A 51,500-nucleotide genomic window follows, 5' to 3' on the forward strand; every position below is an offset into this window, starting at 1 on the left:
AAGACGAGAGCCGCTTTGGACTGAAAACCTTAATTGGACGATTGATTACGGCGTGTGGCATCAAACCGATTGGGCAATGGCAGTGGTTGTTCAAAGCCTTTTGGCTCTACGGTGCGGTTGAACCGGCGACGGGAGAATCCTTCTTCTTTCAGTTCTGTCATGTATATACCGAGTGTTATAAACGATTTCTCTCTGAGTTTTCCAACGCTTACCCAGACAGTTTAATTATTCTCCAATTTGACCAGGGACGGTTCCACAAGGAAAAGGATTTAGTGGTTCCAGAGAATATCATCTTGCTGTTTCAACCCCCTTATTGTCCTGAGTTAAATCCGATTGAGCGGTTGTGGGAATATCTCAAGGCAGACCTCACATGGGCTTCCTTCAAAACACTCGACCAACTCCAACTTAAAGTTGATCAACTGATTGCTCAGTTAACTCCTGAGCTAATTGCTTCCATCACAGGGTATGCATTTATTCTCGATGCCCTATCTGCCCTGAATACTGTTTAAATTGGTATTACCAATTATGCTCTGCCCCAACGCGCTCACCGCAGTCCTTGTTCGGTTCGTGCGGCAGATGGCTTGGAACAGGGTATGGTCTCGCATCTCGTTTTCGAGGTAGATGTAGGTGCAGGCGGGGTCATTTCAAAAGCTTATCTTTCACTTGTTTGGTGCATTAGCGGAGTTTGAGCGCAATTTGGGGTCGAGCCACATACGACCAAAAAAGTGCAACATGAAGCCATAACTCTTTACCTGTAGGAGTTTCAGGAAATAGTTAGTTTAAGCTCCCCTGCTAAAACCCTTGAATAGTAAAGATTTGGACTACTTCTGACCCAAGTACTAATCAAAAATCAGTAGTATACAGCCTCTTTTGATGCGTTTTTAACGGCTGAAGCCTGCATTCTCTCGTGGCACTTCTGCGCTCCTCGACAGAAGTCCTGATACTGAGCCTCACTTCGATAGATTTTCTAAGACTCAATCTGGATAAGGCTTTTCAGCTCATCTTGCACTTTTTTGCCCGTATCTCGGCTCAACCCCAACACACCTTGCTGCCGCTGTTCCGGTGACAGTTGTGCCATCCCATTGTAGGTACCCCGGAATTTGAAAGCGCCTGCCCGTTGAAAGTTGTCGTACTTGGAAAAACACCGGCTCCTGGGTCAGGCGATCGACGGTGGTAGAAGTCATCACGGGCATATGGTGAGCCTTTCACTGCAAGCGCTCTGCCGCTGCGGCAATGTCAGCGTAGGTGACGGCAAGACTGGATTATAGGTCATGGGTCATGGGTTGTTGGTTATCGGTTGTTAGCCATCGGTTGTTGGTCATCGGTCATTGACTACTTTTTCCTCGTTTCTTCTAACTTCTGACTCCCCACTCCCTCATTTCCCAAAAAAGAAGTGATTAATCCCTTCCAGAAGTTTCTCGACTGCCAGAGACGCCACAATCAGACCCATGACGCGGGTCACAACATTTACCCCCGTATTTCCCAAAATCTGTTGCATCCATTCGGAGGTCAGCAGAATCAGATACGTCAAAAACAGAATTCCAATCAGGACACCTGCCGTTACAGCCTGTTCAGAAATGGTGAATTTGTCGTTGTCGGTGAGTAATACCACTGCCATGATTGCCCCTGGTCCGGCAATAAAGGGCATTGCCAGGGGAAACACCGCGATATCGTGGGTGGCTGCTTCGTCGGGACTGGGTTGGGTGCCCGTCAATTGTTTTTCGGGTTCATCCTCCAGCACCATCTTTAGCCCAATAATGAGCAAGATGATTCCTCCGGCAATCATAAAGGCGGGCAGGCTGATGCCCAACTCGTCAAGCAGAAATTGCCCAAGGACAATGAAGCTCAGAAGAATAATTCCAGAGATAATCACCCCTCTGAGGATGATCTTGCTGCGGCTCTGAGGAGTTTCCTGTTTGGTCATTGCCAGAAAAAGCGGCACCAGCCCGATCGGGTCAATAATCACAAAGAGTGTCACCGCATCGCCAATCACATGCCCGAACATAGAAAAACCCCTGATCTCAAGTTAGCCGTTGTCAGATTGTGCCGGATTATCCCCATATGTTTCAATCGCATCTGAAATTTCCTGGTAGCAACCTCTGAAACAGGCAATGAGTATCGCCCCTGCTTTTCCTGGTCGCGATCGCCCTTCATTCCCAATGATAGGATTGCCACACGGCAAGAATTGATTGAAATGAAGACCCTGGAAGAACTCAAGCAAATTCTCAGTCAAAACAAACCACTGCTGGAGAACACTATCGGGTGACTTAACTCGGCATCTTTGGCTCCTATGCCCGTGGTGAGCAGACAACAGATAGCGATATTGATGTGTTGATCGACTATGAACAGGCTCCGACCCTGTTTATGCTGGTAGAACTACGTGATTATCTCAGTAACTTGACAGGGCTGAAGGTAGGTGTGGTGACCAAAAACGGCTTAATGCCCAGAATTCGAAAGCGGGTCTTATCAGAAGTTGTTTACTTGTAACCGAACAGCAGCTTTCAGAATTTTTGCAGGATATTCTGGAGGCGATTGCGGATATTGAACTTAAATATCGTTTGGACAACGGTTCAAGAAGGTTTGCCACCGTTAAAAGCTGCAATCACCGAGATTGTTAAAAATCTTGCTCGTGAATTTAGCTTAGATGTTGCACCATTTTCAACAAGCCTTGAGAAACTGGGTTTCTGAACGAAGAATCAGGGTTTTCAGGTTGAGTTAATGGCAAGAAACCCGGTTTCTGACACTGCTACAAGATTTGAGCTATCGCATTTTTAATTTTTTTAACAAATGTTTTTGGCGACTGCTGCCAAAAATCTGGTTTACTGACTTTTAGCCTCTTGGTATAAAATTCAACGTTGCTCTACCAACTGCCAGCTTCGTTACAGGATACTATGGCACTCACCCAATGCTTCAAAGTTGTTCTGGTTACCTGCGGATTGATGCTTCCCTTAGCCATTGCACCTACCAGCAATGCTGCCCCTGCAACGGCACCCACTCCTCCAGTACCCAAGCTCAACTGGAAACCCTGCCCTGACCCTGCTCAGAAGGGGTTTCGATGTGCCACAGCTCAAGTTCCGCTCGACTATCAAAATCCGGGAGGCGAATTCATTCGGCTTGCAGTCATTAAACATCCCGCCACGGATCAGATCCGTCGGCTTGGTGCCCTCTTCCTCAATCCGGGTGGTCCTGGAGGCGCAGGCACAGAAGATCTTCCTGCCTGGTTCAGCCAGTTTCCAACCGAGTTGCCGAAACGCTTTGATATCATCAGCTTTGACCCGCGTGGCATTGGCGATAGTACAGCGGTGCAATGCTTTGCTAATGACGAGGAAGGGAATCGCTTTTTCGCTCAACTGCCTCAGGGATTTCCTGTCGGTGACTCTGAGATCAACACCTGGATTCAGGGATATACCCGTCTCGGTCAGTTGTGTGAACGGCAGAGTGGCAAATTACTCGCTCATGTCTCTACGACCGATGTCGCAAAAGACATGGACTTGCTCCGTCGCGCTGTCGGTGAGCCAATGTTGAACTACATCGGGTTGTCCTATGGCACCTACCTGGGAGCAGTCTATGCCAATCTGTTTCCCGACAAAGTTCGGGCAATGGTGTTGGACGGCAACATTGACCCAGCAGGAGCCTGGAACAATGGCGGCAAGCCTGATGCCCGTTTCAGTATCTCACTACGAATTGGCTCAGACCTGGGTAGTGCGAAAACCTTGAAAAGGTTGCTGGATCTATGTGGGCAAACTTCTCGCGATCGCTGTGCGTTTTCCGCTGGCAGTGCGCAGGCAACCCAGGCAAAATTCGCCACTCTGTTAGAGAAATTACGCAAACAACCAGTGGTCATTGACGAAAAGACAACCCTCACCTACGCGGTGCTGATTGATGCCTTAAGTGGTGATCTTTTCGTTGTAAAGAAATTTGGTGGGTTCAAAGGATGGACAAGTGCTGCCGAACTGCTACAAAAAACGTGGGAGGCTCCAGCGGCACCCTCCCCCGATCCTGCGACCATTCCTGTCATCGCACCGGATATTGGGTTCTTTTCGGTAGGCTGTGCCGATACCCTCAATCCGCGTGACCCAGAGTTTTACCGTCAACAGGCTATTGGTGCCTTTCAGCGAGCAGGTGCAATGGGGTCTAATGCATCTTGGGGAGACCAGGCTTGTGCCACCTGGCCCACGATGTCGGCAGACCGTTACACAGGACCGTGGAATCGTCCGACTGCCAATCCCATCCTGGTGATTGGGAACACCTACGATCCATCCACGCCTTATGAAGGGTCAGTTGCCATGGCTCGTGAGCTTGCCCGTGCTCGCTTACTGACTGTTGATGGCTATGGGCACACTGTCTTCTTAAATCCCAGCCAATGCGCTAGTGGATACATCACCAACTACTTCATCAAGGGTCAGCTACCGCCAGAGGGAACCATTTGTAAACAGGATTATCAACCCTTCACTCCAACCTCAAGCCGTTGAGATGCCAACCTGTTTTGCCTTTACCTTTATCTGCTCAACTTATGAAACTATCAAATCTATTTCGCAGTACTTTTCAGTTCAGACATCCGAGCCAGATCTTTTCTGCAAGTGTGGCGTTGGCAATGGGATGGTTCGGTACCCTGCTACTCCCCACGCAGATTTCTGCTAAGCCCGATGTTCGTTCTAATCCGGCTCCGATGAATCGGGCGATCGCGGCCCAAAATAGCCTGGAAGCAAAGCTGGCTCCGGCGGTGACCCAACGGTTCAGGGAGTTGGGTGTTCCGGGTGCGATGATTGGCGTCTGGGTAAAGGATCAGCCACCCTGGATTGCCACGAGAGGAGTTGCAAATCTGGCAACAAAGACTCCGCTCAAACTTACTGACTATATGCGGATTGGTAGCATCACTAAAACGTTTACAGGCACCGTCATTTTGCAACTAGAAGATGAGGGCAAACTGAGCCTCAAAGACCCTGTTGCCAAATATTTACCCAACGTTCCCAATGGAGACAAGATTACGATCCGGCAACTGGGGGATATGCGGAGTGGTTTGTTCAACTACTCAGAGGATAAGACCTTTCAAAAGACTTTGTTCTCCAATCCCCAACGTGCGTGGAACCCTCAAGAGTTGATTGAAATTGCGTTTCAACCAGGCAACAAGCCATACTTTCTACCTGATCAAGGCTTTCATTATGCCAATACGAACACCGTTCTGCTGGGACTCATCATCGAGAAAGTTACTGGCAATCCTCTGCACACTGAAGTTGACAGGCGCATCCTGAAACGAATTGGGCTGCGACACACGATTTTTCCCACCGATAGCACAATCCCGACGCCCCACGCTCACGGTTACTGGTATGACATGGATGCCAAACCGACCCCCACAATAAAAGATGTCACGGACTGGAATCCTTCCTGGGGATGGGCAGCGGGAGCAATCATTTCAAAAATGGAGGATGTGCATCGCTACTCCAAACTGCTGGCAACGGGTGGGCTGGTGAGCCGGAAGGCTCAAACAGAACGCTTGCGATGGACAACGATCACATCCGAAGCACCAGGGCAGTGGCAGGGTGTGCCGCTGAAGTATGGGTTTGCGATCGCCAGTTACAACGGGGCGATCGGTCACAATGGCAGTCTTCCGGGTTATCAAAGCTTTATGGGCTATATCCCGGAGCAGGATGCCACCGTCATTGTGCTGGTCAATGTGCAGGAGAATACCCAGGGAATTTCTCCCGCCGATAACCTGGCAAGGCTGATTGTTGCTCAACTCAAGCAGAAGTGAAAGCGATCTCAGAACTGACACAAAAGTCTCCGGCTTCTATCGCAGAGTCAGCCCTACAATCTTGAGTTTTTTTCGGAAGCCGGAGAGCTGAATCCTTTAGGCGTAAGCCCTCTATGTTTTGAATCAGAAGGAAACGATGATGGTTAATCTGATAAGACTGCCCTGCTGGGCTATGCTCCTTTTTTGTCTATCTCTCACGGCTGCAACTCAGGCACAATCAGCATCTCTACTAAAACGGTAGTGTTCTAGACCTGTTGTTTATATTCCGTAGGAGCATTGCACTGCAATGCTCCTACCAGATGTCAACCACATATTTGAAACACTACCGGTAAGCCGCATGATCCTCTTGCCTTTATTGGAAAATCAGATGGGCGGTCCGAATAAACACGACGCGATCAATAACCCGTGAAAAAGTGCCGAGATCATCAAAAAACACGTAAGTGAAGGGTTGGTAATGGCAAGTCAGAATAAGCTTCCCGGTGCCATTCAAGCGTTTATTCCAGAACACCAGGGCACCATTTTAATTGCCTCTTTTACCATCAGGACCAACAGCACATATCCTTTGGGAACGTCATTCAGGAAGCAGATTTTCGCTACGACGGACCCATCCCACAATCGCGGGAAACGGGAACTGTGATGCTGGCAGATGCCTGTGAAGCGGCACTGCGCTCCTTGGGAGAGGCAACGCCAGCAGAGGCACTGGCAATGGTGAATAAAATTCTGAAAGCCCGCTGGCAAGATCAGCAGTTAGTTGATTCCGGGCTGACGCGGCAGGAACTTTCGCAAATCTCCCACATTTTTGTGCAGGTCTGGCAGCAGTTTCACCATAGACGGATTGCTTATCCTAAATAATTACGTTGTTTGCAGCAAAACTGGCTCTGAGAGTGCTTGATCTGGTAATGGTAAGAGAGTCGAGCGGCTCTGGCTCAACATCGGTATTTTGGAAAATGAGGCTTTATCCAGCAAAAAAGTGATGCGATCGCCCATGTGCCAGGGTTCATCAGCGAGCATAATTTGTAACTGCTCGGCTCGATGCAGCAAAAGCGGCAGCAAATCACCTGCTGCGATGCAGGCTTGTAATTCAGCTTGCTGTGAGGCAAAGTCCTCTGCCTGCAACACCACCTCGAACAGCGCCACGTCCTTCTTAGTGAGAGCCTGATTCCACCGATCAAGAGAAACGTGGGCTGCAAAAGCAACCTTAATGCCTGTTGTAGCAAAACTGGGGTGATCTCCACGATTTAATGAGGGCTGAGATAACGTGGCTACTTTATCGGGACGGAATAATTCTAAAGCCCGTTGCGCCAAAATACCGTTTAGTTCTGGATTGTTAGTCAGCGCCAAAAAAGTGCTCAATGATGCGATCCCCTCTGCCTCTAGTTCCTCCAGATCTAAGTATTTGCTGATTACAGGAATGTCATCGAGCTGAACTGGAGTAGTATCGCTAGCGTTGAGGTCAATCAACGCCACTGTTTCTCCTTGCTGTTGAAGTAGCTGGGTTAGCAGTTGACTCAACGGAGTATTCCCCACAATAGCGGTTCTGACCTGCGTTGTCTGTAACCCCAGACAGCGGGCAATCCAGCCTGCTGTGAGTCCTTGAATCAAGACTGTCATCAGGATGGTGAGAAAAACGAGCGCTTTCATTGCCTCGCCCCCTGCGATGTCTGCTTTTGCGAGGGAAAGTGCAAATAAGGATGCCATTGATGCAGCGACAATGCCACGGGGAGCAATCCAGGACAAAAAGAACTGCTGTTTCCAGCTAAAGCTCCGATTCCAGGTTGATAGCAGAATGTTGATGGGACGCACGATGAGCATCAGTGTTAGCACCGTCAAGACACCTCCCCAACCTAAATCAAGGATGCTAGCGATCGACAAATCAGCCGCCAGTAAAATAAACAGCACCGAATTTGCCAGAATCCCCAACTGCTTATTAAACTGCCGGATCAAGCGTTCTTCGGGAATAGCAGATGCCCGCAAGACCACACCCATCAGCACAGCAACCAATAAACCTGACTCGCTTCGCAACGCTTGTGCCAGACTGAAAGCTCCCCACACTGCCGCAAGTACGACTAGATTTTTCAATTCTTGTGGTAAAGATTTGGATTGCTTCAGCAACAGACTTAGCAAGCCGCCGCCAACTAGCCCGATCGCGGTGCCAATCCCTAGCCTCAGCCCTAATCCTTTCAGCAGCAGCAAGGGTATTGCCGTTCCAACCAGAACCAAGGGCACCTCATGCTGACTCAACACAATCGTGAGGGTAAACACCGCCACAATTGCTCCCAGCGGATCAATCAGGATTCCCTCGCCCTCCAAGAGCGTGGCGACTCGCTGTTCCACTCCAACGAGTTTCAGCAAGGGAGTCACAACGGTTGGACCCGTTACTACCACTAACGAGGCGTAGAGAAAGGCGATCGCCCAAGGAAACTGATTCAATATATGGGCAGCGATCGCCCCTCCTAAAAATGTAATCAGCACTCCGACTGTCACCAGATTGCGAAGGCTAACCGAGACACTGCTCAGATCACGAATCTGTAGGTTCAATCCTCCTTCAAAGAGAATCAAGGCGATCGCTAGAGAAACGACGACTTCTAAGCCGCTACCCAGAAGCGACGGCTCCAGCAACCCTAAGCCACTGGAGCCTAAAAAGATACCCAATAGCAGCAGTAACACAATGCCCGGAATCCGAAGCCATCGGCCTAAAACCTGAGCACCGATACCAACCATTACGGTTGTGCTAATGAGAACTGTAATTGGTAAGGAATCTTCCATTCAAAGCAATCTGTTAAGGTAAGCTGATCTAACGCTGCTAAGGCGATCATTGTAGCGAGATGATGCCGATTTCGTTTTGCAGGGTTAAGGCACCAAAGGATTCAGATGAGGCAGTGCTTTAACTACGGCTTTAATTACGGCTGAAAAGCTAACGCGTATGTGGTGCAGATTGGCTTGAAGTTAGTTCTTGAGGAACTGTCCATCGGTCTAAAACATCTTTCACCCACACTTCTTTGAGCCAGATTTGTGCAACCACTAAAATCGGTAATCCCAAAAATAATCCTAAAACACCAAAGAATGTTCCCAAGGCAGTCAGTAAAGCCAGTGTTGTTGCGGGTAGGAGAGACACCTGCTGCTTCATGATGATGGGCGTAATCAGGTTGCCTTCAACCTGCTGAATTACAAAATACAGTAGCAAGACTTCGATCGCTTTCCAGGGAGAATCCAGCAGCGCGAGTAGAGTGGGTGGAACAACGCTGGCGATCGCCCCAAGGTAGGGAACGAATGCCGATATACCTGCAATGAACCCATTCACAAAGGGTAAGGGAACTTGGAGCACAAGCAAACCTACCGTTGAGGCAACACCAATGAAAGCCATGCTCAAAGCAATCCCGCCCAGATAATTAATTAAACCAACCTCGCACTTTGAGAGAATGCTATCCGCGCGCTGGCGATAGAATGCGGGAAATCCTTGAATCAATAGATTGCGATACGGCTTTGGATTTACCAGTAACATTAGCGTTAATACAGTTAGCAATAAACCATTGAGCAAGAGGGATAAAGAATTAGAGAAAACTTGATAGAAATGAATAATCGCCCAGTTTGCTACTTGCTGAAGCTGAACACTCAGATCATTCAAGCTAGGAAGATTTTTAATTATCCGACCGGGAATCTGCTCCTGTAACCAGTAGTTGAGACTTGCAACTCGTGCAATCGCACCTGGAATCAGTTCGACCAGTTGGTCAAATTGCTCAGTAATCCGGGTAGCCACTAAAGCCAAAAGCAGTCCTAAAACTACGACGAAGAGCGCGATTGTTAGCCCGATCGCAGCGCTTCGTTTAAGTCTAGATTTTTGAAATCGACGTACAACTCGGTTCAGCCCAACAGCAAAGATAATCGCCATGAAAAACAGCAGCACGATCGCTCGAATTTGCCAAAGCACATAAAGCGAAATCACTAGCGAAAGCAATCCAATCCAGCGTCCTAATGTCAAAATTACGCCTTTGGCTGAGTAGAAGAGACAAGCTGCTCAATCTACACCTTATCAACCTTCTGATTCCTGCTAATTTTGGTTCAGCTTTGTTTAAAGGATTTCTACCACAAGAAATAGATCGCGCTCTATCTCATGAGGGATATTAGTGTAAAAAGTAAATATAGTAACTGTTTAATGACTTATCTGGCTCAAAAGGTACACGACTTTGATCCTATTAATGATTAATGTTCGGGTGAAATGACAGATTTAGGAAAACAGTAATGAAGCTTTGTTCTCGGTACACCTCAACATTAAGCGTAACACTGCTCACTTTAGGACTTGCAGCGGGCGCAATTGCACCTTATCTTGTTACCACTTTGACTCCGGCACTAGCGACTTCATCTACGAATACGAGCTTTCCCGATACACAAAATTATTGGGCACAGCCCTTCATTCACAATTTGGCAGAACGCGATATTGTCACAGGCTATCCTGACAATACCTTCCGCCCTGAACAACCAGTTGATCGCGATGAATTTGCGGCAATTTTGCGGCAAGCCTTTTCTCAACCTGCGGAACGAAGCATTGCTAGCGGCAGCGTTTACACAGATGTTTCCAAAGGCTATTGGGCGGCTCCCGCTATAGAAGAAGCCTATGAAATGGGATTTATGAAAGGCTATCCCGGTGGAGAGTTTCGTCCGAATCAATCTATTTCTAGAGTTGAAGTATTAGTTTCGCTGGCTCAGAACTTAAATCTGCCTGCGACCACAGCCGCTGTTGACAAACCTGTAGCAGTGGCAGCAACACCTGCCCCGGTGCAGCCTGCCTCTCGTCGGCGTGCCAAAAGACCGCTCATGTTTCCCCTCGCTATGACCACCTTGATGCAGCCGTTAATGGCAACTCCAACCAGAGCAACTGCCGCTGCCAATACTGCTCCAGCCAGCAGCAACGCTTCGCAACGCCCAGTTTCTCTAGCTGTGAGCGACTACTATCAAGATGCCGCGCAGATTCCTCCGTATGCAGTGAATGATGTTGCTGCAACAACCGCAGCCGGAATTGTTGTCAACTATCCCGATCTACAAGTGTTGAACCCAACCCGACCTGCAACTCGCGGTGAAGTCGCGGCATTCATTCATCAGGCACTGGTCAGTCAAGGTAAAACTGCACCGATCGCAGCCCAACCAGCGGCTCAATATGTAGTGGGTCGTTAGTCTTATTGAGAGAGAGCTTTTATGCAAACGGTTGAAAAACAATCACTGGAGTCGAAACTCGAAAAAATTGGCAACGTTTTGCGCGTGACTGGGTGGATTGGGCTCTCTGCCCAAATTGGCTTTGGCGCAATTGCTTTATTAATGGTTGTGTTTGCGATCGCGGGTCGAAATTTCAGTCAGGCGACTGCTCTTCCACCGGGTGTGGCTCCCGGTATTGGCGCGAATCTCAACCGGGGTGTCACTCCAGGCATTGGCATTGGCATCTTTTGGGCAGTCTGTGGCATTCTGGTGCTGCTGGGGGGAATTTACTTTGCTTTTCGTCAAACACGATTTGCCAAACGGTTGCGCCATGCAGACACTATGAAACATCCTGCAAAATCAGAGGTCATGAAAGTCCTACGTTTAAGCGCGATCGTTGGCTTCGTCGGAATGCTGCTGACGATCCTAGGTGGAGGCGCGACGTTAGGGGTACTGTTCTCCAAAGCGATCGCTCAGCCTCAAAGTGTTGCTATTTACGATCCGACTCGTGTAATTCGATCGATCGATATCATGGTGGCAATGGCAAACATGAGCGGCATTGCTGCCCATTTTGTGGGTGCTGTTGCTTCTCTGAGCGTGTTTGAATGGCTGCATCGTTAATTCACCAATAAGTTCAGCTTCAATGAGCTAATCGCTTGATGCCCAAGAATTGGAAAAGCGCTTCTGTTAGAGGATGGAAAAAAGCCAATGCGACAGCTTCTTGTGCAAGTGCCGCAGGGATGTGGAAAAACTGTTTTAGAGATTGCGGAAGGCTGTGACGGCACTAACCTGGCAACCATTGAAGCGACGGGAGTTCAGCAACCGTTGGACTTGGTATTTGTGCATATTTCCAATGGCAAGCTTGAAAAGCTGCTTGAGCAACTGCAAGATATACCGGATTTAAGCTTTACGCTGCTGCCCACTGGGATCATGGCACTGCATCCGCCCGCTGATGCTGCTCCCGATCAGGTCACCAATGTTGAAGAGCGTAGCCCGATCGAAATCTTTCTCTCAGGTCTGCAAAGTACCGGGTCTTGGAAAGGATTTATTAGCTACGCGGCGATCGCCGGAGTCGTCGTGTGGATTGGTTTGTATACCAGCACAAGTTACCTCCTGGTAGCCGCGATGTTACTGGCTCCGTTTGCCGGTCCCGCCATGAACACCGCTCTGGCAACCGCAAGGGGCGATCTCCAACTGCTTCGACGCAGTATTGTCCGGTATTTTGCCGCCTTGGGCGTGACGATTACTACCACTGCTTTACTCAGTTGGATACTCCAGCAGCAGATTCCATCCAATTTGATGATCGACAGCAGCCAAATTTCCACAGTTTCAGTTTTGATTCCGCTGGCAGCGGGAGCAGCGGGAGCGCTGACCTTGATCCAGTCAGATCGCAGCAGTTTGGTATCGGGTGCCGCTACTGGAATGCTCGTTGCAGCATCGCTGGCTCCACCCGCAGGTATTGTTGGCATGGCAGGGGCGATCGGGCGTTGGGATTTAGCAACCAATGGACTCTTTTTACTGCTGCTGCAACTGGGTGGCATTAATTTCTCTGCCGCACTGTTGTTTCGCCTGTTTGGAGGATTGTCCATTAAAGGAGCGCGTTATCAGCGTGGGCAACGTGGTGTGTTTCCAATCTCGGTGGGGCTAAGTGCGATCGTGCTGGTCGGTTTGCTGGTTTGGCAATTTTCTAGCCCACCCAACTTAGAACGCTCTAGTCGTGCTCAGCGGGCAAATGCTGAATTGCAACAGGTTGTACAGCAAAGTGATTCTGTTCAACTGGTGGAGTCCAATGTGCGGTTTACCAGAGCCAATATTCAGGGGCAAAATACCTTGTTGTGTGTGGTGTATGTTCAGCGTCAGCCAGAGGCGACTCGATCGACTGAACAAATCCGCGCTGATCTGACTCAAGCGATTCAAGCTCACCTGTTAGCACAAGGTTTCAATGCGATGCCCCTGGTCAACGTGATTGTGCTGGAAACACCTGCTGTTAAACCATGACGGGTGCTTGTCGGAGGACGATCGCAGATTAACTTGGCATACCTTGTTGACCGACAAATCTATTTTTGTTGGTTGGATCGAACCATGTTTGACGTGCTTGGCTGGCAACAACTAGCTGGCAATAAAAAGAGGGGCGAAAAGCCCCTCAACCTGAATCTTACGAACTGGCAATTGCGCTCCAAGTCGATCGACCCGTTTTCTATTCTTGAACGCCCGTTATAGCGCGAGGCTTTCTAGCACCAACAGTAGAGCCAAACCCTGCGGCAACTAACCCTAGCAGAGAACCTAGAACAAAAGACCAACCTGCTTTAGCAGCATTACCAGCGGTATCACGCGCTTGTTCGGCTGTGGCATTGGGAATGGTGCCAGGAATATTGTTAGGAATCCCAACACCTCCCGGTTGCTGCACTTGATTGGCAACTTCCCCAGCATTCGAGGCAAGTACCCCAAAGGCACCCGATACCCCACTCGCCAAAAGCCAAGCACTGGCGGCTAAAACGGTTGCCCATAGAATTGCACCATTTAAGAGAGCTGTGCTTTTGCTCATCGGTCCACAGGTGCGAGCCGTCACCCACCCTCCGACAAATAGTGAGATCAGCAGGCTGATAATCGCCCAGATGCCAACAGCAGACCCTACATCTCCTGCGTCCGATCGAGGCGCACCTGAATTAGCAATCGTCGTTAAGCCGATCGCTGCGCCCAAAGAACTCAAAATCAGTTGTGTACTGATAGCGACCACTAACCCAGCAAAAATTGGACCCCAGCGCACGCGATCGTGGTAGTCAGCAGACACGATCGCCGCCGGGTGATCGCTGAAACGCTCCATCGGTCTATCTGCATAAGCCATTGTTCATTTACTCCCTATTTGTTGAATCAGACTATTAGAGAAGCTTTACCAACTTCTAATGCAGTAGATAGACTTACCCTCAACGCTAAATCTATTGAAAGAAATAGAAGAAAATTGTGAGTGCTTGAATCTATCCGCATTTATTTATGCTTGGAGTTACTTCTCAAAACATTGGCTCATGATAATTTCATGTAGAAAGACATACATCTGTAATTAGAAACAGTTTTTCTCTACACTTTATACAAGTTTTTTTAGAGACTGCTTGAGAAGATGTATAAGATGTATAAGTTGCATGATTTAGACAATTCAGAATTTGATGTAATGCTTGTCCGCAACAGTCTTACCGCTTGAATATTCTGACTAAAAAAGTTTTTCAGTTATGTGCCTTACAAGAGAAACAGACTATTTTGGTTTATTTGTCTTAGTTGCTGAAATTCTAATCTTCATGAGTTTTAGTCAGTCCTTAGAGCGATGTTAGAGAAATATTCACTTGTTAAATTAATGGCGCAAGAACACGAAATGGAAACGGTTTTTGGCTAAGTTTTGATAACTTTTCTCTAGTCAATTTTCAAAATTATTTCCAGATACATCATTCACCATTGTGTTAAGACCATTTCAAGCAAATTAATCAGAGGAAAACTGACATGGCTCTCTCTAAAATTAAGGATTTTGATCCAGACTATCGCAAACATTTTGATAACTCAGACATTGTAGGCTTCGATCTTTACAGCGCTAAGGAGAAAGTTGGTACGGTTGACGACCTTCTGGTCGATGAGCAAGGTAGCTTTCGCTATCTAGTCGTCAGCACGGGTGCCTGGATCTTTGGCAAAAAAGTGTTGCTGCCGATCGGTCGATCGCGCATTTCTCATAGCGATCATCGCGTGTATGCCGATGGTCTCACCAAAACTCAAGTAGAAAATCTGCCCGAGTTTGATGAGAACGCAACCATTGACTACGACCAAGAAGAGCGCGTCAGAAATGTCTATCGCTCAACCCCTCCAGTGGGTACAGTGCCTGTAGATAAGCGTGCTTCTGCCCCCGCTGCTTATGATCCCAACAGCTACTCGTACCAGCAAGAGCCTGCTTTGTACAACATGAACGAGCAAGATCACCAGAACCTTAAGCTGTACGAAGAGCGGTTGATTGCGAGCAAAACCCGCGCCAAAACGGGCGAAGTCGCCGTCGGCAAGCGGGTCGAAACCGAAACATCGAAAGTTTCGGTGCCCATCGACAAAGAACGTGTGGTGATTGAGCGCACCACACCAACGGATGCTGGTACAGCCGTTACTCCCGGTGCGGAAGCGTTTCGGGAAGGCGAAGTCGCTCGGGTAGACGTGTATGAAGAAACGCCTGACATCCACAAAGAAGCCTTTGTGCGTGAAGAAATCAGCGTCCGCAAAGAAGTTGATCATGACACCGTCAACGCTGAAGAAACACTGCGCCGAGAAGAGCTAGACATCGACACAGATGGGAATCCCGTCGTTGACAAAGGAACGAAGCAGCGCCGCCGTGCTTAAAAACCGTCCCTAGCTCGGTCAGACAGTGAGCCTGCGCTAGAAAGAAATGAACTCAGCATGGAAAACATTTCAGGCAGGGCTACTCTCTAGCTCTGCCTGGAGTTTGGCTTAGCTTTCACGCTGCCATGCACAATCTGAACTTAACCATGACAAGTTGTTCGCATGAGTTCACTTCATTCACCCGAAAAGCAAGCGATAGAACATGAGCAACAGCAAATCTTGCAGCAGCTTGAAGATTGGCTGGAACTGCCCATGCTCGTGTTGAGTGTTGCTTGGCTCGGTCTATTTATAGTAGAACTGACTTGGGGACTGACTCCTCTTTTAGATGCAATTAGCGTCGTCATTTGGGGCGTGTTTATCCTGGAATTTACTCTTAGACTATCGCTTGCGCCCCGCAAGGCTGCTTATCTTAAAACAAACTGGATTACAGCCATTGCACTGCTTTTACCCGCCCTGCGCCTGTTGCGGTTTATGCGTGTGTTGCGGATTTTACAAACTACGCGAGCAGTTCGCGGCTTACGGCTGTTGCGTGTGATGACTCGCACCAATCGCAGTATGCGATCGCTCACAGCCAACTTTGCGCGGCGTGGCTTTGGCTACGTGGTGATGACGACAGCAATCGTCACACTGGTTGGGGCTGCGGGAATGTATGCTTTTGAGCAAGATGCTCCAGATTTGCCCGGATTTGATAACTACAGCACTGCGCTTTGGTGGACAGCAATGCTGATGACCACAATGGGATCAGACTACTTTCCAAAAACGGCAGAAGGTCGCATCCTTTGTTTTCTGCTGGCGCTGTATGCGTTTGCTGTATTTGGCTATTTAACAGCAACGTTAGCCACATTCTTTATTGGACAAGATGCTGACGATGACGAAGCAGAGATTGCTGGAGCAAGATCGATTGATGCCCTGCGAACCGAAATTACCGCCCTGCGAACCGAGATTCAAAGCTTAAGACAGGAGCATTAACCACCTCAGAAAGAAGTTAGTTCTCCTAATTTCCACCATCGTGCAAGTGCTTACTATGACTATCATGCAACGAATGCAGAAATATCAACGCTCTTAGACAAGATGCAGGCAATGCTAAAGGGCTTCATCTTTTTGTTGCCAAATATGGCGTTGGCATTGATTGTCTTTGCTATTTTTTTCTTCGTGCTAGGGGTAAAGGGAGCATAGCTGCAACGAAGTGCCACGTAACGTTTAAAAGCTTTACTGTGCAAGGAATCCAGAAAAATTCCGATGATTTAGCTAAAACTTACCAAGAAATGGTCATTTTCGGGCAAGTTACTATTTTCCAAGTTTTTTTGCTGAATCCCTTATCCCTCAATTGCTCTAGCGATCGGATAGCACTTCGTTGCAGCTACGCTAACTTTGCCCCAAAAACTCGCTATCAGGTGGGTAAGGGCTGTGGCGAGCTTCTATCAGTAGAAATGCTGGCGCATTCAATTCGTAGGGCTACGCCCCGCCGAAGGCGTATGTTACTCCACTACCTCAAGTTCCGAGAAGTGCCCATTCCTCAGACCATCATAGACTGATTCAGCAACGCCAGTTTTGTATAGGTAACGCCCCAGGCTTAGCCTCAGAGGTTTTGAAAAACTCCGAGGTCGGGGAAGCTTTGTGTTCAGGTAACTCTCAATTTTCCAACACTCCTTTCCCTATTCCACTCCTTCATTCACCGGGAACCGATCTAGTAGGGCGATCGCTTCGCGCGCATGGGCTTTTAATTCGGTTGAGGCGTGGGGGACGTGGGGAATTTGAGATAGAAAGTCCAGGGTGCGGCGCAGGATGCGGACGACATCACCTTCGTCGAGACTGGTGTTGGAGCAAAGTTCGAGCCAGTCAATCCCCATTGCCCACTGTTCAACTAAGCCAACCAGTTCGTATTCTAGCCATACAGGGAGGGCAATCTGATGCTTCCGTTGAAGCTGGAACAGGCGGCGGCGGATACCGCGCAAGCCTCCCAAAGCGTTTTCAACTTCGGCGGATAGCTTGTAGCGAGTCCAGCTATCGGGGCGGGAAACTTCGGTAACCAGTGCAGCACAGGCGGCTGCTAGATGGTGAGGCTCCATCTCATCTAGTTCGCCTGACATGAGCGATAGACCTAACCAGAGTTCGTTGTCTCCCCGAATCGCAGCGGTTGCCTGTCCTGTAATGGTTGGGGTCAACTCCTCTAAACAGCCAAAGTATTGCAGGATATCAATCAGGCTAAGAAATTCTTCCCAGTGGCGTTGGGACTGGCGACCCAACTTTTCTTCGCGATCGCGAATTTCCTCCTGAATCGCCCCTACTCGCTTCTGCCGCTTCAAGATGGTGGTGCGGTTGCCCCACTGGTGAACCGGGTGCATTTCAATCTGGGCTTCCACCACAGAAAGGCGTTGCAGTTGGTCAACCACTTCGGACGCTTCTTCCAGGGGAGAGAGGATGGCGGGAATGCGTTGAGCGATCGCCCGAGATGGCTCGTTCCCACTGCGGGACTGCCCCGGTTTGAGCGGCATTTCGGCAGGTGGACTGAGATTATCGACCTCAGCCATGCGGGGAATCTCCCCTCGCAGGCTAACCACATCGTTGACGGTGATGACGTACCAGCGGTTATCCTGTCCCAGGCAGACCAGGTAAGGAAACTGTCCCGAACCAGGCACCTTAGCAACCAGTACGGCAGGCAGCGGGTGAGCCACGGGAACATGCTTGCCCTTTAGACTGAGGGCGGTTCCGGCAATGGCAAAGGAAAGGGCGATCGGCATATCGCTGCCACGAACTTCGGTTGCCTGGTCTTGCAGATATTTCAACAGCCGCTTTTCTTCCTTCAGCCGTTCCTGGAGCTTTTCATACTGTGCCAGCAAATCCCAGTCCACTGCTTCCAGTTGAGATTGAAGTTGGGCGAGTTCAGCTTTGAGGGTGGCGATCGCCTGCTGCTGGGGGCGCAGATACAGGGTAGAGAGATATTGCCCAAAACTACGCTCAATCAGTTTTTTGGCTTCTTCCAGGGTGTGAGTTTGCAACAGATTGAGCACCATGCCATAGCTGGGCGTAAACTGGCTCACCAGGGGATCGGATCCCACTGTTGCCAGGTAAGAGGCTTCCCGTACCCCTTCAAACGGGGTTTGTACCGTTACTACATGCCCCAGACTATCCATGCCGCGCCGTCCTGCCCGTCCTGCCATTTGCAAGAACTCGGAGGCATTTAGTAGCCGGTGACCCATATCCGTGCGTTTGGACAGGCTGGAAATAACGGTAGTGCGGGCAGGCATGTTGATCCCGGCTGCCAGGGTTTCGGTGGCAAATACCACCTTGATCAACCCCTGCTGGAAGAGTTCTTCAATTAATCCCTTCCAGGCAGGCAAGATCCCAGCGTGGTGGGCAGCAATTCCCCGATAAAGGGGTTCAATCTGATCGACCCGCCCTGCTTCCGGGTTGCGTGCCAGGAACTCATCGACTCGCTGTTTCAACCGTGCGGCTTCTTCGCCATTCACCAACGACAGCGGCAATTTAGCCATCTCTGCCACTGCTTGATCACACCCCTTACGGCTAAAGATGAAGTAAATCGCAGGCAGCATATCATCCTGCCGCAGTTGACTCACGACCGCCGCCAGACCCGGTCCTTCCTGTCGGGGTCCCCGCCGGTTGCCGCCCCTGACCGTCCCCCTACCCCCTTTCGGCTTGAGTTGAGGATTCATCCGCTTCTGGCTACTATCCAGTAGGGGAAACATGCCTTTGGGGTTGCAGTAATAAAACTGGAGGGGAACCGGGCGATAGTCGGAATAGATCAACTCGGTTGGACCATGAACCTGATCGATCCAGTCGGTCAACTGGTCGCTGTTGGCAACGGTGGCAGACAGGGCAAGCAGTTGAATTTCGGGTGGGCAGTAGATGATGGATTCTTCCCAGACTGTGCCCCGCTGGCGATCGTTCATATAGTGGCACTCATCCAGGACAACCGCTTCCACCCCTATGAGGGAGGTACCCACTTCACCAATGGGAGTCCCATAGAGCATATTGCGGAAAATTTCGGTCGTCATCACCAAAATGGGGGCATCCCGGTTGATAGAAACATCCCCGGTCAACAGTCCTACAATTTCTGTTCCAAATAGCTCCCGAAAGTCTCGCAATTTCTGATTAGAAAGTGCCTTCAAGGGAGTGGTATAAAAAACCCGCCGCCCTTTTGCCAGTGCCCGGTGGATGGCGTATTCCCCAATCAGTGTTTTTCCTGAGCCAGTTGGCGCACACACCACCACCGATCGCCCTGCTTCCAGTGCTGCGATCGCCTGCAACTGAAAGTCATCTAACCGAAACGGAAACAGCTTTTCCAGCTCCAACCCTGATTCTGTAGGGGAATTCACGCCCAAATTATCCAATCGTGGTACTCACTACCCAGTTATATCCTGCATTTTGATCTTAAACCCAGCCCGGAGATTGGTGACAATTACCGAGTACCGGAAGTTGAGAGTTGAGAGGTAATGGGTTTTCCCCCTTCACCCTTTCACCCCTTCCTAAAACATAAAACCTGACACCTGACACCTATCCCTAAATCTGAGTCACCATTTGCAACAACATTTCAACCTCCGCATTGTGATCCAGGAAGGAGAAGAGGTGCTTGTAGTACAGTCTGCCGTCCTCGTCCAACACAAACTGAGCTGGGAGAGGGGCACCCAACGCCTGACCTGTTTGATACGCCCGGAAAACCTGGCAACTGGGGTCACTCAGCAAGGGCATCTTGAGTCCTAGATCGCGAACAACACCTTTGCTCTGCTGATAATCAGTGCTGGTGATCATCAGTAATTCTACATCCCGCTCTTGAAACTGCTCATAATACTCATTCAGCGCCATGATGTGGGGAAAGCAGAATGGACAATATTGCTTTTCGGTAAAAATCCGTGTGAAGGCGAGAACAACGGGCACTTGCCTGCGAAAATCTGACAGTCTGACGCTTCCCCCGTTTGTGATGTCTGGTAGTTCAAAATCAGGTGGAAACACGCCTTTGATCAGGTGGCTGGTGGCTGGAATTGGAAAGAAGTTTTTGAAGAAGCGATCGCTAAACAGCCCTCTAAAGTCAGTCGAGGTCAGCATGGGTAGGAGTTGGGAGTAGAGTGTAGGAACCGTCTAAAAGCTATTCTAAGATAGGGTCGTTATACAGGCAGGGTTAAAAAGTGGTTGTTAAGCCAGATTGGTTGCGGGTCAAGGCTCCTCAGTGGGAGCGGGTGGGCAATGTTAAGGAAATCTTGCGTGATTTGGGATTAAATACTGTCTGTGAAGAAGCATCCTGTCCTAACATTGGCGAGTGTTTTAACAACGGGACTGCCACCTTTTTGATTATGGGTCCCGCTTGTACCCGTGCCTGCCCCTACTGTGACATTGACTTTGAGAAAAAGCCTAAACCCCTTGATCTGACTGAACCGGACCGCTTGGCTGAAGCCGTGCGCCGGATGAAACTGAACCATGTTGTCATTACTTCCGTTAACCGGGATGACCTGCCCGATGGGGGGGCGGCTCAGTTCGATTGCTGCATTCGCGCCATTCGGGCAGTTTCTCCCGCAACCACCATTGAGGTCTTGATTCCTGACCTGTGTGGCAACTGGGAAGCACTGGCACTGATTTTGCAAGCAAAGCCAGAAGTCCTGAACCACAACACTGAAACGATTCCCCGGTTGTATCGCAGGGTACGCCCCCAGGGAGATTACGGGCGATCGCTGGAACTGCTGCAACGTTCCCGCCAACTGGCTCCCTGGGTGTATACCAAAACCGGCATTATGGTTGGATTGGGCGAAACGGATGAGGAAGTGAGACAGGTGATGCGTGACCTGCGGCGGGTGGATTGTGATATCCTCACCATTGGTCAATACCTTCAGCCAAGCCAGAAACACCTGGGGGTGGCAGACTTTGTGACTCCAGAGCAGTTTGACTCTTGGCGGCAGTATGGTGAGTCTCTGGGCTTTCTCCAGGTGGTGTCTTCTCCCTTGACCCGCAGTTCTTACCATGCAGAACAGGTCAGGATGCTCATGGAGCAGCATCCAAGAGTTGGAACTAACGAACAATCACTACGAATGCAATAAGTCTGGGGAGTCGCTCCCCAACCCCAATTTTGGGGTGGCAGCATTCAAAACCCCTCAGAACTGGGGAACTTAGGAAGATGGATTAAATAACACGAAATTTTTCGATTGAACTACACGAGACAAGCTTTGTCAGTTCTCACCAGTAAAACAGGTTGCGTCCCCCGCACCCCCTCCAAAACGATGCGATCTCGTCGTCAATCGCAACCTTCATCCCATTGGGTCTTCAAGCAATGGCAAACGGGTGGCAAGGGGAGCGGTTGGTTTTTGAAGTGGAGGCAATGTTTGACCGATTCTCGTCGCGCTAGACTTGAAGCCCCAACGCTAGACCCTTGCGGGGGGTTTGGGGGAGTTAGGACCCCAAAAAGCGGGGGACTGGGGGGAAGTCCCCCAGAGCCAGTTTCTAACGAAGCCGAGATCTGTATACACCGTAGCTCCGACTCGGAGAGGGGTGCCGTAGGCGGAGTAAAGTTGACAAACTACTAGAGCATGAATGAGCAGAACAATCCTAAATCAAAATCCCTGGCTCCAAACTCAAAGCTGACCGTCGTGGTCATGGGTGCTGGTGCCTGGGGGACTACTCTGGCAACTCTGGCATCTGCCAGAGGTCACGATGTTCGCCTATGGTCACGTCGGAGTGGCGATCGCCTCCAACCCCTATTAGAAGGGGCGGATATTGTGGTGTCTGCGGTATCCATGAAAGGCGTGAGGGCAATAGCTGAACAGGTGAGGCAGTCAGATGTGTCACCGCAGACCATTTTTGTCACTGCGACCAAGGGGGTTGACCCCGACTCAGGCGGTCCCGAACAACTGCCCTTACTCCCTTCTCAGATCTGGCAAGCAGCGTTTCCTGCCCACCCGGTTGTGGTGCTGTCAGGACCAAATTTATCCAGGGAAATTCAGCAGGGTTTGCCTGCGGCGACCGTTGTTGCTAACCCTGACATCCCGATCGCCGAAACAGTCCAGCTTGCCCTCTCTTCACCCAGCTTTCGGATTTACACCAATCCAGATGTTCTAGGTGTGGAGTTGGGAGGGACCTTAAAAAACGTGATTGCGATCGCGGTTGGCACCTGCGACGGCTTACAACTGGGCACTAATGCCAAAGCTGCCCTGGTTACCCGTGGTCTGGCAGAAATTATCCGGGTTGGCACCTACTGGGGCGCTAAACCCGAAACGTTTTATGGTCTGGCAGGTTTGGGAGACTTGCTGGCAACCTGCAATAGCCCCCTCAGCCGCAACTATCAGGTGGGTTATGGGTTAGCTGAAGGTAAATCCCTGGATCAAGTATTGGCTCAGTTAGAAGGCACTGCCGAAGGAGTCAACACCACCCAGGTTCTGGTCAAATTAGCCTCCCAGCAAGGAATTCAACTTCCTATCTCCCATCAGGTCGATCGCCTGCTACAAAATAAAATGACTCCCCAAGCCGCTGTAGAAGCCTTGATGTTGAGAGACTATAAGCCAGAAATGGAGGAGGAAGGAGAGAGGAGTTGAAAGTTGAAAGCTGAGCGTTGAAAGTTAAAAGTTAAGAGATTAATTTCGTCAGGTTTAGACCTCGCAGGTTTTGAAAACCTCCGAGGTCTGGAGGCTTACCAGGAACACCAAAGGCGAACACTCCTCACCCATCACCCCCTACAACACACCATGCAAACCATCGAACTGGTTACAGAATTATTTGCAAAGCCCCCCGTTGCCTTTGACCCAGGAAAAAGTACGCTGAAAGCCTGGGCAATGTACTGCTTGCGCGATCGCGGCTTTAAGGTGGTGTATGCCGAAAGGGGAGACTTTGCCCTGGAACTGCGTAGAGGCGAAAAGATCTATTTTCGCGTCACCGATAATGCCGCAGAAGTTGATAACTCAGTGATCTGGATTGTGCATGATTCTGGTAGCAATAGCGCCAGGGTGATTGCTCCTGAAAACTAGCGGTATGTCAAGAATTATTTTGTGGGTTGAAAACCCGAAATAATAACCCCTTTTCTATCCCAGACTCATAAACACAAAGTTGACAAACCACTCATACTTCCAGGCGGCAATTTGGATAAACTTACCTAACTTCGCACTCCGAACTCCGCCCCTGGTTTAATAAAAGGTGCCAAACTGATGCCGCACTCTACGGTCAATCAACTGACCCTGGCTCCTCTAGCAGAGGATCGAAGCTCCAACGCTTGATTCCGGGCTGCCCTACCCACTGGTCTAAAAGGACGCACCTGTGGACCCCTGCTAGTTTTACCAGAAACTTTACTAATCCCGAACATCTCCTCAATGTCCTCCCTGAACGGAAGCTTTGAATGATGCAGATCAATCAGCGTCAAACCTACGCCCAGCAGCAACCCGGTAATACTCACCATAAATAGCCCCAGAGCCACCCCAATTAACCAATCAGCGTTTATCAGGGTTCTTAAGGTCAGCATGAAAGTGCTGACCATAGCAAATAAAAAGGCATAGTAGGTTGCCAGCACACTGTAATAAGTCAGAATGTAGTGCCGTTGTAGCTGACGTAACGCCTTTTTTGCCTGCACCAATCGATTCTGAAATAGCGAAAACCTCTGACTACCCTCAGCCTCACTTGCCACCTGCCAGAGGGTTGCATACTGTCGATTGGTTAATCTCAAATTCTCCTCAAGCCCGGTCTGACGAATTCCTAATCGCCCCAAAGCAATTACGCACACGACCGTCAGAAGCACCGAGTTCAAAATTAACTGGATTAATTGAGTTGTCTGCTCAACACTCATGGAACTTCCTTGGGAGTAGATGGCGGAGGGTGGTTTGGCGGTTAGGAGGGCATAGAAATGCCGGAATATGGTTCAAGTGTACTATCTTTAGAGCTTTTACTCCAGGGTAGAGTATCACCCATTTGGAAAACCGATTCAATGCTGAGCGGCGTAGTCTTTAGCAAGACTCCCTAGTCGCCCATTTTATAGTGCTTAAGAAACAAATTGGTTGCTTAGATTACACCAAATACAGGGGTTTAATCTCTAACTTTTCGTTAAGAAGATGAAGATATGGAGCAGAATCCTCTCCCAAGCCCCTGACTTCTCCGTCGTACCTGACGCCTGAGCGCAAATCTGTAATGATCTATATCACTTCTGCTGCTTTCGCTAACATGCAATGGAAAATATCGCTACATATGAGATGAGATCTCTTTAATTTGTTTGGCTCGATTTATTTGGATTGATTTATGCGAACCCATCAACCGCCAACGACCGAGACCGAAACGCGCGCGCGCATTCTTAAATCCGCTTTGCGTTTGTTTGCTCGACGAGGGTATGACGGCACGACTACCCGTGACCTGGCAGAGGCGGCAGAGGTTGCAGAGGGAACCCTGTTTCGCCACTTCCCTAATAAAAAAGCAATTTTGGTGGAAGTAGCAACCCAGGGCTGGGTAGAAATCCTCACTGATCTGTTGACAGAACTCAGTGAGATGGGGAGCTATAAGGCGATCGCCCAGGTCATGCGGCGGCGCATGCTGCACCTGCACGAGAATGCAGATATATTGCGGGTATGCTTCATGGAGGCACAGTTTCACCCAGACCTGCGCGATCTCATCCAGTCTGAAGTCATCACCAAAATGACGGATGTGGGTGAAGCTTTTTTCCAGACTGCAATGGATCAGGGGATCTACCGCCCTATGGATCCCCGCATGGTAGCACGGGTGTTTTTGGGAATGTTTACGGTTGCCGGATTTAGCCAGAGTACGATCCTGGAACCGGGCAGTTCCCCTAAGGAAATGCAGGAAATGGCTGAAGGAATTGCCGATATCTTCCTGAATGGAGTGTTAGCCAAGGATGAATAATGGTGGGTGTCAGAGGACTCAAGATGAATTCTGAGGTGAAGATGAAACTGGCATCCTTGTACTACATCAGCATGAGAACCGCTGTAATACGCTAGATTGGGTTTAAAGCCTATCCAAAAACCTCCCAGATCTGGTATTGGGCTTTGGCAGTTGAGGCTTTTCGGATAGGCTTTTAGCTGCCCTGTTTCATTTCCTGTGAATTTGTGCCCAATTTACCGCTGAACGCAGAACGACTTCTTTTCACCCCAACCGTAGCAGCGGATGATGCCATCCCCACGATTTTTGCATTTCCAAACGAATATAGTGTTGGCATTACCAGTCTGGGCTTTCAAGTCGTTTGGGCGACGCTGGCTTCCCGTCAAGATGTGCAGGTGAGTCGGCTGTTTACAGATGGGCATGAGCCTCTGCCGTCGGAACCAGAACTGCTGGGGTTTTCCCTGTCCTGGGAGTTGGATTATGTCAATATTCTAGGGCTAATGGAGTCGCTGGATATTCCAGTCCGAGCCAGGGAACGATTCCCCCAGTTTGCTTTAGAAAGGCAGACGAGGTATCCCCTAGTATTTGGTGGGGGTCCGGTTTTGACTGCCAATCCGGAGCCGTTTGCTGATTTCTTTGATGTGATATTGCTGGGTGATGGAGAATTACTGCTGCATGCCTTGATCAATGCCTACCAGGAGGTGCGTCAGGCGGATCGGCCAACCCAATTGCGCCATCTGGCAAAGGTACCGGGGATTTATGTCCCCAGTTTGTATGAAGTGATTTATGACGCACCGGATGGGGCAGTGAAAGCGATCGCTCCGATGGAATCAAACCTTCCCGCTATTGTTGAAAAACAAACCTACCGGGGCAATGTTCTATCCGCTTCAACGGTGGTTACTGAGAAAGCTGCCTGGGAAAACATCTATATGGTGGAAGTGGTGCGCAGTTGCCCGGAGATGTGCCGTTTTTGCCTTGCCAGCTATTTAACTCTGCCGTTCCGGGTTGCCAGCCTGGAGGAGTCTCTCATCCCGGCGATCGCTCGCGGGTTGCAAGTGACTGACCGCATCGGGTTACTGGGGGCTTCCGTCACCCAGCATCCGGAATTTGAAAGTCTGCTGGATTACCTGAACCGTCCGGAGTATGACCAGGTCAGGCTCAGTATCGCTTCTGTTCGTACCAATACAGTTACCCCCAGACTGGCAGCCACCCTGGTCAAGCATGACACCCGTTCGATCACCATAGCGGTGGAAAGTGGCTCCGATCGCCTGCGTCAAATCATCAACAAAAAGCTGACGAATGATGAGATCATTCAGGCTGCTATCCACACTAAAGCCGGGGGACTGAGTAACCTCAAGCTATACGGGATGGTGGGGGTTCCCGGTGAAGAATCGGAGGATCTGGAACAAACCGTGGCAATGCTGCAAGACATTAAAAAAGCGGCACCAGGTCTGCGGCTTACTTTTGGGTGCAGCACCTTTGTACCCAAAGCCCACACGCCTTTTCAATGGTTTGGGGTCAACAGACAGGCTGAGAAACGACTGCAACGGTTGCAGAAAAAGCTGCGTCCCCAGGGTATTGATTTTCGTCCAGAGAGCTACAACTGGTCAGTCATTCAGGCATTGCTCTCAAGGGGCGATCGCCGCCTTTCCCACCTGTTGGAGCTGACCCGTCATTACGGTGACTCCCTGGGCAGCTACCGGCGGGCATTTAAAGAACTGCGCGGCAAACTCCCCGATTTAGACTATTACGTTTACACCGACTGGTCACTGGAACAGGTGTTGCCCTGGAGCCACCTTCAGGGACCCTTACCCCAAGCTACTTTGATCAAACACTTAGCGGATTCTAAGCAGTCTCCGGCTCTTACGGTTCCTGCCCCCTGACATTTTGAGCGGGTGCAGGGGAGATGGGAAGAATGAAGGATGAAGAATGAAGAGATAAGAAACAAATGTCTCTCAACTCAAAACTCAAAACCTCCCACGCCTGACACCTAACCCTCCCAGGTTTTACAAATTGCAACCAAAGGTACCCGGATGGGGAATAGGCAGAAGTGAAGTCTTTCAACACAATAGAAATCATGGGAGTCGCGATCGCCTGCCCTTCCAATAAACCATGCTCAAGTGCAGGCTTCGTATCACCTATCTTTGGGGTAGTAACCTACAAGATGGCTTTACAGATCGTAGGTTTGAATATCAATTCTGCAACTGGATAAGAGCTTGAAACGAACATAAAATACCTCAACTTTTTGGCTTTGCTGAAAGTTGATTTTATCCATGATTCATGGTCTTTTGTCTGGGGGCTAAATTTGAGTGAAATACTGCCAAAGATTTTGAAGCCATAAACCTTGAACAAAAAAAAAGAGGAAAAAACTTCAATGCCTCGACTGACACTGACACGAATCAGACGAAACCAGTTTTCTACCGACGCTTTTTTAGAGGGACCGATTACAGTCAAATTTGGTGAACAGGCAGTATGGGGTCCTTACCCTGTACAGGCAGGACAGGATATTAACCTGGTAGTTCCACCAGCAGGAGTTCCGGTACCCACTCCATCGGGTACCTTCCTGGCACCTGATTTTCTGCAAATTGCGCTACTCCTCTCTGATGGACAAGTTTCTTTTAACTTTCCAATTGCCAGAGATGTCTTGCCGATCAGTTCCTTGCCACTCGGAGAAGGGACCCCATCCCGTAACATTACCTATCCTGATGATGGAACAGTGTTCACTTTGGACTACGAAGTCATTCCCGATGATGGTTTGGGAGGTTTTGGTACAGCAGTATTTGCTTTAATTGGTGGGGTTGGCATTGCAACAATCACATTTATCACAACAATTGTTTTACTGGTTGTGAATTTCTTTAGAAGTTTGCCCTACATTGTGTCTCGCCCATTCCGGCGATCGTCCATTTCCAACGTAGACAAGAAATAAAACCGGGTTGATCTACACAAGCCCCCGTCTATCCTGAAAATCATGAGTCAGCGCAATGTTCTATTCAGTTTTTTGCGCCGTTTCCCCCTTCTTTGTCTGGTTGTCCTGATTCACCCTCCAATACAGGCGCAAACCATTGTGCCCGATGGATTGGGAACCGTCGTCGAATCTAACGGCAATACCTTTCAGATTCAGGGTGGCACAACGGTTGGCAGAAATCTATTCCACAGTTTTGGTAGCTTTAACCTGGTCAGGGGAGAAACTGCAAACTTTGTCAACAGTAACTCCAGCATTACCAACATTTTTGCTCGCATTCGAGGAGGTGGATCATCTATTGATGGCACCATCCAGTCGCTCAGTGTTGCTAATTTGTTCTTAATGAACCCAAACGGTATTCTATTTGGCCCCAGCGCTCGCTTAAACGTGGGGGGTTCTTTCGTTGCAACGACGGCTAATGCCATCCAATTTCCTGGCAATGCTGAGTTTTCTGCTCAGTCATCGGTTGAACCTGGCAATGAATTGTTGAGTGTCAATCCCTCCGCTTTTCTGTTCAATCAAATTGCCGCTGCGTCCATCCAAAACCAATCAATCGCACCCGCAGGGCTTGTTGCTGTTCGTGTTCCCGGTTTAACACTACCAGTCCCTGTTGCTTTAACAGGGTTGAGGGTACCTGATGGCAGAAACCTGCTGTTAGTGGGTGGGGATGTCTTCCTGAATGGAGGGCGGTTAAATGCTTTGCAGGGTCGAGTAGAAATTGCCGGAATCGCTGGCAATGGCACCGTTGGACTCAATCTAGATGCCAATAACAAACCATTCCTCAACAGCCTGCCAGATATCAATGCACGGGCAAATATATCGATGAATAATGCTCGCATTAATCTGCCTTTTGGAAATGCAGGGTTAGGTGGATCTGTGGCGATCGCCGCTAACAATCTTAGGCTCAATAACAGCAACATTTTCAGTGGTACCGTCGGACAAGAAAACGCAGGAGATATTTGGCTGAATGCCAAATCCATTGCATTGAATCAGTCGCAACTGATCACTTCTACAGTTGGAGCAGGCAATGCTGGCAGGCTGAGTCTGCAAGCACAAGACACCATTTCCCTGACCAACAGCAGCCGCATTATAAACGAAACAGCCCAACTAAACCCCCGCTTTCCCGTTGGAAATGCCGGAACCACGACGCTCCTGTCCGGTCAAGGAATCTTAATCGACCAAAGCTCTATTTCAAGTCGAACCTCTGGGGCTGGGCAGGGAGGCAATATCCGCATTGATACGGGAGGGAATGGCTCTCTCGTGTTAAGCCGGGGCGCCGCTATCAACGCGGGTACTGCTGGAACCGGGAATGCTGGAGATATTAATGTTAATGCAAATTTTGTTAACCTCAATCAAAGCAGTCTTTCCAGTGCAGGACAGCTTGCCGAAGGAGACCTGGGAAGCAGTGGAAATATTACCATTCGTGCCAATTCTCTGACGCTCAGCGATCGCGCCGAATTATTCACATCCAACACGGGGAGAAATCCCGCCGGGATCATCGATTTACGTGCAAGTGAACAGTTTTCCTTAACTGGCAACAGCAGATTGTCGAGCGAAACATCTGGGCAGGGAGCGGGAGGCAATCTAGAAATTGAGGCTGGCAGGCTGGTGATTGACGACAGTTCCCTATTTGCTAGAACATCCGGTACAGGATCGGCAGGCAATCTCAATTTTGCAATCACAGACATATTAAACATTGCAAATAACAGCCAGCTCTCGAGTGAAACTTTGGGGTTGGGCGATGGTGGCAACATCACGATTCGTGCCAAAACCCTCTCGGTGGTCGATAGCTTCGTGTTTGCAATAACCCGCGAATTTGGAATCAGAAATGCGGGGAACATTCAGATTATTGTGCCGGAGGCAGTCTTTGTTAGTCGGTTTCGTGCCAATGCAGAAACCCTGGATAATCTGCGCGTACTCTCTACTGGGTTATTTGTCAGCACGGTAGGAGCAGGGAGTGCCGGAAACCTATCCATCCACACTGACCAGTTGCAGGTGGATGGTGGGGCACGCATCTCAGCATCGACTTCAGGACCGGGACGCGGAGGCACCCTGGCAGTCACGGCAGGAAGCATTGATTTGACAGGAATGGCGGTGGATGGGCGATCGCCCAGTGGCTTGTTTACCGAAACTCAGGCAGCGGGAGATGCTGGCAGTCTAACCATTAATGCCTCCCGCCTTCTCATTCGGGATGGAGCGCAGGTGTCTGCTTCGACTTCAGGAACCGGTCGCCCCGGTAGTATTCTGGTGCAGCATGGGGATTCTGTTTCCCTTTCCAATGGTTCAATCTCTACCGCAGTCAATCCAGGTGCCATTGTTCGTCCTGGTGAAGGAGAACCAGCGGGCAACATCGCGATCCAGACACGCACACTCTCTCTGAACAACCGTGCCCAGATCACTGCCAGCACCTCTGGACAGGGGGATGCCGGGAACATCCGAATCCAGGCAACGGATACCACCTCCCTTGCCAATAGTTCAATTTCGACTGCGGTTAATCCGGGGGCGATCGGGCAGGGCGGGAACATTGACATTCAGACTGGGGTTTTCTCCCTGACTGACAATGCCCAGGTCAGCGCCAGCACCGCAGGACAGGGAACTGCCGGGAGTGTCAAAGTTACCGCATCGACCTTTGAATCTAGCAGCGGCGGGCAAATCCGCACCTCAACCGCTGCTGGCAGTAACGCTGGTAGCATCAACCTGCAAATTCTCGATTCCGTTACGCTGGCAGGGAACCGTACCGGACTGTTTGCCAGCACCGATCGCGGCTCCAGTGGCAATGGTGGCAACATCTGGATTGACCCCCGAATTGTCACTGTTCGGGATGGTGCCAAGATTGCCGTCGATAGCCAGGGCACTGGCACCGGGGGCAGCATCGATCTTCAGGCGGGTCGGTTGGTGCTGAACACGGGGGAAATCTCGGCTCAAACCGCCAGTAACCAGGGAGGAAATATCAACCTGCAACTCAGTGATTTACTGCTGCTACGCCGTAACAGCCAGATTTCCACCACTGCCGGTACAGCCCAGACAGGCGGCGATGGCGGCAACATTCGGATTACGGCTCCCTTTGTCATCGCCGTTCGTACCGAAAACAACGATATCACCGCCAATGCCTTTACTGGCAGTGGTGGCAGAGTGGATATTACCACCCAGGGTTTGTTTGGGATTGAACCCCGCGATCGCCTGACTCCCCTGAGCGACATTACCGCCAGTTCTGAGTTTGGGGTTGCGGGGATTGTCACCATTAACACCCCCGATGTTGACCCCAGTCGAGGACTAACTGAACTTCCCTCTAACCTGATCGATGCCGCCAGCCAGATTAGCCAGGGCTGTATACCCAACCGTCAACAGTCCACCAGTTCGTTTGTCATAACTGGACGCGGGGGATTACCCTCCAGCCCAACAGAACCGCTAGGGAATGATGCCGTGATGGCGGAGTGGGTAACGGTGGAGAGGAGTGAGGGACAAAGGGGCAGAGGGACCGAGGGACCGAGGAGAAAAGACAGGCTTACACCTCGCACCTCCCACCACTCTGCGGGAACGCCAAATGCCAACACGCCTCCCACCATTGTTGAGGCTCAAAGCTGGATGGTGGATGCCAATGGGCAGATTGTTTTAGTTGCCCAATCCCCTGCCAGCAACTCCCGCCCCTGGTTAGTCAATGGAACCTGTGAAGCAGCTAAAACCGATTAACCCATCTCCCCATCCATTCATCCCCTCATCTCCCCATCTCCCCAAACGCCAGCCTGTTCTAGGTAAACAGCAGGTGCCACCCGACCAGAGCGATCGCCCCACCGGCTAACAGGTGGCTGACATAACTTGCCCAGATCGAGCGATATACCAGGTAACATCCTGACCAGGCGGCTGCCGCTGAAAAGACTGCGAGTGAACCTAATCCAATCACTCGCCAATCGCTGAAATAGGTGGATAAATCAATGATGTGATGGAGGGTAAATAGCAGGGCAGAGAGGAATACAGCCGTAATTCCCGGCACCAAAACTTCACATTTGCGGTACACAAACCAGCGCCAGACGTATTCTTCCAGTAATGAGTTGATAAAGATCCAGAAAACAGCCCCAGCCAGATAAGTGGCGGGAACCAGCACACCGACTCGTTGGGCTTCTCTGCGAACTTCTGCACCATCGATCCATTGTCTGCCAATGAACCAGTAAGCCGCCAGGATAATCGTCGCCATCAACAGTCCTAGAATGGAGCCAGCCAGGAGTTCGCGCCATTCTGGTTTAGGTATCTTGATTGGCTGGCGATCTACCCACAGGAACCAGGCGATCGGAAGCAGCAACATCCAGCCTTTGGTCAGAAAGAGAACCGTTTGCCCAACCGCTCCGGGAGCAATCACCAGAGACATCAGGGTTCCAATGATTTGGGCTGGAACAATCAGCAACAGTGCAAGCAATGCAGAAAGGCGGGGCGATCGCTGAAGCATAAACGCTAGACCAGCAGGGTGTTAGATTCCAGGAGTCTCGAAGATTCCAGGAATCTGAGATGGCAAATCAATCTTATCTGGGTGGGTAGCGGATGAAGCTTATCTAAAAGAAATTTTCCAGCATAGGGAGCTTTAGTCGTAGTCAAATTGAAGAAAAATTAACTTAGAATGGATCGCTCTTTCAACTACTTCCAGGGCGATCGCCGTGTCTCGAAAATTGTTTGCCTGTTGGCTCCTGTTCATTGCATGGGCAGTGGTTAGTCTTACCTGTCTGGTTCAGCCCGTCTTTGCTGCGATCGCCCAACCTGACCTGACACCGCTAACCCTGGAAGTTTTGCAACAGCGGCTGAAATCGCCCATTGCCAGCGAAGGCATTAAGATTATTGACCTGCAACGGCTGAGTATCGATTTGCGTCCAGAAAATGGTGAATTCCGCGATCGATTTTATGACCTGTTGAAAAGCCAGTTGCAACGTTCAGGTACTCCAGTAGGGCTGGATTTGAGCTATTCCCAGGTACAGGGAGAGTTCAAAATTAGCCAGTTGGGGTTACGGGCACCCCTGTTTGGCGAGTCCCTGTCGCCTATCTTTACCCCAGCCGAACAGACGCAGTTGCAACGCGATCGCCGTCGCCTCTCTCGCCTCAGTACCCTCTCCCAATCTCTGCTCAGTACTCCCAATTTGGGCACCCCAACCGCCCCCCTGCAAATCACCGTCTTCCGGGGACCGTTAAAGCTGAACCAGACCCGGTTTCTGGACTTAGTTGATTTCACGAACACATTCTTTCTCAACCGGGTAGAAGCTCAGGGGTCTCAATTTACGCAAGGGGTTGACAGCACCCAGACCCGGTTTAGTCAGACCACCAGCTTTGCGGGGGCGCTGTTTGAACGAGATTCCCGGTTCCGCAGCAACATTTTTTTTGGCAAGGCAGAGTTTAATCAGGCGCAGTTTTGGGGACCCATTACCTTCCAGAACACAGAATTTCAGGCAACGGCTAACTTCAATCTGACGGTATTTCAACAACCATCCAACTTCATGCGGGTGCAGTGGCAGGGCAATGCCGATTTTGCTCGTGCCCTCTGGCAGTCAGATGCAATCTTTACCAAAAGCACCTTCAGTAAGGCGCTGTTCTTGCCGGATGCGGTGTTTGAAAAAGCTGTCCTGTTTCGTCAGACCCAGTTCAACAAGCCAGTTAATATGCGGGGCACGTCCATTTTAGAGCAGGCAGATTTTAGCGATGCTGGCTTTGCCAGAGGTGCCTACTTAAATGTTCCCGGATTGAAGTTTGATGCCGATCAGGCAAAGATTGTCGGCGATCCTGGGCAAATTGGGCGGTTTATTTCCGTTCCAACGCTCCAGGGCAACGAAAACCTGCTGCGCGAATTGGTTCGCAACTTCCGCCGCCAGGAACAAATTCCCGATGCTAACCAGATGGACTACACTCGGCAGCGGTTGAGGCTGCGGGAGTTACGCCAGCAGTTATTTGGCATTAATATCAACACGGCACCCATCGCCCAATTGCAAAACCTTGGCTTTTCTCTGGAGCAGGCGACCGCGATCGCCCAGCGCCGTGTTCAACTACCGTTCCGTAGCCTGACCGACCTTTTGAGTCTGGCAAATGTCGATATTGCCACCTACATCAACGTGCGCGATCGCGTTGTTGCCAAAGAACCCGTTGCGCCAGGTCGCGAGGTGTTTAACCGTATCCTGGTCGGATTGGACTGTATCGGCTTGAGTCTGTTACTGCTACTAAGTCACTACGGCACTCGCTCCTGGCTGATCTTTGGTGTTGGGCTAATTACCATTGCCTACTTTGGGGTGCTGTTTTGGTTTATCGATCGCTGCCGCAGGCTAACCCCCAAACCGATTCTGCCGACCTTTGCTGAAACCCTGTGGATGGTCGCAGGCTTTAATTGCCTCTTCCTGCTAGGGCTGATTGCCGTCTTTCGGAACAGTGACCAACCCTGGCTCACCCTAGCCAGTCTGGCGGCGATCGACCTGCCGGTGCCGACCATTTTGATCACCCTGCTCTACAGGTCTGGGCGCTACCACCCGCTAATCGATATCAGCTACTTCATGGAAGAAGGCACCCTGCGCCAGTTGCGCATTCTGGTCGGTCGGTTGCCCATCATTCCCCGCTACCAAATGTTTCGAGAACGCTACATCCCCATTCTCTGGAATCGCAACTGGAACTGGCTCAACTACTTTGACTTCAGCTTTAATAACCTGCTTCGCTTTGGTTTCAACGATATTCGATTGCGCGATGAACATGTTCCTGGGCTGATTACAGCCCTCGTCTGGTACCAGTGGGCGATCGGCATTCTTTACCTCGCCCTCCTGTTCTGGACTCTGTCACGCACCATTCCGGGACTCAATCTGTTAATTTACTTCAAGTAAATTAAAAACCTGGCGGGAAGAGAAGGCAAAGGGTAGAGAGCGGAAAGTTGCCTGACACCTGACACCCGACACCGTTCGGCTGAGCGCTCACGTCGAAGCTACGTCGAAGCCTGACACTTACGACCTGCCAATCCCGACCAAATTATGAACAGTTGGCAAAGATTGAGATTGTTATCTTGTACATTGGGTAAAAAATCGGTGAAATTACGGAGCGAGCCTCCTTTTCAGAGCGAGAATTCTTAAAGAGCATTTAATCAACCATTGCTTGTCCAGGTGCAGATCCCATGAACGACTCCCTGATTTCGTCATTACTGGAAGATTTGAAAGATTCAGATGAAGAGGTGCGCGATCGCGCCACCCAGGAACTCTGGCGCATCTGGTTTGAGCAAAAAGGTGTACTCGGCTTAGAAATGATCCGACGCGCTCAACTGTCTTTGGAGGAAGGTAACTTTGCGGAGGCAGAAGAAATACTGAATGCTTTGATCGAAAGCCAGCCCGATTATGCCGAAGCCTGGAATCGACGGGCAGTTCTTTACTACGTGCAGGGGCAGTATCAAAAGGCGATCGCCGAGTGCGAAATGGTGCTGCGGCTCAACCCGATTCACTTTGGTGCCCTACATGGTTTAGGTCTAAGTTATGCCGCATTGGGGAACTATCAAGCAGCGATTCACGCCTTCCACAATACCCTTAAAATCCAACCCTACTCCCTGGAAAATCAACGTCTGCTTCTAGAATGTACTGCCCGGTTGGTTTAAAGCCACGTAATAACCAATCAAGCCATACCATCTCTTGGCGATAGCGAGATTTGCCCAGTCTTGAGCTACCAGAGCATTGGCATGCTTGAGGCTTTTTTCCAGAAACTCGGCGCTTTCGGTAATCTTTAGAACGAAGGGGCTGTCCGTAGGTAAAGTTGAGTAAGACACACCCCTCTATTACGCTTGCCCTCACTCTGATGGATATGACTAAAGATATAAAAAGAAGGTGCCTCTGTTGGAAATGATGGGCTTTGCTAGTCGTTGCCCAAAAATTAGCTACTGATAAAATGCGTTTCTCCAGTTTGCATCAATGCCCTAAACTTGTGTCCCAAACCCGGCATGTCGGGGTTACGTCCATAATCTTGTGCTAGTGGAATAGCAATATCGGCAATTTGAGCATCTGAAAGATGTTGATTCGCTAGACTGCGAAGATTGTTTACTCCTAAACGGGACTGGAAAATCACCGGAGAAATGGCTTTTGCGATCGCATAGTAGAAACAATCCCCATCGCCGGTTACATTAACGAGGCTATAAGATTGATTCCCCAGTCTGATGCTGCCGTTGCGATCGCGGACATACACGCTGTAATGATCTCTGCCGTTATAGTACAGGTGATACATTTGCCCGGAGGAACCAAACGTTCCTCGATTGGCATGAATGGTAATCTGAACTCCCAGTGCTTCTGCAACGGCTAAAATTTCCTGATTGTCTGCCCATTTAGAGCGTGGAGTCAGAATGTCTTCCCGAATTGCCGTTAGCAGTTGGGAAGAAATGAGTGCACCTTGGTTGCCCTGGATAAAGTTGGTTGAGTTCGCGATCGCCCCCGCTACTGGAACTTGTGGTACGGATACATTGGCTGATTTCATTGATTGGGCACCTGTTACGGCATTTCCCTCAGGAATTTTCACGCCATAGGGTGAGTTAGACCCATCAGCAGGCTGATTTACAGGAATTTTCACGCCGTAGGGTGAGTTAGTCTCCACGTTACCGGGCAAAACATTCTGACTGCCAATGGGAGACTGGGGCTGACTGACTGGTTTACCCGAAATAGGGCTACTCTGCCCCTTAAGGCGCTCTACTTCGCCTTGAATCTGCGTAGGATTGAGGTGAGAGCCAAAAGTATCATCATACTGGTTGCTTGCCAGCATCTGCTGCACATCTTGCACAAACCCAGATGCTTTAGTCTTCCATGCCACAGGTTCTTTGGAGGCAGCGTTATGGAACCTCAAATCTACACTGGATAGATCTTGATGGAAGGTAGATTGAAATTCATCCAGTGCTTGAGTGATGAAAGTAGCACCCTGGGCATAATGTCCACTTTTGTTTGTGATTGTTTTGAGTACACCTGATTCCACCTTCAGTTCCCCCGCTGCCGCGGCTTCTGAAGCTGCCAGAAAGCTTGTATGGTGAAACTGCGATACTTTATGCTGATCGGCATAAATTTTGCCATCACCATCCATCGCAAAAATGGCATACCCCGCTCCAGCAAAGTTAGACGAAAGCTGCGTCGTATCGTAGCCAGTTTCATCTGCCTCCAGTGACCTGGGGGGCATTCCCTGCTTGATTTTGCCCTCATAAACCAGTTTCTTATCATCCCGTTTGGCGGTCGTGTCTAAATATGCCACAGTGAAGCCCTGCAACTGATCTAGAAGCGGAGTAGCCCCACTGGGATTGGTTTGTTTTTGTTTATATTCGTTTAGTAATGCGTTGGGATCAAAACCCGTTGCCATGTTACGAATAGCTGTAATTCGTTTCTCAATCTCCTGCCGAGCCTGATTGCGCTCTTCATCAGTGTTTGCAGCTATCAGGGTATTTTCAGCCGTGATAATTCCATTGGCATAACTTGTAAAAAGGGTAAAAGCATCGCTGGATTGCATTTGCTCTTTGGTTAAGCCCGTTGCTTTCTGCTGCTGCCGTGTGGTGGGTGAGACGGAAAAAGGCTGATCTCCTTTGCGGACACTGAGATACTTGCTACGGGTTCCAGGTATCAAATCTGAAGTTTTATATCTGGCAGTCTCTGCCTGACCCAGTGTTGTAAGGTGTTTTCTCGCAGCAGCGGCGATCGCTGAACCAGGGTCCGTTTGAATTGCTTTGCGATACCAGAAGGTTGCCCGCTCCAGGTCTTCCCCTGCCTCAAATGACCAGGCGGCGTCGTAAGCGTAGCTAATCTCAGGGTAAAGAGCGTAGGCGCGGGTATATTGTACGCCTGCTGCGATCAAGTTTTGGGCAGCTTTCAACGTTTCAGCCCGCTGTTTGTAACGGTCAGCTCGGTCTTCAGGCAGCTTACTCTTCTTAGGCAAACCAGAATTGGACGAACCTGTACCCTGGTGAGTCAAAGAACTGGGCAATTGGGTTGCGGCACCCTGAGAAGCTGGCTCCTCCGTTGAATTGTAATTGTCGGTTTCAACCTCTCCTGTTTCAACCTCTCCTGTTTGGGACACAGCATCAGGCTGAGTTGAAGAAGATTCTGATTCGAGCGCATTGTAACTATCTTCAACCTCTTCTGTTTGGGACACAGCATCAGGCTGAGTTGAAGAAGATTCTGATTCGAGCACATTGTAATTACCTTCAACCTCTTCTGTTTGAGGCACACCACTATGGGGGGCGCTATCACCAGGATTGTTTGGTGAAGATGCAGATGGATCATTCCCCAATTGTGCTGGAACCCTTTCTGCCAAAGGACTTGCTTCTATAGAAAACTCCTGATCATCCAGTCCTGCGTCATAGGGGCTACTTGACTCAGGTTTCCGTGCGCTGTCTGGTTGTACCCCAACCGTGGAAAGCCCAATCCCTGTCATCACCTCGGAAAGAGGAGCAATGTAAGTCCCACTAAAATCTCTGCTAATTTCCAGGCAAACCTGATTGCCACTGATTGACCTGATGTAGATTTGGGTTCCAATTGGGATTGGGATAATGGATGTTCCTCGTTTAGCGTTAATCGGTGATTGGAGTATATACTCTTCGCCAACCACGCGACGCAGTTGATCTTCCCGCTCAGTCAATAGGTTGCGAATGATGGTTATCCCTGCCCTGACCTCGGTTAAAGGCACCTGTAAGACTCGTGCAATCAACTGGTAATCCGTTTCTTTGAGTGTGTTAATGTGTCGGGTCTGGGTAAAACATTCGCTAAAGTCCATATCACTCAGCAGCAGGCTATCCATCATTTCTTGAGTGATATCGATCCCATTTGAGAGTTTTATTCCGGTTAAACGCATTTGTAACTCAGTCAAGGTATTGGCTTCTTTGGGACGGTAGAGCCAGTATTTGCTCGTTTGGTTGTGTAAACCCAGTTGGGTTTTCATGCGCTTTTGAAAGGTTTGGCAGTTTTTGCCCCAACCCAATTTCCAATTCCACGATCCCTGGAACCCCTGGGCAAAGCTTTTAATCCCTCCAACTACCTCGCTGCGGACAGTGGTATAGTCCTTCACTTCATCGTCCACTTCCATCACTGGATGAAATACTTCTTCGGCATCATCCCCGTGGTACGGATCCTTTTGTTTACCTTCATTGAGAATACCAGGCACACCCTGAAACAAACTTTTGAGGGAACCCACTCCACCCTGTGGCCACCAGCCAAAGCTTTCGAGGGGTTTCCAGTTCTCGCCCTCCAGGTCGCCGACCTCGGTCCACCAATGCCCAAAAGTGGCATCATCTGTATCCACAAATTCATGTCCAAACTTTTCCTGGATTCGACTCAAAATCTCCTTGACATAGGTAGGATCTTTCCGCTTCATACGCACAAAGTCGAGGTGCATTTTTTTGGGTTTGAGGCTGAGGCGATCGCCCTCCAATCTGCCTGTTACTGCCACGCCTGACTGTCCTGGTTTACGCTGAATTGTATTGCTGTTTTGTTGCACAACATGGGTCAGTTCATGAGCCAACAGATGCTTACCCGAAATAGAAGCCGGATTAAATTTACCTGGCGCGAAGTAAATATTTTGGTTGTGGGTGAAGGCTTGGGCATTTAACTCCTGACTCATTTGAATCGCGTTTGAGTCGGTATGCACCCTCACCTTGCTGAAATCGACCCCAAATCGTGGCTCCATAAAACCCAGTAGCTCAGGCGACAGGGGGGCACCATTGCTGCTGTTGAGTCGATTTTCGAGGGAGGGGGAAGAGTAGGGGACGTTTGGCAATTCCTCAGTTGAGGGGACGGCGTTGGGAGTTAGGGATTGTCTAGTTTTGCGGGGTGCTTCGTCTTCTCCAGATAGAGCGTGCCGTTGAATTGCAGCGTAGGAGAGAAGCTTCATCTGAAGCCCCTCTTGTGCCACGGCTTCTCGCTGCACAAGAGGGGTAACGGTTTCTACCAGAAGCTTCGTTTGTGGTTCTTCGGCTGCTGCGGGCATCTCTTCCCGCTGGATGGATTGGGGCACAGCAGAGTCCGGCGTACTGAGAACCTGCTCGGCAACTCGGTCAGCTTCCTGCTCATAATGGTCATTCGGCTCCCCGATCGCCAACTTCATTTGAATCGGATTTCGCTGGGGTGCATGGGAGAATAAATCAGTATGGGAGAAATCATATCCCGCTGACTGGAGTGGCTCAGATTGGGACTGCTCAAATAATGGATCACTGAAGGGACGGGGCTGAATAGAAGCAGCCAGGTGATCCGGAGATCCATTTGTGGGGGAGTGGGAGTGGGAGCGACTAGTCATTGCGAGCCACCAATGCGAATAGAACAGCACCCGCGCCAATAGAATAGCGAACTAAAGCCCTATATCAAAGGATTTTCATGGATCGTGCTTTGACTGACAACCTGACTAAAGTTAGAAGGAATCCTTCCCAACGGGTATCGCGACCCTATTAGTTCGGTTTGACGACTACCCATTCGGCACTAATCCAGATACCTTCGTAGTAGGACTCATTTTATAGGGAATCCTGATCTCCAGATGAAGGAGAGGACTGTTGTGCCCAAGTGGTTATTGCCAACGCTGAGTGAAATTTTGACCCTGAACGATCCAACCTGGACCGTGCAGTATAGTTCTACGGCTCAAAGCTCTACGACTCCGGGCTTTGGGGCAGAGGCGAATGGCTGTCGCCGTTCCATCAGCCAGTTGGCACTACAACGGGTGCGGGCAGAACGGGAATGGACGGGGGCGATCGCGGCATTTAGCACCATGCTTCACCATGCCATCACCACTGATCCAGTGCCTGGGATGCCCGACATTCGGGGACTGGTCATTTCAGGACCGCTGCCCGTGATCAGCCATCCAGAACTTGTGAAGCAGGTTTCTACCTGGTCACTGACGACCCATTCCCTGCAAGCGGCTTCCTGGATGCCCTTTAAGCTTTTGCCAGCAGGCGATCGACAGGCGCAGACCGTTGACAGTCTGACGACCTCAGCCCTACCGCTTTTACCAGACGACCCCCTGGCAGGAGAGCAGTTTTGCCTGGTGCTGACACCCTGGTTCAGCCTGGTGATGGTACTGGGTGAAACATTATTGGGGAAACCCGCTTTCATGTTCTCTTTGATGCCTGCTGTGGTGCAACAAGCATGGGAAGCGATTCGTCCCCGAATTCTGCTCATGAATGCCCACCAGGTTGAACACCTGGATGAGCTGATCCACAAGTTTCCCCCTGTTACCCCCGACTACCAGACAGTGATGCAGTTCAGTCGCCTGATGCTGGAGCACCTGCCAGAACCGCTGGAAGAATGGCGGAATGAATCTGCCACGGAGACCCGGCAGGAGGTCGTTAAACAGGTGATTCATACGGCTCAGGATCAGACAAAACCTCTTTCCTGTCCGTTACCCGATGCACCCAGTCCAGATGTGGAGTTGCTGAAGGCACTTGCCCATGAAATTCGCACACCACTGGCAACGATTCGTACCCTGACGCGATCGCTGCTCAAACGTCCCGATCTGTCTCCTGATGTGATCAAGCGCTTAAAGATGATTGATCGGGAGTGCAGTGAACAGATTGATCGGTTCGGTTTAATCTTCCGGGCAGTGGAGTTGGAAACCTCTTCTACCCGCCATGCGGCTATGTCGCTGACCCGTACATCCCTGGCACAGGTACTTCAGGACAGCATTCCGCGCTGGGAAAAGCAGGCAACCCAGCGCCAGCTCACCCTGAATGTGCTGCTACCTCAGAAAATGCCGATGGTGGTCAGTGACCCCACAATGCTGGATCAGGCATTAACCAGCCTGATTGAGCGATTTACCCGCAATTTACCCGTAGGCAGTCATATTAAAGTCGAAGTCACGCCTGCCGGAAGCCAACTTAAACTGCAACTGGAGTCGAACCCGCAAGACTCCTTAGGTAGTCAAAATCACCATTTTATGGCGCAATCTGTTCACCAACCGTTGTTAAAAGCGATCGGACAACTGCTCATGTTTCAGCCAGAAACGGGCAGCCTCAGCCTCAATCTGTCCGTAACTAAGAATCTATTTCAGGCACTAGGAGGCAAGCTGATTGTAAAACAACGTCCTCAGCAGGGCGAAGTCATGACTGTGTTTTTGCCCCTGGAGATGAACAGTTCTAATGTGGTAGATGTGTGAGGGGTGTTCGCCCTTGGCGTTCCCGCAGGGTGGGGTAAGAGTCAGTAGTCAGTAGTCAGTAGTCAGTGGTCAGTGGTCATTTTGTTCTCGTTGCCAAGCTCCTGCTTGGCAATGTCTATTGGAAGCTCCAGCTTCCCGTGCTTTGTTAGTTGTTAGTAGCAGAGCTTCCCAGACCTCCGAGGTTTTCAAAACCTCAGAGGTCTAGCCCTAGCCTTCATCCCTTCCCCAACTTTCAAATCCAAACTTTCATCCTTCCCCTTTCCCTTCCCTCTCCCCTCTCCCCTCTCCTCATTTTGGTTTGCTGATTGTCTCAAACGGTTCACTACCCAGGGGACCGGGGACCCAACCTTCAACGGTTTTGCGTTTTGCCAGCAGGGGTTGGGAGTGAACAATCGGGATACGTAGAACCTCCCGGTACAGGATCTCGTCAAGCTGAGCATAGATTTTTGCTCTGGCAGCGCGATCGCCCGCTGCCCGTCCCTGGTTGAGAAGCTGGATCACCTTCGGGTTCTTCCAGTTACCCAGGTCACTGGTGCCGCCGGGACCGAAGTGAGGATAAAGGAAACTGTCGGGATCGCCAAAATCCCCTGTCCATCCCAGCATAAAAGACTGATAACCAGGAGGCTTGCGGCGGTCTGCCAAAAACGCTGCCCAGTCCTTGGTTTTCAAATTGACCCGAATTCCGATCGCACTCAGATCCGCAGCAAAGGCTTCGGCAATTGGTTTAGGGGTGGGGAAATAGGGGCGAGAGACAGGCATGTACCAGAGTTCCAGGTCAAACCCTTTGCCATAGCCTGCCTGAGCTAATAGTTGCTTTGCCTTTTGCGGATCGTGGGGATAGGCTTTGAGTTTATTTGAGCGTGCCCAGGATAGGGCGGGGGGTAGAAAATGGGCATCGTTCACTCCCAGGTCGCCCCAGAATGCCTGGACGATCGCCGGTTGGTTGATGGCGTGGGCGATCGCTTGCCGTACCCGCACATCGGTCAGGGGTTTGTAGCTGGGATTGAGTGCCAGATAGCCGACGTTAAAAGACGGACGGGGCAACACTTGCAGATTGGGGTCACTTTCCACTTCCCGCCGCTGGTCGGGCGTTAGTTCGACTGTAAAATCAAGCTGTCCAGCCCGCAGTTGCGCCAGTCGGGCAGCCGGGTCGGTGACAAACCGGACCACAAGCTGGTTCGTCTTTGGCAACCCAGACTGCCAGTAACCTGGATTTTTTTCCAGCAGGATACGATCGCCCGTGCGCCACTCTTTGAAGATGAATGGTCCCGTCCCAACCGCCAGAGAACCGGGGGTGCCATAGCGTGCGCCTGCCTGCTGAATTGCGGTGGGGCTGGCAATGCCAAAGAAACCAGCGGCGATCGCATTGGGGAATGCCGAAAACGGCTGCTTCAGCACCATTTGAACCGTTGCTGGATTGACAACGACGACCTGTTGCAGCAGAGAATTGGGGTCGCCTTTGAAACCCCCAAAAATTTGCTCCCAAATTTCATAGGTTCTACCTGCATTGCGGTAGCCATTGGGGTGTTTGGGATCCCACCAGCGCTCAATGTTGAACTTGACTGCTGCCGCATCAAAGGGGGTTCCATCGTGGAACTTGATGCCCTGACGCAGCTTAAATGTCCAGGTTTTGCCATCTTTGGAAACCGCCCAATTGGTTGCCAGAGCCGGAACCAGTTCGGTTGAACCGGACTTAAACTCCATCAGTCGGTTATAGATCTGATCTTGAACAATGATGGAATTGCCATCGGTAATATTGCCCGGTTCCAGGTTGACGGGTTGCCCACTGGACCCATAGACCAGTGCCCCTTGGGGGATGGGTGCCGGGGAAGTAACCGTCTCACCGGGAATGACAGGGGTTTCCGGTTGGGGAGTGGTACAGTTTGCCAGGACGATCGCCAGTAGGGGGGCGATCGCCAGAAAGGCACGTCTCCGAAATCTGCCCGTCATTTCCCCGGTTGCCTCGCCTGCTTCACCATCGCAATCAGGGTTTGATGGGCATCTTCAGCATCCCGTAGCTGATGGTCAAAGGCAACCCGCAGGGGAGTTTGGGAACCATTCGCTTGACTCAGCAAATTCATCCCCTGGGCATCAATCGAAACCATCTCTGCCGCAGTGGCTTCAGAAGCATTGCCAAACACTCTGGCATAGAGTAGGACTGCATCCGCATGGTCATCATTCATATGTTTGCAGATGCGATCGCTGATTTCGGGGCTAAATGATTCAGACATGGTACAAATTTCGGGTCAGTCCTTGCGGCGAATAAAGTATTCAGAAGTTTGTTGGGTAGGGGAACGGTAGAGAAACAACTCCTTACCATTGGGCAGGTTAAAGATGTAATAAACCACCTCAGACCAGGATAGCTGCTGATCGCGAGGAATGCCTCGATTTTCGGGAAAGTATCCGCCGTTTTTGACCACGATGTAGCCGTCTAGAATGGTAGTGGCAGCATTCACAACTGTCTGGAAATTACCTTCAAAATGAGGATCCGTTCGTAAATCCACCAGAGTGCCACCCGATAGAGTCGTGCTGCGTGCCGAGAGCATCCTGACCTGATTCCGCAGTAAAACCCCTTTCCGAATTGAGGTTTGAGCGATCGCGATGGGATTCAGAGCGGCAAGCAAAACCGCTAAAGTCACTAACCTGAGTAAGCGATGGAGATTCACGATCATGCCTGACTCCTCTATGAGCAAATGGGTTTTCAAGCCTATCTAGAAAAACCCTAACCGCCAAAGTCCAGTAATCCATCTAGTGTTGCAAACACTAAATTTTGCAACATGGGGGCTTGGGGGCTTTGCCCCCGAGAAGGGGTGGAACCCCTTCACCCCTTGCAAAACTTTCGTTTTGTTGTACTAGTGAAGTTTTCGGATAGGCTTTTAGGGGCACCCAATGAGTAGACGATTTTCCCTACCTAGCATCATGCGCTATGGCAGACGAATTTGGATCGCCAAGTGGACAGTAGTACACTAGTATTAATTAATTGGTCGTAGTTTTTGGGCAAGCTGGGGGCAACCATATGCGATATGAAGACGATGGACACGACCACGGTAGTCGAGTTGGGTATCTGTTCAAGAGCCTGGGCTTGATGATGGTCGGTGGAGCGATGGCAGCCGCCATGCTAATTTCGTTTGGGGCATGGCGGATGGGCGATCGCTTCCTCAATGCCCTCAGTAGCGTTCTTAACGCCCCTCCACCCCAACCCAAAGTGAATGTGCAGTCGGTGGTGATTCAGCAGATGCGGGAAGCCAGTGAACTGACGACAGCAGCCTTCACTATGCAAGCCGTGGTGCCCACCAGTCAGGACAACAGCGTCGGTGGGTTTGTGTTTGGCACCACCAAGCTACTGTATATTGCCTACGGTGAAGTCAAGGCAGGGGTTGACCTGAGCCAGTTGACCCAGGAAAACGTCCGGGTTTCGGGAGAAACCATCCAGATCCAGCTACCACCGCCCCGGATTCTGGACAGCAAGATTGATGTCAACCGTTCCAGCGTTTACGACTACGACCGGGGGATGCTGGGTCTGGGACCAGATGTTGCCCCTGACTTGCAACAACTGGCACAACAGGAAGCGCTCACGAAGGTCGTGGAGGCTGCCTGCAAGGATGGGTTGTTGACGAAGGCGAGCGATCGCGCCCAACTGGTGGTTACCCAACTGATGAACACCAGCGGTTATCGGGAAGTGGCGGTGCAGGTTCAGCCACCTGAGGCGGGTGCCTGTGCGGTTGCAGGGAGGAGTGGGAACTCAGAGGTCAGGAGTCAGGAGTCAGAATTTGGGAGTCAGAGTTCGGGAGTCAGGAACGAGGAAGCAGCAAGGACTGGGAATGATAGCGATTTTCAAATGAATGAACCACAGTAGTGGGTGGATGGGTGGTTTATGCCAGGGAAAACGGCTGCAAGTAGGGTTACACGATGCTAACCAGATTAAATTTAGACCCGATTACAACGCTGACCCGGCAACAGTTTTATCAGTTGTGTTTGGCGAATCCGGATGTGCCGATGGAGCGATCGCCGAATGGAAGACTGATTATCATGACCCCTATTGGTGGCGAGGGTGGGAATCAGGAAGCCAATTTAATTACAAAAGTTGGGATCTGGAATGAGCAAACTGGGCTGGGGGTGGTGTTTAGCTCCCAGACGGTGTTTAGTTTGCCCGGTGGGGGCGATCGCTCGCCGGATGTGGCGTGGGTAGCGTTAGACCACTGGCAGAGCCTGAGCCAGGAGGAGCGGGAAGGGTTTCCGCCGCTCTGTCCTGATTTTGTGATTGAGTTGCGCTCTCGCAGCGATCGGCTGGCTCCCTTACAGGAGAAGATGCAGGAGTATGTAGCCTGCGGATTGCGCTTGGGCTGGCTGATCAATCGGCAGAATCAGCAAGTAGAGATTTACCCGGCTGGGCAGTATGTCGAGGTGGTTTCAATGCCCGTTACCCTTTCTGGAGAGGATGTCTTGTCTGGTTTTAGCTTGGAGGTTCGGTAAAGAATAACGCGGTGGGCGACAATCCCAAAGGATGAACTGGAGAAGTTTATTGACCAGTGCATTTCTGACTCAAAGTTTCAGCAGTACCTAGAGATGAAGCAGCCTGGAACTAGCGTAGGGATTTTTGTCGTTGTTGGCTTGGAAGAGATGGGATACGTTTAAGTTGACTGATTTTGCCATGTAAGAACTGCCCTATTTTCTTTACAGGCGACAGTAGCCCTCTGGATTGTGAAAGGTGTGTAAGCGGACGTAAATACTGTTTAATAGGTTCAATTGAGTCTTCTAAACGTTTGTTGAAGGTATCAGATGGGTCGAAGCTATCCGCTAAAGTATAAGCATTTTCAGGATTGGTACTTAACAAAATCTCCTGTACTGCCGCCTTTTCTGCATTACTTGTGTAAGGGCTATGCATTGTCAAGTGATGTTTAATCATAATGGACAGAATAGCCTGAAGTTCTCGCAAACCCTTAAATAGAGAACGTAAATCTTTTTCCCATAAGACTTCTGCTGTGATAAGTTCTGTCTCTAATTCACTAATCTTACTGTCTACATTTTCTATACGTTTCATATAAATAGCATGAATGCGGTCAAATTTTATTTCTTTCAGACTCTTAGAAGCAGTAACAAATTCCTGCTCTATATACTCATATAAACATGGGGATCGTACTGCTTTTAGGGCTTTTTCAGTTAGTAAAGTTAGTACCATGATGCGTCGTGCAAGCTCGTACTCATCCTTGCCACGCATCTGCCGTTTCCAAGTATTTAGACCAGACAACCCAATATACATTGCAACAAAAGCCGCAGCAGTCGTAACAACATCCTTGACCAGTGTGACTACTTGAGAAGCGTCCATCAAACTGCCCGTAAGTGTTTGTTAGTGACTACACAACACATATGGTGATTTCCGGCTCGGACAGGAAAAATTGTCACTCAGGACTTCTTTGGCTTGGGTTGTCTTGGAGGAATAACTGGACTAAGTGCGTCAGCAGCTTTCTTGTACTTGTTCCTCGTACTGGATTTTAATCTCCTTAAAGAACCTATTAGACTCATCTTGCAATTGAAATTCTTGGTCAATCACTTTCTGAGCTTCTTTATGAAGACCATTATAAAACTCCTTATATTGCAAATTTTGTAAATCAACTTCTTCGAGATTACCTTGCTGATCTTTCTTAGTTGCTGTTCGCTCCCCTTTCCTTACTGTAAGTTCCATTCCATCTTGATTAGTAAGGATTAATGCTTCCTGTTCGTTATTAATAATAGATAGACTAGCAGTGTATCTCCTATTCTTATAAGAAAATTTTGTCATAGCTCCTGCCTCTGTAAGCTTTTATGGATAAACCTGATGTAAATACACCCTGACTAGATTCAGAGGATGTCTGAAAAGGGTTACCTCTAACGGAGAAATCAGGGTTTCAGCACCCACAGCTTAACGAGAAAATCGAGGTTTTAACCGTTTAAATCGACTTCTCAGACATCCTCTCAGAGTTGATCTTTACTCATTCCTCTACTAGTTGAATATTACAAGAAGAATTATTAGTTTAATGCTTAGTAAGAATATTAAATATGCTGTTATACGCGAAATTTAGCGTCTTAACATCTTTCATCACTTTTTCGGCATCAATACCACTCATATCTTCCTCAATTAGAGAACATTCAAAACTATGTTTTAACTTTATAAATTCATTCAAAACTTTCTGCCGTGTGTGTTGCATATCATTAGCTAAACCATGTGAATTCTCATCATTTGAGTCCCTAAGATAGCTATTGAATTGCTAAGAAATTTAATATAATTAACTACCTTGGCTGAGGATATAATAAACACTTCTGTCGGAATATCTTGAATAAATTTTGCAGCACTAGAACTTGTTACAGCACCTAGCAATCCTCCACCCCCAACAAGTACTGCAAAACCTCCTGCCATACCAAATCCACCAGCAGCAATAGCACCACCCCCGAAGAAGGCTAAACCAGCAGAAGTTGCAGCAGCACCAGAAAGCCCCATAAGCCCTCCTACAGTAGTTGCAATTGCAGGAGCAGCAAGTCCCGCCGTGAGCAAAGCAACTAATGTTCCACCAATAGTCCATTTAACAATTCGAGACCAATACCCGGTAACACTTTTCACAAATTCATCGGTATTAGCTAGAATTGAACGACCAATTTCTCGTTCAAAACCAAAAATACGACCGATTCTTTCACAATCGTCATAAATATCTACTTCCGTAAGATTGCTTTGATAACCTGCAATACCTGTATAAACTGGGGCAAGAACTGCCTCTTGCAATATCAGAAATCGCTTAAGTTTTAATGAGACATTTCTGCGAAACTCTTCTTCCAAATCACTCCACGTTTTTGTCTGTAAATTGGTAATATTACTACCCGGAATTTCGTTTATTTGCTGCCAAGCTTTATCACGCCAATCCTCAATCCATACTCTCTTATCTCGAATAGCTTGTGCTAGGTCTGAGATACGCTCTGCAAGCATTTCTTGACGAACACCTCTCAAAAAGGCATCTCGATTGTGTTCTAATTTTGTTAAATTCTCGTATTCTGTCTTCAATAACTTCTCTGTGTTCTCAATGTCATGAAACACACGAGCTTCAACAAGTTTTATAAAAATCGCAAAACCCAATCCGTCTATTTGAAATACTTCACTGGATTGCTCTATTGGAACCAGCATATAGCTTAAATCCTTCTTAATCAGGAATAGGAACAGAACACGTTGGACAATACATCTTTCGTTTCTGTGTTGCGATGTACCTGTAGAATTCCCTGATTACATAACTAAACTTAGCTCTAAGCTTAAATTCTCTTGGTAAAGCTATCCTAATCCCTGTTTTCAATGGTTCAGCAGGTTAAACAACAACAATTAACACTTGCTTTACATGAAAAGTCGTAGGGCACAAGCCATACCTGTCATTTCTTAGACTCACAACCGATACCGTCCTTATCTCCGTCAAATCTGTGAGGATCAGGTTGTAGGACTCTAAAATTTTTGTAAGGAATGTCCTTACAATCCAGGTCAGGAGGAGGGGACGGAATACAAACGCTGGGATAGGAGCGATCGCAATTTCTCTGAGCAAACGTAGCTTGTGGGTGAAGGCAAAGAGTAAAGCTAACCGCCAACGCAAAACCTAGCAGAATTCCAGTCATCCATTTCATTAATTAATGCCATCCTGGTCTGAGATCAGAAGCTCTACCCTAAAATGTTCAAGCGTATTCTTAGCGCTCAGGTAGAAATACTGAGCGGTATAGAAAAATTCACAGAACTCTTTATGAAATGGCTAACCGTTGTCCCTTTCTTAAACAAGAATTGGCTGTATCCCTAACTAACTCCTGAACAGCCGACTGTACTGCGTCTCATGCGCCATACTCGCCAGCGTTAGCCCCCAGCCACAGCTACTCAACTCATCATCCGATAAACTCAAAATTTCCTCAGTAGCGCGCTCTAGCTCCAGGTTGAGGCTCAAAATCAGTTTCTGACCAGCCGTTTGTCCTAACGGGATCAGTTTGATCCCCGCACCCACCAGATTCGTCACCCAACTGTGCAAGTAACCCAAAATCGCCGATCGCAGATCAATCTGCCACTCAGCCGCCACCACCCCAAACGCGATCGCAAAATTACACCCTTCCCCTTTTAACAACTCAAACTTCTGTCCATCCATTGCCGTTGGCTGCAAATCTTGAAATAACCGCAGCAGCGATCGCCCCATCTGCCAACTCTGCGATCGCAACTCCTCCGTTTCTCGCGCCGCAGATAACCAGCGATTCCACCCACAAACTGCCTCAAAATCCCCCAACTCCAGCGATCGGTAACTGCGTACCATCACCGCCGCATCCAACCTCGCTGCCCCATAGCGCAATTCCTGAACTAACCACTGCTCCAGACTATCCTGATCCTGAATTTTTCCACCGTAAACCAGAAACTCCAGCCCCTCCGAGTAACTGTAAGCCCCCACCGGCAACCCCGGACTCACCAACTGCAACAACCGTAGCAACACTACCTCAGTACCCTTCCCTCTTCGACTTCACTCAGCACAGGCTTCATCCCTCATCCTTCATCCTTTACGAGTGCCCATGCCCATAAGCCCCAACCTCCGGCTGAAACGGTTGGGTTTCCTCTACAACCTGTAACCCCCGATGCTCCAACATATCCCACAACACCGGATCGGGCGATAGCCGCAAGTAATCGGGCGTAATCTCCAGCGGCACATGACGATTCCCCAAATGATAGGCAGCCTTCAGCAACTCCAACGGCGTATCGGCTGTCACAGTCAGTACAGGTTCCGGTTTAGCAACGACTCGAATCACCTCATCCCCATCCGCTTGCAGCAGATCACCATCTCGTAAAACGGTGCCCCTGGGTAACTGAAGATAGACTGGCTGACCCGTTGTGGTCTCAAAGCGATGGCGCGATCGCGTCCGCTCCTCCGCCGTCAACAACAGGGTTAGACTCGTTGCCACCTCTGAATCATTGACCAACCGCTGCGTCAAGGTGATTACCACAGGCTTAGCCTCAATATCTTCAACAAACTGCATTAGTAAAACTCAGCTTACAGCGGTTTTCAGACGAGTGCCAGACAGTCGATGCCTTTAGATGAATGCGAAACAAACAAAAAGTCACAAAACTGTAACCCTAAATTCTCCGGAGAAGCTTAAATCCCTGACGAATCTATACTCACCTTCTTCAAACCCTAGTAGAGCCTGGCATAAATCTCGCTACCATTCCTGACACCTGACATCTAAGGGACTCGCAAATTAATAAAGTCCCAACGTCATTCCCGCGCAGGCGGGAATCCATCGTGGAGCAGCTTGTCTAGCGGGTACTTTATTTTGGGGCACATCCCTAACACCTAACACCTAACACCT

41 protein-coding genes and 1 pseudogene are annotated in these 51,500 nt (G+C 49.7%); 23 read left to right on the forward strand and 19 right to left on the reverse strand.

The genetic code is table 11. The annotated features are described in order from the left end of the window. Positions 1-509, forward strand: a 509-nt coding sequence (locus tag AC1S52_RS25465) for an IS630 family transposase (protein ID WP_482031850.1), incomplete at its 5' end; no start/stop codon positions are given. Here the strand turns inward: AC1S52_RS25465 and AC1S52_RS25470 are convergent. The 3 genes and pseudogenes from AC1S52_RS25470 to AC1S52_RS25480 all read right to left on the reverse strand — a co-directional run. Next, a pseudogene (locus AC1S52_RS25470) lies at positions 486-626 on the reverse strand (hypothetical protein); the annotation flags it as partial. The gene AC1S52_RS25465 and the pseudogene AC1S52_RS25470 sit on opposite strands and share 24 nt — an antisense overlap. Before the next feature lie 372 nt (positions 627-998). Next, positions 999-1,184, reverse strand: coding sequence for a hypothetical protein (locus AC1S52_RS25475; RefSeq protein WP_482031851.1), 186 nt, complete (start codon positions 1,182-1,184; stop codon positions 999-1,001). Between the two features lie 191 nt (positions 1,185-1,375). Further along, entirely contained in the window at positions 1,376-2,005 is a 630-nt protein-coding gene (locus tag AC1S52_RS25480; protein WP_482031852.1) for a MarC family protein, read from the reverse strand. A gap of 323 nt (positions 2,006-2,328) precedes the next feature. Between AC1S52_RS25480 and AC1S52_RS25485 the strand changes: the two genes are divergently transcribed. The 5 genes from AC1S52_RS25485 to AC1S52_RS25505 all read left to right on the forward strand — a co-directional run bounded on the left by AC1S52_RS25485 (position 2,329) and on the right by AC1S52_RS25505 (position 6,604). Next, the gene (locus tag AC1S52_RS25485; protein WP_482031853.1) at positions 2,329-2,487 is read left to right on the forward strand and encodes a hypothetical protein; all 159 of its coding nucleotides are present in this window, start codon (positions 2,329-2,331) and stop codon (positions 2,485-2,487) included. Between the two features lie 404 nt (positions 2,488-2,891). After that, a complete protein-coding gene (locus tag AC1S52_RS25490; protein WP_482031854.1) occupies positions 2,892-4,472 on the forward strand; it encodes an alpha/beta hydrolase in 1,581 nt (526 codons plus the stop codon). 41 nt (positions 4,473-4,513) lie between these two features. Beyond that, positions 4,514-5,752, forward strand: coding sequence for a serine hydrolase domain-containing protein (locus tag AC1S52_RS25495; RefSeq protein ID WP_482031855.1), 1,239 nt, complete (start codon positions 4,514-4,516; stop codon positions 5,750-5,752). A gap of 454 nt (positions 5,753-6,206) precedes the next feature. Continuing rightward, positions 6,207-6,389, forward strand: coding sequence for a hypothetical protein (locus AC1S52_RS25500; protein WP_482031856.1), 183 nt, complete (start codon positions 6,207-6,209; stop codon positions 6,387-6,389). Continuing rightward, complete coding sequence (locus AC1S52_RS25505; RefSeq protein ID WP_482031857.1) at positions 6,386-6,604, forward strand: hypothetical protein; 219 nt, start codon at positions 6,386-6,388, stop codon at positions 6,602-6,604. The genes AC1S52_RS25500 and AC1S52_RS25505 overlap by 4 nt, the downstream gene beginning before the upstream one ends. Here the strand turns inward: AC1S52_RS25505 and AC1S52_RS25510 are convergent, their stop codons facing one another. Both AC1S52_RS25510 and AC1S52_RS25515 read right to left on the reverse strand, forming a co-directional pair. Next, positions 6,605-8,518: a cation:proton antiporter gene (locus tag AC1S52_RS25510; protein ID WP_482031858.1), complete on the reverse strand. Its 1,914-nt coding sequence runs from the start codon at positions 8,516-8,518 to the stop codon at positions 6,605-6,607. A gap of 148 nt (positions 8,519-8,666) precedes the next feature. Continuing rightward, entirely contained in the window at positions 8,667-9,731 is a 1,065-nt protein-coding gene (locus AC1S52_RS25515) for an AI-2E family transporter (protein ID WP_482031859.1), read from the reverse strand. Positions 9,732-9,991: 260 nt separating this feature from the next. On the opposite strand from AC1S52_RS25515, the gene AC1S52_RS25520 reads away from it, so the two are divergent. From AC1S52_RS25520 to AC1S52_RS25530, 3 genes are all read left to right on the forward strand, one after another. Beyond that, positions 9,992-10,921, forward strand: a complete 930-nt coding sequence (locus AC1S52_RS25520; protein ID WP_482031860.1) for an S-layer homology domain-containing protein — start codon at positions 9,992-9,994, stop codon at positions 10,919-10,921. 21 nt (positions 10,922-10,942) lie between these two features. Continuing rightward, positions 10,943-11,560 (forward strand): DUF3611 family protein, encoded by a 618-nt coding sequence (locus AC1S52_RS25525; protein ID WP_482031861.1) that lies wholly within the window; start codon positions 10,943-10,945, stop codon positions 11,558-11,560. Between the two features lie 87 nt (positions 11,561-11,647). Continuing rightward, positions 11,648-12,937 carry a DUF389 domain-containing protein gene (locus AC1S52_RS25530; protein WP_482031862.1) on the forward strand — a complete coding sequence of 430 codons (1,290 nt, stop codon included), beginning with the start codon at positions 11,648-11,650 and terminating at the stop codon, positions 12,935-12,937. Positions 12,938-13,136: 199 nt separating this feature from the next. On the opposite strand, the gene AC1S52_RS25535 is transcribed toward AC1S52_RS25530, so the two are convergent. Next, positions 13,137-13,784 (reverse strand): hypothetical protein, encoded by a 648-nt coding sequence (locus tag AC1S52_RS25535; protein ID WP_482031863.1) that lies wholly within the window; start codon positions 13,782-13,784, stop codon positions 13,137-13,139. A 644-nt stretch (positions 13,785-14,428) separates the two neighbouring features. Between AC1S52_RS25535 and AC1S52_RS25540 the strand changes: the two genes are divergently transcribed. Continuing rightward, the gene (locus AC1S52_RS25540) at positions 14,429-15,301 is read left to right on the forward strand and encodes a DUF2382 domain-containing protein (protein ID WP_482031864.1); all 873 of its coding nucleotides are present in this window, start codon (positions 14,429-14,431) and stop codon (positions 15,299-15,301) included. A 162-nt stretch (positions 15,302-15,463) separates the two neighbouring features. After that, positions 15,464-16,270, forward strand: a complete 807-nt coding sequence (locus AC1S52_RS25545; RefSeq protein WP_482031865.1) for a potassium channel family protein — start codon at positions 15,464-15,466, stop codon at positions 16,268-16,270. A gap of 686 nt (positions 16,271-16,956) precedes the next feature. Here AC1S52_RS25545 and AC1S52_RS25550 read toward each other — a convergent pair. Both AC1S52_RS25550 and AC1S52_RS25555 read right to left on the reverse strand, forming a co-directional pair. Continuing rightward, positions 16,957-19,638 (reverse strand): DEAD/DEAH box helicase, encoded by a 2,682-nt coding sequence (locus tag AC1S52_RS25550; RefSeq protein ID WP_482031866.1) that lies wholly within the window; start codon positions 19,636-19,638, stop codon positions 16,957-16,959. Between the two features lie 184 nt (positions 19,639-19,822). Next, positions 19,823-20,365 (reverse strand): peroxiredoxin family protein, encoded by a 543-nt coding sequence (locus AC1S52_RS25555; protein ID WP_482031867.1) that lies wholly within the window; start codon positions 20,363-20,365, stop codon positions 19,823-19,825. Positions 20,366-20,445: 80 nt separating this feature from the next. Here AC1S52_RS25555 and lipA point away from each other — a divergent pair, with 80 nt between their 5' ends. From lipA to AC1S52_RS25570, 3 genes are all read left to right on the forward strand, one after another. Beyond that, entirely contained in the window at positions 20,446-21,348 is a 903-nt protein-coding gene (gene lipA, locus AC1S52_RS25560) for a lipoyl synthase (protein ID WP_482031868.1), read from the forward strand. 486 nt (positions 21,349-21,834) lie between these two features. Then, entirely contained in the window at positions 21,835-22,836 is a 1,002-nt protein-coding gene (locus tag AC1S52_RS25565) for an NAD(P)H-dependent glycerol-3-phosphate dehydrogenase (protein ID WP_482031869.1), read from the forward strand. Positions 22,837-22,986: 150 nt separating this feature from the next. Next, positions 22,987-23,265 (forward strand): hypothetical protein, encoded by a 279-nt coding sequence (locus AC1S52_RS25570; RefSeq protein WP_482031870.1) that lies wholly within the window; start codon positions 22,987-22,989, stop codon positions 23,263-23,265. Between the two features lie 197 nt (positions 23,266-23,462). Here the strand turns inward: AC1S52_RS25570 and AC1S52_RS25575 are convergent, their stop codons facing one another. After that, positions 23,463-24,074 (reverse strand): hypothetical protein, encoded by a 612-nt coding sequence (locus tag AC1S52_RS25575; RefSeq protein WP_482031871.1) that lies wholly within the window; start codon positions 24,072-24,074, stop codon positions 23,463-23,465. Positions 24,075-24,520: 446 nt separating this feature from the next. Here AC1S52_RS25575 and AC1S52_RS25580 point away from each other — a divergent pair, with 446 nt between their 5' ends. From AC1S52_RS25580 to AC1S52_RS25595, 4 genes are all read left to right on the forward strand, one after another. Beyond that, on the forward strand, positions 24,521-25,135 hold the full coding sequence (locus tag AC1S52_RS25580) for a TetR/AcrR family transcriptional regulator (protein ID WP_482031872.1): 615 nt from the start codon (positions 24,521-24,523) through the stop codon (positions 25,133-25,135). A 203-nt stretch (positions 25,136-25,338) separates the two neighbouring features. Next, positions 25,339-26,994, forward strand: coding sequence for a B12-binding domain-containing radical SAM protein (locus AC1S52_RS25585; protein ID WP_482031873.1), 1,656 nt, complete (start codon positions 25,339-25,341; stop codon positions 26,992-26,994). Positions 26,995-27,485: 491 nt separating this feature from the next. Continuing rightward, positions 27,486-28,037 (forward strand): hypothetical protein, encoded by a 552-nt coding sequence (locus AC1S52_RS25590; protein WP_482031874.1) that lies wholly within the window; start codon positions 27,486-27,488, stop codon positions 28,035-28,037. A gap of 42 nt (positions 28,038-28,079) precedes the next feature. Then, the gene (locus AC1S52_RS25595) at positions 28,080-31,763 is read left to right on the forward strand and encodes a two-partner secretion domain-containing protein (protein ID WP_482031875.1); all 3,684 of its coding nucleotides are present in this window, start codon (positions 28,080-28,082) and stop codon (positions 31,761-31,763) included. Between the two features lie 58 nt (positions 31,764-31,821). Here the strand turns inward: AC1S52_RS25595 and AC1S52_RS25600 are convergent, their stop codons facing one another. After that, a complete protein-coding gene (locus tag AC1S52_RS25600; RefSeq protein WP_482031876.1) occupies positions 31,822-32,514 on the reverse strand; it encodes a CPBP family intramembrane glutamic endopeptidase in 693 nt (230 codons plus the stop codon). Positions 32,515-32,719: 205 nt separating this feature from the next. Between AC1S52_RS25600 and AC1S52_RS25605 the strand changes: the two genes are divergently transcribed. Together AC1S52_RS25605 and AC1S52_RS25610 are read left to right on the forward strand one after the other, a co-directional pair. After that, a complete protein-coding gene (locus AC1S52_RS25605) occupies positions 32,720-34,909 on the forward strand; it encodes a pentapeptide repeat-containing protein (RefSeq protein ID WP_482031877.1) in 2,190 nt (729 codons plus the stop codon). A gap of 284 nt (positions 34,910-35,193) precedes the next feature. After that, positions 35,194-35,664, forward strand: coding sequence for a tetratricopeptide repeat protein (locus AC1S52_RS25610; RefSeq protein ID WP_482031878.1), 471 nt, complete (start codon positions 35,194-35,196; stop codon positions 35,662-35,664). 272 nt (positions 35,665-35,936) lie between these two features. On the opposite strand, the gene AC1S52_RS25615 is transcribed toward AC1S52_RS25610, so the two are convergent. Beyond that, entirely contained in the window at positions 35,937-40,316 is a 4,380-nt protein-coding gene (locus AC1S52_RS25615) for an eCIS core domain-containing protein (protein WP_482031879.1), read from the reverse strand. Between the two features lie 252 nt (positions 40,317-40,568). Here AC1S52_RS25615 and AC1S52_RS25620 point away from each other — a divergent pair, with 252 nt between their 5' ends. After that, positions 40,569-42,161, forward strand: a complete 1,593-nt coding sequence (locus AC1S52_RS25620; protein ID WP_482031880.1) for a sensor histidine kinase — start codon at positions 40,569-40,571, stop codon at positions 42,159-42,161. A gap of 288 nt (positions 42,162-42,449) precedes the next feature. Here the strand turns inward: AC1S52_RS25620 and AC1S52_RS25625 are convergent, their stop codons facing one another. The 3 genes from AC1S52_RS25625 to AC1S52_RS25635 are packed head-to-tail and all read right to left on the reverse strand — an operon-like array spanning position 42,450 to position 44,833. Further along, positions 42,450-44,111, reverse strand: coding sequence for an ABC transporter substrate-binding protein (locus tag AC1S52_RS25625; RefSeq protein ID WP_482031881.1), 1,662 nt, complete (start codon positions 44,109-44,111; stop codon positions 42,450-42,452). Next, the gene (locus AC1S52_RS25630; protein ID WP_482031882.1) at positions 44,108-44,392 is read right to left on the reverse strand and encodes a DUF2470 domain-containing protein; all 285 of its coding nucleotides are present in this window, start codon (positions 44,390-44,392) and stop codon (positions 44,108-44,110) included. Before AC1S52_RS25630 ends, AC1S52_RS25625 begins: the two co-directional genes overlap by 4 nt. A gap of 15 nt (positions 44,393-44,407) precedes the next feature. Next, on the reverse strand, positions 44,408-44,833 hold the full coding sequence (locus AC1S52_RS25635) for a hypothetical protein (protein WP_482031883.1): 426 nt from the start codon (positions 44,831-44,833) through the stop codon (positions 44,408-44,410). A gap of 344 nt (positions 44,834-45,177) precedes the next feature. Between AC1S52_RS25635 and AC1S52_RS25640 the strand changes: the two genes are divergently transcribed. Both AC1S52_RS25640 and AC1S52_RS25645 read left to right on the forward strand, forming a co-directional pair. Then, complete coding sequence (locus tag AC1S52_RS25640; RefSeq protein ID WP_482031884.1) at positions 45,178-46,017, forward strand: DUF4230 domain-containing protein; 840 nt, start codon at positions 45,178-45,180, stop codon at positions 46,015-46,017. 53 nt (positions 46,018-46,070) lie between these two features. Further along, the gene (locus tag AC1S52_RS25645; protein WP_482031885.1) at positions 46,071-46,634 is read left to right on the forward strand and encodes a Uma2 family endonuclease; all 564 of its coding nucleotides are present in this window, start codon (positions 46,071-46,073) and stop codon (positions 46,632-46,634) included. Positions 46,635-46,743: 109 nt separating this feature from the next. Here the strand turns inward: AC1S52_RS25645 and AC1S52_RS25650 are convergent, their stop codons facing one another. The 5 genes from AC1S52_RS25650 to ureE form a co-directional block, all read right to left on the reverse strand. After that, positions 46,744-47,487: a hypothetical protein gene (locus AC1S52_RS25650; RefSeq protein ID WP_482031886.1), complete on the reverse strand. Its 744-nt coding sequence runs from the start codon at positions 47,485-47,487 to the stop codon at positions 46,744-46,746. A 129-nt stretch (positions 47,488-47,616) separates the two neighbouring features. After that, positions 47,617-47,940, reverse strand: coding sequence for a hypothetical protein (locus AC1S52_RS25655; protein WP_482031887.1), 324 nt, complete (start codon positions 47,938-47,940; stop codon positions 47,617-47,619). A gap of 414 nt (positions 47,941-48,354) precedes the next feature. Then, positions 48,355-49,311, reverse strand: a complete 957-nt coding sequence (locus AC1S52_RS25660) for a hypothetical protein (protein ID WP_482031888.1) — start codon at positions 49,309-49,311, stop codon at positions 48,355-48,357. A gap of 649 nt (positions 49,312-49,960) precedes the next feature. Then, positions 49,961-50,632: an urease accessory protein UreF gene (locus AC1S52_RS25665; RefSeq protein ID WP_482030030.1), complete on the reverse strand. Its 672-nt coding sequence runs from the start codon at positions 50,630-50,632 to the stop codon at positions 49,961-49,963. Positions 50,633-50,696: 64 nt separating this feature from the next. Next, on the reverse strand, positions 50,697-51,170 hold the full coding sequence (gene ureE / locus AC1S52_RS25670) for an urease accessory protein UreE (protein WP_482030031.1): 474 nt from the start codon (positions 51,168-51,170) through the stop codon (positions 50,697-50,699). Positions 51,171-51,500 lie beyond the last annotated feature (330 nt).

It is taken from the genome of Kovacikia sp. CALU 1929, from assembly GCF_056784235.1.

Excerpts from the sequence above, each read along its gene's own strand:
- AC1S52_RS25475 (WP_482031851.1), bottom strand. The coding sequence starts at position 1,184 with ATGACTTCTACCACCGTCGATCGCCTGACCCAGGAGCCGGTGTTTTTC.
- AC1S52_RS25480 (WP_482031852.1), bottom strand. The coding sequence starts at position 2,005 with ATGTTCGGGCATGTGATTGGCGATGCGGTGACACTCTTTGTGATTATT.
- AC1S52_RS25490 (WP_482031854.1), top strand. The coding sequence starts at position 2,892 with ATGGCACTCACCCAATGCTTCAAAGTTGTTCTGGTTACCTGCGGATTG.
- AC1S52_RS25495 (WP_482031855.1), top strand. The coding sequence starts at position 4,514 with ATGAAACTATCAAATCTATTTCGCAGTACTTTTCAGTTCAGACATCCG.
- AC1S52_RS25500 (WP_482031856.1), top strand. The coding sequence starts at position 6,207 with ATGGCAAGTCAGAATAAGCTTCCCGGTGCCATTCAAGCGTTTATTCCA.
- AC1S52_RS25510 (WP_482031858.1), bottom strand. The coding sequence starts at position 8,518 with ATGGAAGATTCCTTACCAATTACAGTTCTCATTAGCACAACCGTAATG.
- AC1S52_RS25520 (WP_482031860.1), top strand. The coding sequence starts at position 9,992 with ATGAAGCTTTGTTCTCGGTACACCTCAACATTAAGCGTAACACTGCTC.
- AC1S52_RS25525 (WP_482031861.1), top strand. The coding sequence starts at position 10,943 with ATGCAAACGGTTGAAAAACAATCACTGGAGTCGAAACTCGAAAAAATT.
- AC1S52_RS25530 (WP_482031862.1), top strand. The coding sequence starts at position 11,648 with ATGCGACAGCTTCTTGTGCAAGTGCCGCAGGGATGTGGAAAAACTGTT.
- AC1S52_RS25535 (WP_482031863.1), bottom strand. The coding sequence starts at position 13,784 with ATGGCTTATGCAGATAGACCGATGGAGCGTTTCAGCGATCACCCGGCG.
- AC1S52_RS25540 (WP_482031864.1), top strand. The coding sequence starts at position 14,429 with ATGGCTCTCTCTAAAATTAAGGATTTTGATCCAGACTATCGCAAACAT.
- AC1S52_RS25545 (WP_482031865.1), top strand. The coding sequence starts at position 15,464 with ATGAGTTCACTTCATTCACCCGAAAAGCAAGCGATAGAACATGAGCAA.
- AC1S52_RS25555 (WP_482031867.1), bottom strand. The coding sequence starts at position 20,365 with ATGCTGACCTCGACTGACTTTAGAGGGCTGTTTAGCGATCGCTTCTTC.
- AC1S52_RS25565 (WP_482031869.1), top strand. The coding sequence starts at position 21,835 with ATGAATGAGCAGAACAATCCTAAATCAAAATCCCTGGCTCCAAACTCA.
- AC1S52_RS25570 (WP_482031870.1), top strand. The coding sequence starts at position 22,987 with ATGCAAACCATCGAACTGGTTACAGAATTATTTGCAAAGCCCCCCGTT.
- AC1S52_RS25575 (WP_482031871.1), bottom strand. The coding sequence starts at position 24,074 with ATGAGTGTTGAGCAGACAACTCAATTAATCCAGTTAATTTTGAACTCG.
- AC1S52_RS25580 (WP_482031872.1), top strand. The coding sequence starts at position 24,521 with ATGCGAACCCATCAACCGCCAACGACCGAGACCGAAACGCGCGCGCGC.
- AC1S52_RS25590 (WP_482031874.1), top strand. The coding sequence starts at position 27,486 with ATGCCTCGACTGACACTGACACGAATCAGACGAAACCAGTTTTCTACC.
- AC1S52_RS25595 (WP_482031875.1), top strand. The coding sequence starts at position 28,080 with ATGAGTCAGCGCAATGTTCTATTCAGTTTTTTGCGCCGTTTCCCCCTT.
- AC1S52_RS25600 (WP_482031876.1), bottom strand. The coding sequence starts at position 32,514 with ATGCTTCAGCGATCGCCCCGCCTTTCTGCATTGCTTGCACTGTTGCTG.
- AC1S52_RS25610 (WP_482031878.1), top strand. The coding sequence starts at position 35,194 with ATGAACGACTCCCTGATTTCGTCATTACTGGAAGATTTGAAAGATTCA.
- AC1S52_RS25615 (WP_482031879.1), bottom strand. The coding sequence starts at position 40,316 with ATGACTAGTCGCTCCCACTCCCACTCCCCCACAAATGGATCTCCGGAT.
- AC1S52_RS25625 (WP_482031881.1), bottom strand. The coding sequence starts at position 44,111 with ATGACGGGCAGATTTCGGAGACGTGCCTTTCTGGCGATCGCCCCCCTA.
- AC1S52_RS25630 (WP_482031882.1), bottom strand. The coding sequence starts at position 44,392 with ATGTCTGAATCATTTAGCCCCGAAATCAGCGATCGCATCTGCAAACAT.
- AC1S52_RS25635 (WP_482031883.1), bottom strand. The coding sequence starts at position 44,833 with ATGATCGTGAATCTCCATCGCTTACTCAGGTTAGTGACTTTAGCGGTT.
- AC1S52_RS25640 (WP_482031884.1), top strand. The coding sequence starts at position 45,178 with ATGCGATATGAAGACGATGGACACGACCACGGTAGTCGAGTTGGGTAT.
- AC1S52_RS25645 (WP_482031885.1), top strand. The coding sequence starts at position 46,071 with ATGCTAACCAGATTAAATTTAGACCCGATTACAACGCTGACCCGGCAA.
- AC1S52_RS25650 (WP_482031886.1), bottom strand. The coding sequence starts at position 47,487 with ATGGACGCTTCTCAAGTAGTCACACTGGTCAAGGATGTTGTTACGACT.
- AC1S52_RS25655 (WP_482031887.1), bottom strand. The coding sequence starts at position 47,940 with ATGACAAAATTTTCTTATAAGAATAGGAGATACACTGCTAGTCTATCT.
- AC1S52_RS25660 (WP_482031888.1), bottom strand. The coding sequence starts at position 49,311 with ATGCTGGTTCCAATAGAGCAATCCAGTGAAGTATTTCAAATAGACGGA.
- ureE (WP_482030031.1), bottom strand. The coding sequence starts at position 51,170 with ATGCAGTTTGTTGAAGATATTGAGGCTAAGCCTGTGGTAATCACCTTG.